Origin of the sequence: Exiguobacterium sp. s95 (genome assembly GCF_018618655.1) — a bacterium.
GTDB classification, from domain to species: domain Bacteria; phylum Bacillota; class Bacilli; order Exiguobacteriales; family Exiguobacteriaceae; genus Exiguobacterium_A; species Exiguobacterium_A oxidotolerans.
Map to the genome: position 1 here is coordinate 227,408 of NZ_JACSMM010000001.1, position 53,378 is coordinate 280,785.

70 protein-coding genes and 1 pseudogene (2 of these 71 running past the window's edge) are annotated in these 53,378 nt (G+C 46.8%); 41 read left to right on the forward strand and 30 right to left on the reverse strand.

Translation table 11 applies throughout. From position 1 onward, the window contains the following. The 11 genes from KNP99_RS01230 to KNP99_RS01280 all read left to right on the forward strand — a co-directional run. Positions 1-251 carry the 3' portion of a hypothetical protein gene (locus KNP99_RS01230; RefSeq protein ID WP_214845536.1) on the forward strand. It extends 229 nt beyond the left edge of the window, so only the last 251 of its 480 coding nucleotides appear in the window; its start codon lies beyond the left edge, outside the window; its stop codon occupies positions 249-251. 15 nt (positions 252-266) lie between these two features. Beyond that, entirely contained in the window at positions 267-899 is a 633-nt protein-coding gene (locus KNP99_RS01235) for a hypothetical protein (RefSeq protein WP_214845538.1), read from the forward strand. A gap of 22 nt (positions 900-921) precedes the next feature. Then, positions 922-1,353 (forward strand): DUF2691 family protein, encoded by a 432-nt coding sequence (locus KNP99_RS01240; RefSeq protein WP_214845540.1) that lies wholly within the window; start codon positions 922-924, stop codon positions 1,351-1,353. 138 nt (positions 1,354-1,491) lie between these two features. Beyond that, positions 1,492-1,770: a hypothetical protein gene (locus KNP99_RS01245; RefSeq protein ID WP_214811211.1), complete on the forward strand. Its 279-nt coding sequence runs from the start codon at positions 1,492-1,494 to the stop codon at positions 1,768-1,770. A 55-nt stretch (positions 1,771-1,825) separates the two neighbouring features. Continuing rightward, the gene (locus KNP99_RS01250) at positions 1,826-2,260 is read left to right on the forward strand and encodes a hypothetical protein (RefSeq protein ID WP_214845542.1); all 435 of its coding nucleotides are present in this window, start codon (positions 1,826-1,828) and stop codon (positions 2,258-2,260) included. Between the two features lie 50 nt (positions 2,261-2,310). Beyond that, positions 2,311-2,568, forward strand: a complete 258-nt coding sequence (locus KNP99_RS01255; RefSeq protein ID WP_214769483.1) for a hypothetical protein — start codon at positions 2,311-2,313, stop codon at positions 2,566-2,568. Between the two features lie 66 nt (positions 2,569-2,634). Continuing rightward, complete coding sequence (locus KNP99_RS01260; protein WP_214845544.1) at positions 2,635-3,249, forward strand: hypothetical protein; 615 nt, start codon at positions 2,635-2,637, stop codon at positions 3,247-3,249. Positions 3,250-3,266: 17 nt separating this feature from the next. Then, positions 3,267-3,923 carry a UbiA prenyltransferase family protein gene (locus KNP99_RS01265; RefSeq protein ID WP_214804801.1) on the forward strand — a complete coding sequence of 219 codons (657 nt, stop codon included), beginning with the start codon at positions 3,267-3,269 and terminating at the stop codon, positions 3,921-3,923. A 41-nt stretch (positions 3,924-3,964) separates the two neighbouring features. Next, positions 3,965-4,729 (forward strand): ankyrin repeat domain-containing protein, encoded by a 765-nt coding sequence (locus KNP99_RS01270; RefSeq protein WP_214804799.1) that lies wholly within the window; start codon positions 3,965-3,967, stop codon positions 4,727-4,729. A 32-nt stretch (positions 4,730-4,761) separates the two neighbouring features. After that, positions 4,762-4,992: a hypothetical protein gene (locus KNP99_RS01275; RefSeq protein WP_251133026.1), complete on the forward strand. Its 231-nt coding sequence runs from the start codon at positions 4,762-4,764 to the stop codon at positions 4,990-4,992. Positions 4,993-5,097: 105 nt separating this feature from the next. After that, a complete protein-coding gene (locus tag KNP99_RS01280) occupies positions 5,098-5,952 on the forward strand; it encodes a hypothetical protein (RefSeq protein WP_214801373.1) in 855 nt (284 codons plus the stop codon). 83 nt (positions 5,953-6,035) lie between these two features. Here the strand turns inward: KNP99_RS01280 and KNP99_RS01285 are convergent, their stop codons facing one another. After that, entirely contained in the window at positions 6,036-6,941 is a 906-nt protein-coding gene (locus KNP99_RS01285) for a TerC family protein (RefSeq protein ID WP_214765738.1), read from the reverse strand. Between the two features lie 157 nt (positions 6,942-7,098). On the opposite strand from KNP99_RS01285, the gene KNP99_RS01290 reads away from it, so the two are divergent. Beyond that, positions 7,099-7,842 (forward strand): class I SAM-dependent methyltransferase, encoded by a 744-nt coding sequence (locus tag KNP99_RS01290; RefSeq protein ID WP_214845545.1) that lies wholly within the window; start codon positions 7,099-7,101, stop codon positions 7,840-7,842. Positions 7,843-7,856: 14 nt separating this feature from the next. On the opposite strand, the gene KNP99_RS01295 is transcribed toward KNP99_RS01290, so the two are convergent. Genes KNP99_RS01295 through KNP99_RS01305 form a run of 3 tightly spaced genes read right to left on the reverse strand, consistent with a single transcriptional unit; the run spans position 7,857 to position 10,303 of the window. Next, positions 7,857-8,135 carry a winged helix-turn-helix transcriptional regulator gene (locus KNP99_RS01295; protein ID WP_214765743.1) on the reverse strand — a complete coding sequence of 93 codons (279 nt, stop codon included), beginning with the start codon at positions 8,133-8,135 and terminating at the stop codon, positions 7,857-7,859. A gap of 13 nt (positions 8,136-8,148) precedes the next feature. Next, positions 8,149-9,075, reverse strand: a complete 927-nt coding sequence (locus tag KNP99_RS01300) for a TIGR03571 family LLM class oxidoreductase (protein ID WP_214845775.1) — start codon at positions 9,073-9,075, stop codon at positions 8,149-8,151. A 25-nt stretch (positions 9,076-9,100) separates the two neighbouring features. Next, complete coding sequence (locus KNP99_RS01305; protein WP_214804791.1) at positions 9,101-10,303, reverse strand: MFS transporter; 1,203 nt, start codon at positions 10,301-10,303, stop codon at positions 9,101-9,103. Positions 10,304-10,632: 329 nt separating this feature from the next. Between KNP99_RS01305 and KNP99_RS01310 the strand changes: the two genes are divergently transcribed. Continuing rightward, on the forward strand, positions 10,633-10,962 hold the full coding sequence (locus tag KNP99_RS01310) for a winged helix-turn-helix transcriptional regulator (protein WP_012370213.1): 330 nt from the start codon (positions 10,633-10,635) through the stop codon (positions 10,960-10,962). Positions 10,963-11,120: 158 nt separating this feature from the next. After that, on the forward strand, positions 11,121-11,405 hold the full coding sequence (locus tag KNP99_RS01315) for a hypothetical protein (protein ID WP_214845546.1): 285 nt from the start codon (positions 11,121-11,123) through the stop codon (positions 11,403-11,405). Between the two features lie 56 nt (positions 11,406-11,461). Here the strand turns inward: KNP99_RS01315 and KNP99_RS01320 are convergent, their stop codons facing one another. Beyond that, positions 11,462-11,971, reverse strand: coding sequence for a hypothetical protein (locus tag KNP99_RS01320; RefSeq protein WP_214845547.1), 510 nt, complete (start codon positions 11,969-11,971; stop codon positions 11,462-11,464). A gap of 213 nt (positions 11,972-12,184) precedes the next feature. Here KNP99_RS01320 and KNP99_RS15260 point away from each other — a divergent pair, with 213 nt between their 5' ends. From KNP99_RS15260 to KNP99_RS01340, 5 genes are all read left to right on the forward strand, one after another. Further along, positions 12,185-12,694, forward strand: coding sequence for a type I restriction endonuclease (locus KNP99_RS15260; RefSeq protein ID WP_251133027.1), 510 nt, complete (start codon positions 12,185-12,187; stop codon positions 12,692-12,694). Positions 12,695-12,864: 170 nt separating this feature from the next. Continuing rightward, entirely contained in the window at positions 12,865-13,290 is a 426-nt protein-coding gene (locus KNP99_RS15265) for a hypothetical protein (protein ID WP_251133028.1), read from the forward strand. Between the two features lie 505 nt (positions 13,291-13,795). After that, positions 13,796-15,736: a glycoside hydrolase family 3 protein gene (locus KNP99_RS01330; protein WP_214845549.1), complete on the forward strand. Its 1,941-nt coding sequence runs from the start codon at positions 13,796-13,798 to the stop codon at positions 15,734-15,736. 142 nt (positions 15,737-15,878) lie between these two features. After that, positions 15,879-16,763: an N-acetylmuramic acid 6-phosphate etherase gene (gene murQ / locus KNP99_RS01335; protein WP_214804783.1), complete on the forward strand. Its 885-nt coding sequence runs from the start codon at positions 15,879-15,881 to the stop codon at positions 16,761-16,763. A gap of 13 nt (positions 16,764-16,776) precedes the next feature. Then, a complete protein-coding gene (locus KNP99_RS01340) occupies positions 16,777-18,150 on the forward strand; it encodes a PTS transporter subunit EIIC (protein ID WP_214807988.1) in 1,374 nt (457 codons plus the stop codon). Between the two features lie 91 nt (positions 18,151-18,241). On the opposite strand, the gene KNP99_RS01345 is transcribed toward KNP99_RS01340, so the two are convergent. After that, complete coding sequence (locus KNP99_RS01345) at positions 18,242-18,730, reverse strand: DUF4825 domain-containing protein (RefSeq protein WP_214845551.1); 489 nt, start codon at positions 18,728-18,730, stop codon at positions 18,242-18,244. Positions 18,731-18,866: 136 nt separating this feature from the next. On the opposite strand from KNP99_RS01345, the gene KNP99_RS01350 reads away from it, so the two are divergent. The 3 genes and pseudogenes from KNP99_RS01350 (at position 18,867) to KNP99_RS15270 (ending at position 20,549) form a co-directional block, all read left to right on the forward strand. Further along, a complete protein-coding gene (locus KNP99_RS01350; protein WP_214845553.1) occupies positions 18,867-19,922 on the forward strand; it encodes a DUF871 domain-containing protein in 1,056 nt (351 codons plus the stop codon). Between the two features lie 67 nt (positions 19,923-19,989). After that, positions 19,990-20,283, forward strand: coding sequence for a hypothetical protein (locus tag KNP99_RS01355; protein ID WP_088836950.1), 294 nt, complete (start codon positions 19,990-19,992; stop codon positions 20,281-20,283). Continuing rightward, positions 20,265-20,549: pseudogene (locus KNP99_RS15270) on the forward strand (P-loop NTPase family protein). The gene KNP99_RS01355 and the pseudogene KNP99_RS15270 overlap by 19 nt, the downstream one beginning before the upstream one ends. A 170-nt stretch (positions 20,550-20,719) precedes the next feature. Here KNP99_RS15270 and KNP99_RS01360 read toward each other — a convergent pair. Then, on the reverse strand, positions 20,720-21,502 hold the full coding sequence (locus KNP99_RS01360; protein WP_088836951.1) for an HAD-IIB family hydrolase: 783 nt from the start codon (positions 21,500-21,502) through the stop codon (positions 20,720-20,722). A 19-nt stretch (positions 21,503-21,521) separates the two neighbouring features. Further along, positions 21,522-22,379 carry an alpha/beta fold hydrolase gene (locus KNP99_RS01365; RefSeq protein ID WP_214845555.1) on the reverse strand — a complete coding sequence of 286 codons (858 nt, stop codon included), beginning with the start codon at positions 22,377-22,379 and terminating at the stop codon, positions 21,522-21,524. A gap of 113 nt (positions 22,380-22,492) precedes the next feature. Here KNP99_RS01365 and KNP99_RS01370 point away from each other — a divergent pair, with 113 nt between their 5' ends. The 3 genes from KNP99_RS01370 (at position 22,493) to KNP99_RS01380 (ending at position 23,904) form a co-directional block, all read left to right on the forward strand. Beyond that, on the forward strand, positions 22,493-23,170 hold the full coding sequence (locus KNP99_RS01370) for a glyoxalase (RefSeq protein WP_214845558.1): 678 nt from the start codon (positions 22,493-22,495) through the stop codon (positions 23,168-23,170). Positions 23,171-23,234: 64 nt separating this feature from the next. Next, on the forward strand, positions 23,235-23,594 hold the full coding sequence (locus KNP99_RS01375) for a DUF2178 domain-containing protein (protein ID WP_214845560.1): 360 nt from the start codon (positions 23,235-23,237) through the stop codon (positions 23,592-23,594). A 145-nt stretch (positions 23,595-23,739) separates the two neighbouring features. Beyond that, positions 23,740-23,904: a hypothetical protein gene (locus KNP99_RS01380; RefSeq protein WP_214769437.1), complete on the forward strand. Its 165-nt coding sequence runs from the start codon at positions 23,740-23,742 to the stop codon at positions 23,902-23,904. 246 nt (positions 23,905-24,150) lie between these two features. On the opposite strand, the gene KNP99_RS01385 is transcribed toward KNP99_RS01380, so the two are convergent. From KNP99_RS01385 to KNP99_RS01405, 5 genes are all read right to left on the reverse strand, one after another. Then, positions 24,151-24,534 carry a hypothetical protein gene (locus tag KNP99_RS01385; RefSeq protein WP_214845562.1) on the reverse strand — a complete coding sequence of 128 codons (384 nt, stop codon included), beginning with the start codon at positions 24,532-24,534 and terminating at the stop codon, positions 24,151-24,153. Positions 24,535-24,556: 22 nt separating this feature from the next. Beyond that, positions 24,557-24,982: a MarR family winged helix-turn-helix transcriptional regulator gene (locus KNP99_RS01390; RefSeq protein WP_088836956.1), complete on the reverse strand. Its 426-nt coding sequence runs from the start codon at positions 24,980-24,982 to the stop codon at positions 24,557-24,559. Then, complete coding sequence (locus KNP99_RS01395; protein WP_088836957.1) at positions 24,979-25,422, reverse strand: MarR family winged helix-turn-helix transcriptional regulator; 444 nt, start codon at positions 25,420-25,422, stop codon at positions 24,979-24,981. The genes KNP99_RS01390 and KNP99_RS01395 overlap by 4 nt, the downstream gene beginning before the upstream one ends. A 153-nt stretch (positions 25,423-25,575) precedes the next feature. Then, positions 25,576-25,794, reverse strand: coding sequence for a PLD nuclease N-terminal domain-containing protein (locus tag KNP99_RS01400; RefSeq protein ID WP_088836958.1), 219 nt, complete (start codon positions 25,792-25,794; stop codon positions 25,576-25,578). 49 nt (positions 25,795-25,843) lie between these two features. Further along, positions 25,844-26,386, reverse strand: coding sequence for a hypothetical protein (locus KNP99_RS01405; RefSeq protein ID WP_088836959.1), 543 nt, complete (start codon positions 26,384-26,386; stop codon positions 25,844-25,846). Between the two features lie 227 nt (positions 26,387-26,613). Between KNP99_RS01405 and KNP99_RS01410 the strand changes: the two genes are divergently transcribed. Beyond that, on the forward strand, positions 26,614-27,084 hold the full coding sequence (locus tag KNP99_RS01410) for a DUF2243 domain-containing protein (protein ID WP_088836960.1): 471 nt from the start codon (positions 26,614-26,616) through the stop codon (positions 27,082-27,084). 3 nt (positions 27,085-27,087) lie between these two features. Next, entirely contained in the window at positions 27,088-27,882 is a 795-nt protein-coding gene (locus KNP99_RS01415; protein WP_214845777.1) for a cytochrome c oxidase assembly protein, read from the forward strand. A gap of 20 nt (positions 27,883-27,902) precedes the next feature. Here the strand turns inward: KNP99_RS01415 and KNP99_RS01420 are convergent, their stop codons facing one another. The 3 genes from KNP99_RS01420 to KNP99_RS01430 all read right to left on the reverse strand — a co-directional run bounded on the left by KNP99_RS01420 (position 27,903) and on the right by KNP99_RS01430 (position 30,005). Continuing rightward, positions 27,903-29,141: an MFS transporter gene (locus KNP99_RS01420; RefSeq protein WP_215193006.1), complete on the reverse strand. Its 1,239-nt coding sequence runs from the start codon at positions 29,139-29,141 to the stop codon at positions 27,903-27,905. A gap of 166 nt (positions 29,142-29,307) precedes the next feature. Next, positions 29,308-29,769 carry a GNAT family N-acetyltransferase gene (locus KNP99_RS01425; RefSeq protein ID WP_214765802.1) on the reverse strand — a complete coding sequence of 154 codons (462 nt, stop codon included), beginning with the start codon at positions 29,767-29,769 and terminating at the stop codon, positions 29,308-29,310. A gap of 14 nt (positions 29,770-29,783) precedes the next feature. Beyond that, complete coding sequence (locus KNP99_RS01430; RefSeq protein ID WP_214765805.1) at positions 29,784-30,005, reverse strand: DUF4177 domain-containing protein; 222 nt, start codon at positions 30,003-30,005, stop codon at positions 29,784-29,786. Between the two features lie 134 nt (positions 30,006-30,139). On the opposite strand from KNP99_RS01430, the gene KNP99_RS01435 reads away from it, so the two are divergent. After that, entirely contained in the window at positions 30,140-30,331 is a 192-nt protein-coding gene (locus KNP99_RS01435) for a hypothetical protein (RefSeq protein ID WP_214845566.1), read from the forward strand. A gap of 77 nt (positions 30,332-30,408) precedes the next feature. Here the strand turns inward: KNP99_RS01435 and KNP99_RS01440 are convergent, their stop codons facing one another. The 3 genes from KNP99_RS01440 to KNP99_RS01450 form a co-directional block, all read right to left on the reverse strand. Beyond that, on the reverse strand, positions 30,409-30,666 hold the full coding sequence (locus tag KNP99_RS01440) for a hypothetical protein (RefSeq protein ID WP_088836962.1): 258 nt from the start codon (positions 30,664-30,666) through the stop codon (positions 30,409-30,411). A gap of 13 nt (positions 30,667-30,679) precedes the next feature. After that, entirely contained in the window at positions 30,680-31,792 is a 1,113-nt protein-coding gene (locus tag KNP99_RS01445; protein WP_214845569.1) for a GGDEF domain-containing protein, read from the reverse strand. A gap of 267 nt (positions 31,793-32,059) precedes the next feature. After that, a complete protein-coding gene (locus tag KNP99_RS01450; protein WP_214845571.1) occupies positions 32,060-33,520 on the reverse strand; it encodes a GIY-YIG nuclease family protein in 1,461 nt (486 codons plus the stop codon). 259 nt (positions 33,521-33,779) lie between these two features. Between KNP99_RS01450 and KNP99_RS01455 the strand changes: the two genes are divergently transcribed. From KNP99_RS01455 to KNP99_RS01480, 6 genes are all read left to right on the forward strand, one after another. Then, on the forward strand, positions 33,780-33,959 hold the full coding sequence (locus KNP99_RS01455) for a hypothetical protein (RefSeq protein WP_214801429.1): 180 nt from the start codon (positions 33,780-33,782) through the stop codon (positions 33,957-33,959). A 15-nt stretch (positions 33,960-33,974) separates the two neighbouring features. Next, positions 33,975-34,175 carry a hypothetical protein gene (locus KNP99_RS01460; RefSeq protein ID WP_088836965.1) on the forward strand — a complete coding sequence of 67 codons (201 nt, stop codon included), beginning with the start codon at positions 33,975-33,977 and terminating at the stop codon, positions 34,173-34,175. Between the two features lie 145 nt (positions 34,176-34,320). Next, the gene (locus KNP99_RS01465) at positions 34,321-35,124 is read left to right on the forward strand and encodes a helix-turn-helix domain-containing protein (RefSeq protein ID WP_214845573.1); all 804 of its coding nucleotides are present in this window, start codon (positions 34,321-34,323) and stop codon (positions 35,122-35,124) included. 21 nt (positions 35,125-35,145) lie between these two features. Next, positions 35,146-35,808 carry a M15 family metallopeptidase gene (locus KNP99_RS01470; RefSeq protein ID WP_214801432.1) on the forward strand — a complete coding sequence of 221 codons (663 nt, stop codon included), beginning with the start codon at positions 35,146-35,148 and terminating at the stop codon, positions 35,806-35,808. Continuing rightward, entirely contained in the window at positions 35,805-36,053 is a 249-nt protein-coding gene (locus KNP99_RS01475; RefSeq protein WP_214769812.1) for an SPP1 phage holin family protein, read from the forward strand. Before KNP99_RS01470 ends, KNP99_RS01475 begins: the two co-directional genes overlap by 4 nt. A gap of 109 nt (positions 36,054-36,162) precedes the next feature. Further along, positions 36,163-37,305, forward strand: a complete 1,143-nt coding sequence (locus KNP99_RS01480) for a GGDEF domain-containing protein (protein ID WP_214845575.1) — start codon at positions 36,163-36,165, stop codon at positions 37,303-37,305. 63 nt (positions 37,306-37,368) lie between these two features. Here KNP99_RS01480 and KNP99_RS01485 read toward each other — a convergent pair whose 3' ends face one another. Beyond that, the gene (locus KNP99_RS01485) at positions 37,369-37,665 is read right to left on the reverse strand and encodes a hypothetical protein (protein WP_088836969.1); all 297 of its coding nucleotides are present in this window, start codon (positions 37,663-37,665) and stop codon (positions 37,369-37,371) included. A 200-nt stretch (positions 37,666-37,865) separates the two neighbouring features. Beyond that, on the reverse strand, positions 37,866-38,537 hold the full coding sequence (locus KNP99_RS01490) for a hypothetical protein (protein WP_214845577.1): 672 nt from the start codon (positions 38,535-38,537) through the stop codon (positions 37,866-37,868). Between the two features lie 127 nt (positions 38,538-38,664). On the opposite strand from KNP99_RS01490, the gene KNP99_RS01495 reads away from it, so the two are divergent. Then, positions 38,665-39,741, forward strand: coding sequence for a threonine aldolase family protein (locus KNP99_RS01495; protein ID WP_353049621.1), 1,077 nt, complete (start codon positions 38,665-38,667; stop codon positions 39,739-39,741). Here the strand turns inward: KNP99_RS01495 and KNP99_RS01500 are convergent. Then, the gene (locus tag KNP99_RS01500; RefSeq protein WP_214801576.1) at positions 39,738-40,133 is read right to left on the reverse strand and encodes a MerR family transcriptional regulator; all 396 of its coding nucleotides are present in this window, start codon (positions 40,131-40,133) and stop codon (positions 39,738-39,740) included. The genes KNP99_RS01495 and KNP99_RS01500 overlap by 4 nt on opposite strands. Positions 40,134-40,215: 82 nt before the next feature. Between KNP99_RS01500 and KNP99_RS01505 the strand changes: the two genes are divergently transcribed. Further along, positions 40,216-40,980, forward strand: a complete 765-nt coding sequence (locus KNP99_RS01505; RefSeq protein ID WP_214845581.1) for an SDR family NAD(P)-dependent oxidoreductase — start codon at positions 40,216-40,218, stop codon at positions 40,978-40,980. Between the two features lie 104 nt (positions 40,981-41,084). Here KNP99_RS01505 and KNP99_RS01510 read toward each other — a convergent pair whose 3' ends face one another. The 4 genes from KNP99_RS01510 to KNP99_RS01525 all read right to left on the reverse strand — a co-directional run bounded on the left by KNP99_RS01510 (position 41,085) and on the right by KNP99_RS01525 (position 44,183). Next, positions 41,085-41,606: a hypothetical protein gene (locus tag KNP99_RS01510; RefSeq protein ID WP_214845582.1), complete on the reverse strand. Its 522-nt coding sequence runs from the start codon at positions 41,604-41,606 to the stop codon at positions 41,085-41,087. 351 nt (positions 41,607-41,957) lie between these two features. Next, positions 41,958-42,260 carry a hypothetical protein gene (locus tag KNP99_RS01515; RefSeq protein ID WP_088836975.1) on the reverse strand — a complete coding sequence of 101 codons (303 nt, stop codon included), beginning with the start codon at positions 42,258-42,260 and terminating at the stop codon, positions 41,958-41,960. A gap of 283 nt (positions 42,261-42,543) precedes the next feature. Continuing rightward, positions 42,544-43,641 (reverse strand): copper resistance D family protein, encoded by a 1,098-nt coding sequence (locus tag KNP99_RS01520; RefSeq protein ID WP_214845583.1) that lies wholly within the window; start codon positions 43,639-43,641, stop codon positions 42,544-42,546. Beyond that, a complete protein-coding gene (locus tag KNP99_RS01525; RefSeq protein ID WP_214845584.1) occupies positions 43,638-44,183 on the reverse strand; it encodes a copper resistance CopC family protein in 546 nt (181 codons plus the stop codon). The genes KNP99_RS01520 and KNP99_RS01525 overlap by 4 nt, the downstream gene beginning before the upstream one ends. A 147-nt stretch (positions 44,184-44,330) precedes the next feature. On the opposite strand from KNP99_RS01525, the gene KNP99_RS01530 reads away from it, so the two are divergent. From KNP99_RS01530 to KNP99_RS01545, 4 genes are all read left to right on the forward strand, one after another. After that, on the forward strand, positions 44,331-44,663 hold the full coding sequence (locus KNP99_RS01530; protein WP_215193007.1) for an ArsR/SmtB family transcription factor: 333 nt from the start codon (positions 44,331-44,333) through the stop codon (positions 44,661-44,663). Between the two features lie 2 nt (positions 44,664-44,665). Next, complete coding sequence (locus tag KNP99_RS01535; protein WP_251133029.1) at positions 44,666-47,284, forward strand: heavy metal translocating P-type ATPase; 2,619 nt, start codon at positions 44,666-44,668, stop codon at positions 47,282-47,284. A gap of 84 nt (positions 47,285-47,368) precedes the next feature. Next, entirely contained in the window at positions 47,369-48,571 is a 1,203-nt protein-coding gene (locus KNP99_RS01540; RefSeq protein WP_214845587.1) for an MFS transporter, read from the forward strand. A gap of 248 nt (positions 48,572-48,819) precedes the next feature. Beyond that, positions 48,820-49,323, forward strand: a complete 504-nt coding sequence (locus tag KNP99_RS01545; RefSeq protein WP_214845589.1) for a DNA topology modulation protein — start codon at positions 48,820-48,822, stop codon at positions 49,321-49,323. Here KNP99_RS01545 and KNP99_RS01550 read toward each other — a convergent pair. From KNP99_RS01550 to KNP99_RS01565, 4 genes are all read right to left on the reverse strand, one after another. Then, complete coding sequence (locus KNP99_RS01550; RefSeq protein ID WP_214845591.1) at positions 49,309-49,872, reverse strand: GNAT family N-acetyltransferase; 564 nt, start codon at positions 49,870-49,872, stop codon at positions 49,309-49,311. The two genes, KNP99_RS01545 and KNP99_RS01550, sit on opposite strands and share 15 nt — an antisense overlap. 59 nt (positions 49,873-49,931) lie before the next feature. Continuing rightward, on the reverse strand, positions 49,932-50,105 hold the full coding sequence (locus KNP99_RS01555; RefSeq protein ID WP_214769410.1) for a DUF6440 family protein: 174 nt from the start codon (positions 50,103-50,105) through the stop codon (positions 49,932-49,934). Positions 50,106-50,276: 171 nt separating this feature from the next. Then, positions 50,277-51,437, reverse strand: a complete 1,161-nt coding sequence (locus tag KNP99_RS01560; protein ID WP_214845593.1) for a globin domain-containing protein — start codon at positions 51,435-51,437, stop codon at positions 50,277-50,279. 159 nt (positions 51,438-51,596) lie between these two features. Next, the gene (locus KNP99_RS01565) at positions 51,597-53,222 is read right to left on the reverse strand and encodes an ABC transporter substrate-binding protein (protein ID WP_214845595.1); all 1,626 of its coding nucleotides are present in this window, start codon (positions 53,220-53,222) and stop codon (positions 51,597-51,599) included. A gap of 101 nt (positions 53,223-53,323) precedes the next feature. On the opposite strand from KNP99_RS01565, the gene KNP99_RS01570 reads away from it, so the two are divergent. Beyond that, positions 53,324-53,378, forward strand: partial view of an MDR family MFS transporter gene (locus KNP99_RS01570; protein ID WP_214845597.1) — the 5' portion only. It continues 1,181 nt past the right edge of the window; only the first 55 of its 1,236 coding nucleotides appear in the window; its start codon is at positions 53,324-53,326; its stop codon lies beyond the right edge, outside the window.

Below are 53,378 nucleotides of genomic sequence, written 5' to 3' on the forward strand. Positions count from 1 at the left end.
AGAATACGGTCATGAAATTGTATATCTGCGAGGCAAATCATTGTGAGGATGCGTTATGGGAAGTTCTGTCTGAGAATGAATACGATCAGCACTGGGCATACTTTTTACTGAAAAAAATCGAAAGTGTCAAATTCGAATTGCCTTATTCGCAAGCATCACAACAATCATTCAAAATCTCTCATCTTGGTACGAATCAACTCGTATATCTACAGTTTGAAACGAATCAAAGCGTGACGTGTCAGTGGGATTAAAAAAGGAGATTCTTCATGAAAACGTATGTCGAAGAGCATAGCGATGCGACACGCATCTTCCCATGGCTTGCGGATGCGAGTTCATCGATTCGCTGTCTATGTGTAGTCGGTGAGATGCTTTTGTTTCCAGAAGACATCGTCCAATTCAAACAAATCAGTAGTGAGATGTTCCGTGACGAGCTAGCGAAAAAGCATGCGCTGGGCACGTATCGCTTTTATGTAGTAGTGCGTGTCGGAAATGAGTTCCAGTCTAAAAGAATCTTTGATTACTACAAGCTGTGGCGTTTGCTCGAACGAGAAGAGATGCTCGAGGGCTTCACCTCTCGAATAGAAGTACCGGTCCAAGTGGGAGAAGAACCGTATTACGTCGGGATCGCTGAATTTGGTCTCGAACAGCTCACGATAGCCATTGAGATGATTAGTGCTTCTCCATCTATGTATACCATTATTTGTACGAATCATGATCGACCATCATATTGTCAGGAGCTACTTGCGCAGGTACATGACATCGGCTTAACAGAAAGCGGAAGTTTACCAGTCACCGAGATAGTTAGGACATTCACCGCACGAGGTTACGCTGTTTGTACGTGGGGGAGTTCGAGTGAAGAACAGGAACTTCAGTGTTTTCTTACTGCAGCCTTCTTATGACAAGGTAGAAAGAGGGGATTCAATGAGTCTGCGTGGTGTATCGTTTGAAATCCCGAATGAACCGGGGCGTGTCTTGATCGACATATTAAGTGCGATCGAGATGAAAGCGTATGATTGGTTTCTTCGCAATTTTGATTTTCCGATTCAAACCATGGACGGGGAATGGTATGACAGTTTAGAAGAGTTTTCAACCAATCAGAAAGCGACAGGACATGAATTAGCGAAATGGCTAAGGGGACCTAGTAATTACCTGATTTTTGCTGAATTGTTTGCATTTCAAAGTGGTCAGACTGAAGAAGTGGGAATGACTTATGAATGGTTTCAAGAAAGCACTTGCCAAATCGCGATTTTGATTTATGATTGCACGTACGTCGAGATCTATTGTAAGGAGCAGCGCGTATCCGAAGCGTTTTATGAGAACGCTGTGAGACGTGGATATACCGGAATCGAGTAGGTGACCGATGACAATGATCCTCGCACCCGTTTGTCGGTCTGGTCAGAATAAGAAGTAGTCCTGACTAACAGATGTAAACGCTAAGCGTTCAAGATGAGAGATATGAACTACTGAGTGTTAATGGAGTAGAGAAAATTCATGAATCAAGAGGTGGAAGAATTCGTTCAAGCGGTTTATCGAACGGTTGTTAAAGAGGGGATGGCGGATTATAAGGACATCTACGAAGAAGAAGTCAATCCAAACGTCAATGACTATACGGCCTGCATCGCGTTTTACCAGCAGTCGAGCGAAGCGGATCAAAAACGGATGAGACAGATGATTGAACAGACGATCATCGATACCGTTTCCCATGTATTTGGCATGCTCGATCACTTTTTGTATGAATGGAAAAATTGCGCATTTTGGAAAAATAGATGAGGTAGAGACGTCTTTCAAGTAACGATGGCAACATCAAACATAAGGAGGAAGCACAATGAGCTTAGCATCATATATCTGTATGGAGAGACAAATTCCTGATCAGTATCTCAATTTGGATGAAGAAGATGAAACACTTCCCTTATATATAGGACCCAGTTTTGCGGATAAAGACTGTCTGTATGAAGTAAAAACGAGACATTTTCATAAATGGTATGTATATGAGATTTCAAGTGATTGGGGAATCGAGATCGTCGAACCTTTTGATTCCAGGGTTTCAAAGGAGTCAAAGGAAAAGCTGCGCTATCTGTTTACGCTCATGAACGACTTCTTAGACGAGGGTGAATCGTTTGAACTGTATACATGTTGGATTGGGGAAGAGTCATATCCAAAAGAGAAAAGCATGACACTGTCTTTAGAACTTAATCAGTTGGAAGACATTGAGATTCCTGAAAGAACCTATATTTTGATCACGAAACAGAGTAAAAGCTAAAAAGCCGCTGATCCACAGCGGCTTCGTTACATATCTTGGAGGGAGCGCTTGTGATTTTACCATTCATCGGTCTTGTTGTCGGTCTCTTCTTATTGATAGTAGGAACGTACTTCATCCGGTCGAAGCATGCGAAGCAGACGCCGTTAGAGGGACATGGGAGTTACGTCGACAACATCGATTCATTCGTTCTTGGCATCCTACTCTCAATCGGAACGATCATTTTTTGTTCGTTGACCGTCAGACAGTATGGTTATATATGTATCGCAGGAGGACTGTTCGTACTGTACTATGTCAATTCTGTCTGGTAAACGATCGAGATGAGGAATTGACTCATCTTGGAAGTAGTACATAAAGCGGAGTAAAGGGAGAGCACGATGATTCAATTATTAAAACAAATCGACGATCAAGTGCACCACATCGTCTATCACCAGGAAGGACGAACGTTGTTTTACCGGGAAGGGATTGCCAGTAAGGAGAAGCAAGAGGGAAGTGACGAACTAGTCCAGGTCAATGTTGAAGCAGCGACCGTGGTAGTCAAATGTCGGCACGTAATAGCAGCATATCGGCAAAAGAAAGAATGGATTCGCCTAAAGAAAGCGGATGGCTACTTCAAGTCAGATTTCCCTTCGTCAAAAACGATGGACAAATGGATTGAACGTCGCAGTAAAAAACGGAAAGTATTTGTCGCACTGTTCACGATGCTTTGTGGACTGTCATCACTGACGGGAGTGTTGCCCGTCCCAGGTTATATTCCGTTATTTTATCTCCCGTGGGTTTGGCCGATGGATGAAGGGAAATCGAGCCGTGCCCGTTTCTATCGCTGGTACGGAGCCATCATGCTGATTCCCTTGGGCGGCACGTCAAAAGACTACTTAAACCCGATTAATCTTTCGATCAGCGGTACGGTGTGCCTCGTCTCCGGTTTTCTCTTACTGTTGCATGTGATTCAAACGCTAAAAGAAGAAGAGACGAAGAAAGTTACTCTATGAAGGACGAGGCGAAACAAATGATTTATTTGAAACGGGAAAACGGTCGGCAGGTTGACCACTGGGTCTGTTACCGAATTGGTCGGACGCTGCATCAGGGTTTTATCCAGGAGAACGAAAGCGGTCAATCGAATGACGGCGAAATGACGAAAGAACGGTATCCGCTGTACATCGGCATGCAAAAAAGAATGCGGCACTTGGCGGAAGAAAAGAAAGCACTTGGCTTTCGGTCGTTGACAGCGGAAGAGGAAGCAGCAATCGTCAACGGTGACGAAGGAATCGATTCAACCTTTCTTAAGCAGGCGATTCGTTATGCCTGGTTGATGCTTTTAATGGGTATTTTACTGTTCGTCAGTCCCTATACGATTCCGAACGTCGTGGCATTCAGCTTAAGTTTATATGTCTGGTGGGGGATTTATGGGAAAACCGGTATTCCGAAAATTGTGCGCAAGTATTTCCACCTGACGCTTTTTATCCTGACACTGTTACAAGTTCTGTCAGTCTTCGGACTGGAAAATGTCCTGCAACCGGTTTATGCGACTAGCTGCATTCTGTCGTCAATTGTTCTTCTTTTACTAGTTGTAAAGCATTACTTGTACCCTTCAAAGAAAGCAAATGAAGGTGCACCGACGATTGAAACCAGTCCGTTGCAAGAGTATTCAGAAGAAGATTGGTGATTGCATTCAATTTTTACAATATCTAAAAAGGGGAAATCAGCTTGCCTAAAAAATCACTGCAGGACCATGCTTTTTACGGAAACATCAAAAAGGTAAAAAAGTGCATCGATCGCGGGGACGATCTGGATGCACTGGATGAAGAAGGAAATTCGGCATTGCACTGGGCAATCGAGGAAGGGAATGACGACATCGTCACGCTGTTACTTGACCACCGGGCAGACATCAACCGACGGAGCCGGCACGGGTTAATGCCGTTGCACCTTGCGTTGTATGAAAACCGGTCCGCTATCGCGATGCAACTGATTGACCGTGGTGCCGCTCTTGATTTTGACGGACACGGATTCACGGCGGTGCACTTCATCGCCGCGCGCTCTGGCAACAAACGAGTCTTGCGTCGTTTACTTGAAGATCAGGCACGTGTTGACTGGCAGACGGACGACGGAGCAGGATATACACCTCTGCATTATGCGGCGCAGGAAGGAAAAACAAAGAAGATTGTCATGTTGGCAGCGGCGGGAGCTGATGTCAATCGCATCGAAATGAACGGATTCACACCATTGCACCTCGCAGCGGGAGAAGGGCATGTCAAAGCGGTGGAAGCGTTACTGGCGGCAGGAGCAGACATCGAAATCGAAAATACGTTAGACGCTAACAATACAGCCCTGATGCTTGCCAGTCAGTATGGTCTGACGGACATCACGAAAGTGTTGCTGGCACACGGTGCAGAGTGGGATCATCAGTCAGGATGCAAAAGGGCGAACAGCGCTCGGCTTTGCATTGAAACACCGGTATCCGGAAATCATTAAGCTGTTACAAACCATACATAGGAGGAAATAAGATGAAAAAATGGATTGGTCTCATCATTCTTGTACAAACGATCTTGTTTGGCATGCTGATTATTCAACTCGACAAGATGACAGATACGATTGCGGAAGCAGGAGCATATATCGCTACGAATGACGGTAGTCTTGCTTGGGGAGGCGGCCTTCCGGTAATGGATTATGTCTTATTTGGCATCTTGATCATTGTCGGGATTTTTCTCCTCATCCCGGAAGAAAAATTAAAGTGAGAACGGTTAAAAAGTTGTAGGTCGATTCAAATGTCAAGTGATAAAATAAAAGATGGGAGATTTTTCCTTATATTGACTTAATTTTATTTAAAAGGATGGGTTCGTATGAAAAAAATAACATTTCGGAATGTGTTAGCAAGCGGTGTCGTGACAGCGCTTGTATTGACAGGGGCTTCCTTTCAGGGGGGAGTCGCGGATGCAGCGACAAAAACAAAGACGACCCAAGTCGTGAAAAAAAAGACGGATTATAAAAAATATCGTGCGAAACAACTGAAAGCTGTTGCTTCATACGATAGCACCCTCTTTCACATGGATCGATTTGGTGGCATCAAGGTGCCGGACTATGTGACTGATCCTGTCTACCGTGCACAAGTTGAACGTTATAATAAAAAAGTCGAGTCGTATAAAAAAGACCATGCAGCTGCGGTCAAAGAAGTCAAAGCACTAAAAAAATTCATTCCTGAAGTGAACACGGCGAAGGAGAAAAAGATAACGGATCGACGTGTCGCGGCCTTGAAGAAAGAAACGGCGCGCTTGAAGGCGAAATCAAAAGCGTTGTTAAAACAGGGCCAGGCCCTGTACAAAGTCATCACAAACTATGAGCAACAACAAATCCTCTCGTTTGAAAGCCGGTACGGTTCAATCAGCGAAGCGTTGACGCTGATCAGCTACCGTGACTATCTCACGCGCTTGGACAACTATTTAACGGAAAACCATTACAGCAAGGATGCAAAAGCGGATATTATCGACCTTAACAGTGAACGGATGTTAAACGCGCGGGAAGAATCGTCAGAACGGTTAGGGGACACGCGTGGCAAGATGTTCCTGTTGATTTACGCCGGTAAATTCGAAGAAGCGAACGAACTCTTTACGTATGCGAAAGACACGATCGTCGTCGAGGAAAACGCCCGATTAGACGCATTGTACACGAAAATCATTGAACGGTATATGAAGAAGTAAATATAAAACAGCATCCTGCCGGGATGCTGTTTTTACGTAAACAAACAGGAAAGGAAGAATCATTCTCCCTTTCCTGTCATCAATTATTTTCCTGGCTTTGTTTTATAGAAGCTGTAGAAGACGCTGATCAGGATGACGAGGACGATCGTACCAAGCGACATCCAGAGTGGCATTTTGTAGACATCACCGAGAATCATCTTCGCTCCGATGAAGACGAGCATGAAGCTGAGACCGTGCTTCAGGTAATAGAAGCGGTCGATCAGGTTCGCGAGGACGAAGTAGAGACTGCGAAGTCCGAGGATTGCCATGATGTTCGCATAGAAGATAATGAACGGGTCACGCGAATAGGCAAAGCTTGCTGCGACCGAGTCGACGGCGAAGACGATATCCGAGATTTCGATGAAGATCAACGCGATCAACAGCGGTGTGAAGAACAATTTGCCGTTGATTCGCTGCGTAAACTTACCGGACGAGATGTCTTGTGTGATCGGCAAACGTTTTTCAAGCCAACGGACCGTCTTGTTCTCTTCAAGCGACGTTTCCTGCCCGATGTTCTTAAACATCATGTAACCGGTGTAGACGAGGAACGCACCGAAGATGTAGTAGACCCAGGCGAAGTTATCAAGGAGCGACACCCCGGCGACGATGAAGATGACGCGGAAGAGAATGGCACCGAGAATGCCCCAGAACAGGACTTTGTGCTGATACTTCAACGGAATCGCAAAGTACGCAAAGACGAGTGAGAAGACGAAGACGTTATCAATCGCAAGTGCCTTTTCGATGAAATAGACGCTCGTGTACTCAATGGCAGCGTCGCTGCCTTGCGCATAAAATAACCAACCGCCAAAGGCAACGGCGAGTCCGATCCAGACGAACGTCCACGTCCAGGCTTCGCGGAGCGAAACCTCATGGGCTTTCCTGTGAAATACGCCAAGGTCCAATGCGAGCATGATGAAGACGATCGCTAAAAATACAATCAATAGTGTCAACAGCGCTTCCTCCTTTTAAGTGGTGTTCTGTTCATATTTCAATTATAGGTTCAAATGAACTTAAAGTAAAGAAGGGAGTGTGCTGCTTTTGTTTAAAAAATCAATCAGACACTTTTTCGCATTAAAATCAAAAGGGACGTCAAAAGGGGAGACTGGTATGGAAAAAACAAGTGCCATCAACAAAACCGCCTGGGAATACCGGGCTTATGAATTTTGGAATCAACGCGACGGATCGCCGGCGGACAAGGCGAAAGCAATCCTGGCCGATCCAAAAGCGAGTCTTAAGAAACATCAGCATTATTTTGGGGAAGTGACCGGCAAAAAGATTGCTAATCTTTGCGGCTCGAACGGACGCAAAGCGGTTCCGCTGGCGTTACTCGGTGCTGACATCACGGTCTTCGACATCTCGGAAGAAAACCGCCGTTATGCGCTGGAGCTTGCCGCCTGTGCCGGGACAGAAATTGAATACATCGTCGGTGATATTTACGAAATGGATTTGAACCGGTATCGCAACCAGTTTGATGTTTTGTATCTTGAAGGCGGGATATTGCATTATTTTCATGATCTGGAGGCGTTCGCGGCGATTTTGTTTGCCTTGCTCAAGCCGGGCGGGAAGCTGATTTTAAGCGACTATCACCCGATCAAACATTGTATTGATGAAGACACGTACATCCCGCGTTATTTCGATCAGGATGTGTACGAAGACAAAATCGCCTATCAATCACATTTTGATCCCGCTGAGCAAACGGAGTTTCCGAAAGTAATGCTGCGGCACTATACGATGAGTGAGATCGTAAACACGGTCATCCGGAACGGCTTCACCCTCGCACAATTGGACGAGCACCGGGGCTGGAACGGCGAAAACATCCCGTGGGAATTCACGCTCGTCGCGACGACATAAAACCCGGCATCCATTTACGGATGCCGGGTTTGTTTTTCGATGGCGTGAAAGATGGGCTGCAAACTCTCGCCGATTGGTGTCAGGCGATAGATGGATGCCGGTCGTTCGATGACTCCGCGTTGTTCGAGTTGCGCGAGACAAACGGTCAACTCAGGTGTGGAATGTGCTGATCCGACTGCTGTCAGTTTTTCGAAGGAACAGGGAGCTTGCAACAGCACCCGAATAATCTGCATCTCGAACTTGGTCCCGAGGATCCGGACCGTATGGTCAAGTGCGCGTATATCAGATGTCATGTGATGCACCTCCTCAACGTAACGGCGGGAAGTGCGGCAAAACATAGGTTCCGAGTTCATCAATGACCTCTTCCGCCGGTCGTTCACTGTCGAACAGGGCGAAGAAAAGGTGGTTGACACCTAGGTCACGGTAGAGATGGAGCAGTTCAATCAAACGATTGCGTCCGATTCGGAATCCAAGTCGGATCGGTGTCGGTTCTTCATCCGGATCAGCAGATAGATCGAGATGCATTGGCATCGAAAACGGGCGGAACCGGGTTATTCCGGCGTCTTGACTCGTCTGGCGCCAATCCTCAATCGCTTTTGCCTGTTCCAAAGGTCCTTGCGGATAATACATCCAGCCGTCCCCGTTGGTTGCAAGCCAGTCCATGTTTTGTTGGGCAAACCCGGTAATCATCGTCGGAATCCGCTTCTGTGGTCGCGGCACGAGTGTCGCACCGGTGACATCGCCGTACTCAGACTGAATCGTCGGGTAGTCCGTATACAATGCTTGCTCCATCACGCGTAACGCTTCTTTAAACTGGACACCCCGACTCGGATGATCAATCCCGAGACCATGAAAATCCGCTTGCCGGTCGCCGGACGAAACACCGAGTATCAGCCGTTCCGGGAACAGTGCGTCAATCGTCGCGAGTTCTTTGGCAGCCCGTAACGGGTGACGGAGCGGCAGGACCAAAGCAGATGTTCCGAGGGCAATCTGTTTCGTCTGACAGAGTAGGTGAGTACCATAAATCAACATGTCATAAATTTGACCGACGGCAGGATCAAGAAAATAAGGATCTTTCAACAGCACGTCGCGTAACCAAAGGGTTGTAAAACCAAACTGATCGGCTTTTTGTGCCAGCTCGATTTGTTTCGCGAGGGTCGGTGTCTGCATCTTAAAATTCTCCAGCGGAATGTGGAGACCGAGCGTCACGGTACATCCGCCGGTAACTGGCATGATTGTCAAGCATGAAATTTCCTCCTTACTGGTGTTCGAGACGACGGGAGACGGCAGTCAAAATGACGGCGAGAATGACCATGATGCCACCGACCCACGGTGTGTGAACGAGTCCAATCGTGTCGGCGACAAGTCCGCCGATCGTTGCACCGAGGGCGATCCCGATGTTAAAGGCGGAGATGTTTAACGCAGACGCGACATCGACGGCAGCCGGGACATATTTTTCAGCGAGCTGAACGATATAGAGTTGCAGTCCCGGGACATTCATGAAGGCGAGCAATCCCATTAGAATAATGCCGATGATACCGGCGACTTTAAACGGAATCATGAATGACAAGGCGATCATGACGATGGCGTGCAAAATGAACATATAGAACAATGCTTTAATCGGATTGCCGTTGGCGAGTTTTCCACCTGCTGCGTTGCCGATCGCGACGGCAATGCCGTAGACGAGCAGGATGATGCTGATCAGGCTCGGACTGATTTTCGTGACGTCCTGCATGATCGGCGTCAAGTAGGTGAAGGCGACAAACGTTCCACCGTAACCAAGCGCAGTGATTAAGAAACCGAGCATCAAGCGCCCGTTCGTCAACAATTTAAACATGTCGGAAAACTTCGCTGGTGGGGATTGTTTCAAGTCTTTTGGAATTAAGAAGAAACTGGCGATGATTGAGACAAGACCTAATGCGGCTACTGCGAAGAACGTCGCGCGCCAACCGAACGCTTGACCGATGAACGTACCAAGCGGGACGCCGGTAACCGTTGCGACCGTCAGTCCGGTGAACATCAAGGCGATGGCACTGGCTTTTTTATCTGCCGGTACGAGCTGAACGGCAATCGTCGCACCGATCGAGAAGAAGACACCGTGCGAGAATGCGGTGATAAAACGGGCGACGATCAACAGTTCAAAACTGGGAGCGACGGCAGAGACGAGATTACCGGCTATAAAGATGACCATCAATGCCATCAGTAACGTTTTCCGGTTCATCCGGTTCGTTAAAGCAGTCAGAATCGGGGCACCGACGGCGACGCCAATCGCGTAACCGGAAATGATCAACCCGGCAAGAGTGATGCCGATATTTAAGTCACCGGCGATGGCAGCAAGCAATCCGACCGGGACGAATTCTGTTGTTCCGATGCCGAAAGCGCTGATTGCGAGGGCAAGCAGGGCGAGGCGACCGTTTTTAGGAACCTGTTCCTGTTCGGAACGGGGGTTTAATTGATTCATGATAATTCCTCCTAAGGTTGAAATGAATAAAAAACAGTTTGTTGCCGGCAGACCGGGCCCAGTCTGCTTGATGAAAAGGAGAAGCTTCTGCATCCCATCATAGAATGGCAAGTTGAATTAAGGAAGTACGCACTTTCAAGTACCATAGGCACTAAAAAGTACCTTACCTACTTTCATCAAATCAATGGACGAAAGCAACTTGTACTTTCTGTTGACAGTTGTTATCATAAACCCATCAAATGCACTTGAGAAGTACACACTTTTAAGTACGATAGTCACTAAAAAGTACCTGTCCCGCTGTACTCCAAGAATCGAAAGGAAGAATCAGCATGGCCTATAACATTCCGGTCGAAGCGACGCTGCAAGTCATCGGAGGCAAATGGAAAGTCGTCATCATGTGTCATCTCATCAAAGGGGAACGACGGACGAGTGAGTTGAAGAAGCTGATGCCGAACATCACGCAAAAAATGTTGACGCAACAATTGCGCGAGCTTGAACAGGACGGTGTCATCATCCGGACCGTCTACGAACAAGTCCCACCGAAAGTCATCTATTCCTTGTCCGACTACGGTTGGTCATTGCGTCCGATTCTCGACGCCATGTGTGCGTGGGGCGAAGGACATATCGATTTGACGGGTGAGGAAGTCGTTTCTTCTTAAAGCGGACCATCATACTGCACAGCAAAACGACCGTCCTGATTTCAGGCGGTCGTTTTTGTTAGTACGATTGAAGTGTTTGACCGTGCGAAAGGATTAGAGATTAAAACGGCAAATTCCTTATTAAGGAAATTCATTTCTTAATAGGAGGTGGTCCGTTTATGCTGTCTGTCGATGCATGGTTTTACATTTATTTTGCAACTGGAGCAGTGGTTGTTTTTCTCATCGGTTGCGGGATTGCCAAGAAAACACAAAAGCAGGACAGCGGCTTTTCGTTTATCCTGCTGATGAGCGTGGTGTTGTTTGCGGCTCTAGCTTACTGGTTCAACGGTGCGGCTAAAGAAGTGTTCATGGGAACATTACCTTGGCTGATCAATCTCATATTCGGCGGCGTACTTCTGATCATGTTCCTTGCCGGTTCGAAAATGATGTTCAAAAGAATATAAAGGTCAGTTGCAATCGACGGACGGTTTCTTTCATAGGACCATCCGTATGTACGTGGTTAAAGAGGGTGACGACTCCCTCGTCGTTCGATGACGAGAATGTGATCCGTGATTTCTTCCGGTTCGTCGTCGAACGGATCATACGTGATTCGTTCGGACAACCGGATTTGGTATTGCTCCAAACCCTCGATGGTTTGCAAATAGTCCGGCAATCTTTCGGTCGAATCCGTTAACGTTGGATCGGTAAACGGAAAATTATCGTCGTTCGAATTATTTGTATGGATAAAAACGGCGTCCAATCCTGCATCCAACTGGGACAGTTCGATCCAGAGCTGGTACGGTTGTCCCCACGTTTGAAGAGCGGTGTTTAACTCATCCATCAGATGAAACAAGGCCTGGACATGTGCTGTTCGCATCTTAAGGTGACCGTTTCCGTGTCCGTCGAAATCGAGGTGGACGTGCCAAAAATCGAACCAGCTGTCAGGACTGAAATCGAGCGGATGGGCGCTGAGTTGTTGTTCTTTTTGAAGATTTCGGAAGTAGCGCCGTTTGCCTCTGAATTTTTTCATGTCTTTAGTACTCCTTTACGTGAATCGAGTTATGTAATTATCTTTTTTAAACGTCAAACTAAGTTGAATAAAGCGAATCGGATAATTTTTGATTAAATATCGTTAATTTCTGTTTTTACTTGGTGGTAAATGGAAATTCCTATATAATGTGAATTAACATTAGTTCGCTTTAAATACATCTTTACTGAACTATGAAATGAGGAGGTTTTTACATTGGAAAAATTTTCTTCAGATATTCGTTTGGTCTCTCAAAGGATTCAACAAATTCAACATTCGATTTCTACCGAAGAAGCTACTAAAACCGCTTTAATTATGCCGTTTTTTCAAACGTTGGGTTATGACGTATTTAATCCGGCAGAGTTCACTCCGGAGTATATTGCTGACGTCGGAATAAAAAAGGGTGAAAAGGTTGATTATGCAATCATGGATCAGGGACAGCCGACTATTTTTATTGAAGCTAAATCAATTCGAGAACCTCTCACGAAACATGATTCGCAACTGTTTAGGTACTATGGAACGACACAAGCTAAGTTTGCTATTTTAACGAATGGCGACACTTATCGATTCTACACGGATTTAGAAACACCCAACGTAATGGATACTGTTCCATTCTTTGAAATTACACTGTCTACCATTAAGGATAATGAAATCAAAGAGCTGTACAAATTTAAAAAACAAGAATTTAACGTCAACACGATTCTCTCTACAGCAGAGGAACTATAAAATATTTAAGTGCGATTAAAGAACAGTTAAAAACACAATCACAGTTACCGAGCGACGAGTTTATTAGATTACTGATTCAAGACTGCTATCAAGGGATTAAAACGCAAACTGTGGTTGATAAGTTTAGACCTATCGTTTCGAAAGCGTTTACGCAGTTCATGAATGAGAATATGAATGAACGAATCAAACATGTAATTTCAGGAGACTCGGAATCATCGACGGTCTCTGTTCCTTCCTCATCAGAGTTAGAAGCAGAAAATACCATCGATGAACCGGCTATAGATATTCCATCACAGCCTTCGATTGAAACCACACAAGAAGAAATTGAGGGGTATGCGACCGTAAAGGTGTTACTTGGATCGACAGTCGATAAAAATCGAATTTTTTATCGGGATAACGCGAGCTACTTTAACATTCTGATTGATGATAGTAATCGGAAATGGGTCTGTCGTTTGCACCTTAATTCATTAACAAATAAATATATAACTTTCCGTGATGAACCGAATGTGCGACATAAAATTAATGAAGTATATGAAATCGAACAATATAAAGAGCGCTTATCAGATATCGTCAACAAAATCATTGCTTCAACTTAATTTCCTTATTTAGATGTCTGTCTTCACAGAATTTATGGCTAGGAAGCCCGCTGCTTCAGTGGTTGGAATGTCAGTTACAATTCTTACTTTTGATAGCGAGGGCATTGACGTGATTTCCGACATGAATCGCTTTTAAGGGAAAGGGTAACCAAAACCAGCCCTGCATCGTAGCGTAGCGGCGTACAAGATTGGCGCTAAGAGGCGATTTGAGAAAAGAATGAAATGAGCGGCTAAACATTCATGAACACCAGATTTTTAATTGTTTTACAACATGCCTACCTTTAGCGAGGTAGGTTTTTTTATTTCATTTCAGTAATTTTATTTTAATTTGTTTACGCTTTCAATTAAAACATTGTTTCTTAAATGAGGACTTGCTATACTGTTGGTGAACACGGGGAACTTGCGCACGAATTACGGATCAACGAGCGATGTACAGTCAAAACGATGTTTTTATATTACATTGTCTTATAACGGTCAATGATTTCATTAAAGGGGAGCTGAGCACATGGGACAGAAACTCAACTGGACGGCAACACTCGGATTGACAACGGCGCTACTCGCTGCGTCGCTACCGATGCAACCGGTCGCGGCGGAAACGACACCATCCGTCACGGAGCGGGTCGACGCACAACTGGATCAGATGACGCTCGAACAGAAAATCGGACAAATGATCATGCCGGATTTCCGGCTATGGGACGGGGTCAACCATACGCAGTTGGCACCGGAAGTCGGACGGGTCATCGACCGGTTTGACTTAGGCGGCGTCATCTTGTTTGCGGAAAATGTCAGTGCAACGGAGCAGACGACGAAACTGGTCCATGACTTGCAGGAAGTCATCAAAAGTGACGCGAGTAACGACATTCCTCTGTTCGTGACGATTGATCAGGAAGGCGGCATCGTGACACGCCTCGGGACGGGGACGAATTTACCGGGCAACATGGCAATCGGGGCGACCCGCAGTCCGGCTTATGCGGAAGCGGCAGGCGGTATCATCGGGTCCGAGTTGAAGGCCCTCGGCATCAACGTCAACTTTGGTCCGGTCCTAGACGTCAACAACAACCCGAGCAATCCGGTCATCGGCGTCCGCTCGTTTTCGAGTGATCCGAACCTGGTTGGGGAACTCGGTTCGGCAATGACACGCGGCATCCAGGAGCAAGGTGTCGTTGCGACGGCGAAACACTTCCCGGGACACGGCGATACGGCGGTCGATTCGCATTACGGTCTGCCGGTCGTCGATAAATCACTTGAAGCATTACAACAGCTTGAACTGATTCCGTTTAAACGGGCGATTGCGGAAGGCATCGACATGATCATGACGGCACATATCGGCATGCCGCAAATTGAAGATGAAGTCGTCGAGTCCAAACAAGGGACGTTCCCGTTACCGGCGACGTTGTCGGATGACGTCATCACCGGTGTCCTGCGCGAAGAACTCGGCTATGACGGACTTGTCGTCACCGATGCCTTGAACATGCAGGCGATTGCCGACAACTTCACGGAGTCGGAAGCCGTCATCAAGACGTTTAAAGCAGGCGTCGATATCGCCTTGATGCCGACGATTTTAAGATCCGCGAGCGACGTGACGAAACTGGAGTCGATTTTTGACGACGTGATTGAAGCCGTCGAAAGTGGTGACTTAAAAGAAGCGGACATCAATCGTTCCGTCGAGCGGATTCTGACGCTCAAAGCGACACGCGGCATTTGGAAGGAAACGGACAAACCAGTCACGCTCGATGAAAAACTGGCCCAAGCGAATACAATCGTCGGTAGTCCGGAACATAAAGCGCTTGAGCGGCAGATGACGGAAGCGGCGGTCACGCTCGTCAAAAATGATCGGAAGACATTGCCGTTCAAACCGAAAAAAGGCGAGACGATCCTTGTCCTGTCACCGGCAAAAGATCAGACGGACAGTATGGTCAAGACGATCCGGTCGCTTGAAAAAAACGCCGGTAACCTGAAACGCGTCAACATCTTGACGGAAAATTATACAGCGTCGACACCGCACCTGGATCAAAACCAGGTCTTGCAAGAAAAGCTGGATGCGGCGGACTACATCATCATCGGCTCAAACGTCAACAACAGTGACAAGCTGAAAGCAACGTCGGCGGATCATTATGTACCGGCGGAAGTCTTCCGTCAGGCGAAACGCACAAAAACACCGTCTGTCATGCTCAGTCTCCGGAATCCGTATGATGTCGCCGTGCAACCGGACGCGAAAGCGCAACTGCTTGTGTACGGTTTTAAGGGCGATCCGAATGGTCCCGATTCGGAAGCCGGGAACACGAAATCGGCCGGACCGAATTTACCGGCAGGAATCCGTGCCATCTTTGGTGAAGTGAAACCACAGGGGAAACTGCCGGTCGATGTCCCGAAATTTGAGGATGGTCTCTTTAAAGAGGCGCTTCATCTCGAGTTTGGAGACGGGTTCCGGAATTGGAACCGGTAAGTGTGAAGGGAATAGATGAGCTCAATCAATCGGATTGGGCTTTCCCTATTGACTCTTTTGCAATAAAATTTTAATGGTTTGTTAAGAAGAGTAAACTAAAGTTTTTTAAAAGGTTACATAGTGAGTAGAGAGGGTGTTGACGATGTTAGATAAATTAGCAACAGAACGACGAAACGAACGAACGATGCACCTGGACGACATGGCGGTCGAAGACATGTTGACCGTCATGAACGCGGAAGATCAAACGGTCGCCACTGTCATTCGACAGGAAATCCCGGTCATCAAACAAGTCGTCGAGCGCGTCATTCAGTCGTTTCAAGTAGGTGGGCGCTTGATTTACATCGGAGCCGGCACGAGCGGGCGCCTCGGTGTCCTCGACGCGGCGGAATGTGTGCCGACGTTCGGTGTCTCGCCGGACATGGTCGTCGGACTGATTGCGGGTGGGGAACGGGCACTGATTCAAGCCGTCGAAGGGGCGGAAGACAGTCAGACGCTTGCTGTTGAAGATTTACAGGCACTTAAAGTAAACGTAAACGACACCGTCATCGGCATCGCGGCGAGCGGACGGACACCGTATGTCATCGGCGGACTTGATTATGCACACGAAGTCGGTGCGACGACGGCTGCCCTGTCCTGTAACAAACAAGCGGTCATCAGTAAGCACGCGCAGTACAAGATTGAAGTCGAAACCGGACCGGAAGTCTTGACCGGTTCGACTCGACTCAAGGCGGGCACGGCACAAAAACTTGTCCTGAACATGATTTCGACGGCGGCGATGATCGGCGTCGGAAAGGTTTATCAAAACTTGATGGTCGACGTCCAGTCGACGAACGAAAAGTTAGAAGTCCGTGCGAAACGGATGATTGTCGAAGCGACCGGGGTTGACGGAGAGACGGCAGCGCGTACTTTCACTTCGGCGAACGGTCACGTCAAGACGGCGATCGTGATGATTTTAGCCGACATATCGTATGATGAAGCAGTCGAACGCTTGCACCGCGCAAACGGATTCGTCCGTGATGCACTTTAAGGGGGGATAAAAGATGAAAAAAGAAGAAATCTTGGCGGAAGCCATCCTCGCACAGGTCGGGGGAACGGATAACATTCGGCAACTCGCCCACTGCATGACACGGGTCCGGTTGTCGCTGAAAGACCCGACGAAAGCAGACATCGAGGCACTTAAACAAATCGACGGTGTCATGGGTGTCATCGATGACGAGACGTTACAACTCGTCGTCGGACCGGGGACCGTCAACCGGGTCGCGGATCATCTCAGCCGCACGACAGGACTTGCAATCGGTGAGGAATCGGTCGATGAAAACTTGACGTTCGAGGAACGGGCCGCGATCGAACGGCAAAAAGTTAAAGAGAAACAAAAGTCCCCGTTCAAGCGCTTCTTACGCCGGATCGGGAACATCTTCATCCCGCTCATCCCGGGACTGGTCGCATCCGGAATCATCAACGGCGGAGCGAACTTCGCGAAGAATGCCGGAGTCGATGCAACAGTGACCTGGATGCAGATTCTATTGTTACTCGGAAGTACCGTCTTTGCCTACTTAGCGATCCTCGTCGGCTGGAATACGGCGAAGGAGTTTGGCGGCACACCTGTCCTCGGAGCGATTGCCGGCGGGATTTTATTTAATCCGTTACTCGTCGACATCGTTATATACGGGGAACCGCTCGTCGTCGGTCGGGGCGGACTGTTTGGTGTCATCTTTGCCGCCTGGCTAATGACCTATCTTGAAAAACACATCCGCCGCTTCATGCCGGTCTCGATCGATATCATCTTTACACCGCTGTTTACGGTCTTGATTGTCGGCTTTACGGCACTTTATGCAATCATGCCGGTCGCCGGCATCTTGTCCGACGGCATCATGTTAGGCATCAATGCAACGCTTGAAGTCGGTGGACCACTCGCCGGTGCCGTGCTCGCCGGATTCTTCCTGCCGCTCGTCATGGTCGGTCTCCATCATGGCTTGACACCGATTCATTTGGAGCTCCTGAACACGATTGGCGATACGCCACTCTTACCGATTCTCGCGATGGCAGGTGCCGGACAAGTCGGGGCGGCACTGGCGATTTTCGTCAAGACGCGGAATCAGCGTTTACGTAACATCATCAAGGGGGCGATTCCGGTCGGTTTCCTCGGGATCGGTGAACCGCTATTGTACGGGGTCACGTTGCCGCTCGGTCGTCCATTCTTGACGGCTTGTATGGGAGCGGCCGTCGGTGGTGCGTTCCAGGCGACGATGAAGACGACGGCGCTTGGAATCGGTGTATCCGGTCTATCATTGACACCGTTGATTGATAACGGGATGTACTTGACGTATATCGCTGGTCTCGTCATCTCATACGCGGCAGGATTCCTGTTTACGTATTGGTTTGGCTTTAAGGAGGAAATGGCAGACGGGATTTAACGGGGATAGAGGATTTCAGAAGAAATAAAAAGATGGAAGATCACGTTTGAGGTGATGTTCCATCTTTTTTTGACTCCCGGCCCATTCAAAATCAATGAACAAAAAACTGATTCACTGATTTATCGGACTTCAGCTGATTCCGGATCAGCTTTTTCAAGTCCTGTTCCTGTTCGATTGTGCTGAGTTGCGTGTTGTACCACCCGTCAAGCTGTTCCCGCGTCACCTTGAAGGTATAGTCCGGGAACGAAAAGGTGATGTGGTCGACATTGTCGACAAGTGCAAAGAGATAGGTTGCATTATACAAGACCGTTTCTTTGATTTCTTGTTCGACTTCTTCTGTCTCAATTTCTTTATAGTCTAAAGTGATTCCGTACGGTGTTTGTTTGGTTTCAAGAGCGATCTGTCGCAACTCTTGATGGTGTGCCAATTGCTTGACGATCGTTCCGACAGCACTGTTATCGCCGACATAAGTATGTTTGTAGTGGAACAGGTCCACCTTTGAATCAGCACGTTGGCTGTAGCCGTTCCAAATCAGTACGAGGCAGACAATCGACAGCAATGGGATTAAAATTCGTTTCATTGATAATCGCTCCTTTAAGTATCTCCTCCTCATGGTATCATAATTTGTAGAATACCTCCTAAAAAATTCTTATATTGGTACTTTAGTAACAATTCGTTAAGAGCAAATATCCAGTCAATCAAGAGGAGTGAAGCAGATGAAAGGACTCGCCGTTTATTTAAGTGAACCATTGACTGATGAGGCGAAAGGCAACATCCGGCAGATGCGGACAATTGGTTTTACCTCAATCTTTACCTCATTACATATTCCGGAAGACGACCCGACGCTGTATACGGAGCGCTTGCGGGACCTCGGGGCGCTCGCTCGGGAGCTCGAGATGGAACTCGTCGCGGATATCGCACCGAGTTCGCTTGCCGCACTCGGCAAGACGTGGGACGATGCTGCTACCTTAATCGAATGGGGCGTGACCGGTCTGCGGGTCGATTATGGCATCACGCCGAAGCAGGTCGCGGACTTGTCAAAACAGATGATGGTCGCCTTAAACGCTAGTACATTGACGGCAGAGGAGCTCGCTGCGATGAAAGCGGAGGGGCTTGTCCTTGAGCAGGTCGAGGCGTGGCACAACTATTATCCGCGACCGGAAACAGGACTCGATCTGGGCTGGTTCAATGATAAAAATGAATGGCTCCGTGGGCAGGGAATCCGTGTCCAAGCGTTCATTCCGGGAGACGGACAACGGCGTGGTCCGCTTCATGCCACGTTACCGACGCTCGAAGACCACCGCAGGAGAGCACCGTTTGCCTGTTACCTCGAGCTTCAAGCATCCGTCGACCGGATTCTGATCGGAGACCCCGGTTTGTCGGCGAGCACGATGAACCAGTTTGCTGCCTATCAGGAGGGAATCATTGTCCTCCGGGCGACGGGTCCAAGCGGTGATCCGTTGTTGACGCGCGTACAGACGAACCGGTTGGATCCGGCACGCGACGTCATCCGGTCCGTCGAGTCGCGTAGCTCCGGTCGGCCGGGCAATGGATGGCTTGAACCCGCGACCGTATCAGACCGGCCTGTCGGCTCGATCACGATCGACAATCTTAAGTACGGACGGTACGCCGGCGAATTGCAAGTCACGAAACGGAATCTTGCGGGCGACGAACGGGTCAATGTCATCGGTCGCGTGATCGAGGCGGATCGGCCGTTGCTGCAACAGATTGGACCCGGGGGACTTTTTCGGCTTGAGTGGGTAGAGTTGTAAGTAAGCAACTCACTCACCGAAAGGATGAAGCAGCAATACTGAATATAAATGATAGAGGGGGAGGACGATGGAGGACAAACTTTTTTTGAAATTAAAAAACGGGGATGTACATTTTATTGATGATTTTGTTGATTTTAATATGTTCATGGAATCGATTGATGGTTTTTTGGAACACCACGAGACAGCTGCACATTATACGACCCAGTTTTTTAGACTGTCAGTTGATCGGGGAAACGCCTTGGCGTTTCATGTCAACGAGTTGGTATGTGTCTATCTTGAACGAAATACAAAAGTCGATGAATCGTCAAGTGAGCGAACACAGGAAACGAGGAAGGAAACGGAATTAAAAGAATCGTCCTGATTGGCTCCAGGGGCTCCGGCAAGTCGACGTTAGCTAAACAACGCAGCCGTGTCTTGAAACGGAAAATACGCCATGAACCAAGAACAGATATGACAGCAGGGTGTCCAGAAAAAATCGATTTTGCTTTTTTTAAATAGATTTGGAATAATCCAAACGTATAACGACCGGATATCCAATCGAAACTCAATCAAGTGACATCGACGAAAACCAACATCGTATTGAAATCCCGGAACGACGTTTGTCAATTATTGGAGACAGCTACTTAATCGAAATCCAGACAAAATGGACGTCAATCCTCTGAGAATTGCTCAGAGAGGGGACGTCCACTTTGTCTGGCTGAAATCTTTTCTACATTGAACCTGAGACTCGGGTGAAAAGTAATCAATCATTGTCAGGATGAAGTGAAACGCAACAGCATCAAATCAATTACTTACAATTAAGTTGGCAAACAATTTTCGGTACTGAAACGGAGACTCAATTCTCGTAGTTTAGCAACAAGTTGTTCTTCGAGCAAACCGTTTAACGGAATCTGTTCATCTGCATAGGTAGCTAGATCGACATGACTACCGATCATGACCGAATGAACGGCACCTTTAAACATCTCGATGTCGTTTGCATCGTTCCCGAACGCGACATATCCTTCTGTTGTAATGCCCATGATGTGAAGAGCATTTCGTTTATGAATGCCTTTTGGACTGATGTCGAGCACCTGCTCTTCACCATGCGAATGTGAAACGACATCAATCTCGCGTAATGCTTCCGAAAAGTCCGGCATACTCGTTGCACTTAAAATCAGGACTTTTATAATGGTGTCATGTTCTGTCAGACTTACATTTTTTGCAGAGTGTAATGGATCCAAATTCTTGCGAATCGGGTGAGATATAGTCCCTGTGTAGCTGTAGTTCCACAAACCGTCAACTAAGTAGGTGGCATCCATCTGTTGAATCAGTTTTTGGATGTAGATGACGTCAGATTGAGAAAAGTGCTTCGAATAGACGATTTCTCCACGATGAGAAACTAACGATCCGTTTCCACCAATCAGCAGGTGATGATGAAATGTTTCCGGAAGGACCGGTAACAAATCGCGAATCGGTCGGGCTGAAGCGAAGATGACGCGGTGCCCCACTTTTTCAAGCGAATGAAGCGCCTTTGTAATGGGTTGAGACAACGGCAACCCTTGAAAACAGAGAGTTCCGTCCAAATCAAAAACAAAATTCATGATGATTCTCCTTATTTTTTTATGAATGAAGCGATTTTGAAATCGTCCAGTTTTTCCGAATCGCTTCAAGGACAACCTCCGGATCATCCCAGTGCAAGATGTGGGAAGTCGACGGAGCAGATATTACCGTCCCACCGGTTTTCTCCTGCCAGATGGCAATCGCTTCTTGGCGGAACGGTTCATCCGATACGGGTAACGTCGCCCGCAGCAACAGTACGTTGTCTCCCGGGACGTCGTCAAGGAAGTCGAGAATTTCGTCCTGATACATTGCCGCCAGGATCGCACGCGCCGTTTTCGCACGGGCATGCCAGTAATACCGTCCGTCCTGCATCCGGACGAAATCTTGTCCGGCCAAGTCAAGTAACGGCGACCGGCGCATCTTCGGTCCATAGACAGCGACGTCTAAAAACTCTTCGAGTGTCGCAACCGATTCTTCGAAGTCGGTCTCGTAAAAGGCCGCTTCCTGTTCGAGCGGTGTGGCCCGCAACCGTTTACTCTGATACCCGCCGTCAATCAAAATCGAGCCGCGGACCCGCTCCGGCTGTTCCTTCTGATAAAAGAGCGCGATGAAACTACCCCAGGAGTGCGAGAGAAAATAGAAGTCTTGGATATGTAGAAGTTCAAACAGTTGGTTCAGCCAATCGGAAAAGCGGGCAAACTGATAATCACGTTCGTCCGTGAACGGTGCCGTTTTTCCGTGACCCGGGGCGTCAATCGAAACAATCCGGTAGTCATGTTTCAAGGCATCAGCCAGTTCAATAAAGCTGAGGCTTGTTCCGCCGAGGCCGTGCAGGCAAAAAATCACCGGACGGTCCGGTTCGCCCCATTCGGTGACCTGTGTAGAGGTACCTGCGCATTCAATGTTATACCGTTTCATTTGACTTCCTCCGTTTCGATAGGTGAGTTCTTACTTTTTAACCAGTATTATACATCAAATGCTGTATACTGAAGCTATTAAATGTAACGGAATCAAAATGGAGGGAACGTGGAATGAAAATTACAGTGGCGACACTTTGGACGAATCAATTAAAACCGATGCAGGACTTTTACACTGGGACACTCAGTTTTCCGCTCGTCGAGGAAACGGAAACATCCTTTGCGGTCCAAATCGGAACGAGTCAGCTTCGGTTTGAACAGGACACGATGCAGGAAGAGAAACAATATCACTTTGCGTTCAATATTCCGGGAGATGCGTTTCAGCTGGCGAAGAATTGGTTGCGGCAACGTGTCCCATTATTGATCGAGGACGGTGCGGACGAAATCTATTTCGAAAACATCGATGCCCATTCCGTCTACTTTTACGATCCGGACGAGAACGTCGTTGAGTTGATTGCCCGGCGTGATGTCAATCCGGATAAGTCGCTAAAAACGTTTACGGTGGACGATATTCTCGATATTGGTGAAATGAACGTGACGACGCAGGACGTCGCCGGTGTCGGGGCAAGATTTGCTGAACTCGGTATCGTTCGGCGGGATCGTCAGCCAATCAAACCGGATTTCCTGAACTTCCTCGGAGAACCGGAAGACGGGACCCATCTGTTGCTCGGGCGCGCCGGACGGCCGTGGTTATTTTCACCGAAAATAGCGCTGACGAGTCCGCTCGAGTTAGAGATCGATAATCAGATGCATGTCCGACTTGATCGGGAGGGTGTGCTGCATCGTAAATAAGAGGTAGAACTGTGTCTACGCGATTAAAAATATGTTAATGACGTCTAAAAGAGGAGAGTGAATCATGAAAAGAGTCAATGTGTTCAGGCGTTTTCTAGCTGCTGCTTTTCTGTTGTATGGAGGATACTTAGCTGTATTTGAAGGACCGGACACGCTCAGCATCGCTTTAATTTTAGCGGGCATTACCCAGTTAACGGTTGATTTAGTTTTTCCGAAGAACGATTTGGTTGATGAGCGGCAACGGTCCGTCCAGTCGAAAAGTGGCAGTACATCTTATGCTTTAAGTATTGTGTATGCGTTCTCTCTCTTAGCGCTCGTTCACTTTAATCTCATTCAACATGTCATGACGGCGTTATTGATCATGTTTAGCTTGCAAATGCTTACGTACACGGCAATGCTGTTCTTGTATAAACGCGTTATGTAGTAAAGATTAAAAATTGTTAAAAACGACGCTAGCAAGCTCCTAATGCCCGAACGCTTGGCGCCCGTTAGCGACGGACGGACGTTTACTGATTGACAACGTATTTGTAATGTATTTAGTGAAGGTACATTGAAAGGAGAAGATGGTTTTGAATAAATACTATATGGCTGCCATCGTAGCGATCATCATATCGGCTGTATTATTCTTTACGAGTACATATGAGACAAAAGCAGGTGCAGTAATGCTAGCCATTTGTGTAGGTGCATTTGTAAAATTTACTGCAGATGGTGTATTGTCGACTGCTAAAAAATAAGTCTTAAAATAATTTGAATTGAGGCTGGAACAGAGCACGGTTTCGAGGGTATTTTTCTATGAGGAAAACCGAAGATGAAACGTAAACTAGGCTTCACTCTTGTAGTGGCAAACCTGAGAAAGTGGCCCATTCAGACTATTGCCTGGGGGCCAATCTGATGATATAGAACGAAAAAAGAAAGAATTGCGCATCTATGACGATGGCAATTCCTTCTTTTCATTCTAAGTCAGCTAGTCATATCGCATTCTAATAGTATTCCGACAGCTGCTCTCGTGACGCTTCCGTTAAATAACCGAGCGACAAGAAGCTTTGGACGAAGCGGAAAGAATCCGCAGGTTGATTCGGCGCCAGGCCGTCAACGAAGCGATGCGGTGTCTTGTGCACCTCGATGCCGGCAGTCTGCAGTTTGACGAAGTCAAAGTCGAGCACGACCGTATCCGTCTCGTCCCAAGGGGGTTCTGAGTTCGAATAGAACTGATGGACGGTCTGTGCGAGTTGATTTGTTATAGGGTTCAGCTCAAACAGTAAATAACCGCTATGCGGACTTTCCGTGTGAAGGTTTGTAGAGATGCCGCCCCGGGCAACGATTGCCGGTAAAAACTGACGATGGGTGTAGTGTCTGAGAATCATGCCGGCCGGCCTCCTTTTGCTATCAAAATTGACTGTTTTGCATTTTGTTCAACAATTGATCAAACGTTTGATGATCGTTTTTCGTAAAGGACTGAAAGTAACGCTCGTCGATGACTTCGATGACCGGCGCGGATGCCTGGACAAGTGTTTCCCCGTCCGCCGTCAGAACGATCCGTTTTTCACGGTCAATCCGTTTACGGGTTAAGAGTCGGTTTTGCATCAGTTTTTTAAGCGTCTGTGAAATCGATCCGCTCGAGAGCTCGAGTGTCGTCTCAAGCGACTTTTGTGTCGCGCTCTCTAGTTGGTACAACGTATAGAGCATATCGAATTGAGAACGTGAGAGTTCCCATTGTTTTAACGTATCATTGACTTCTTTGACGTAACGATTGTGGATGCGTTGGATCGATTGCCAGTGTCCAATCGATGAAAAGGCAGCATGTGGATTCATCGAACTTCCCCTTCCTGTTGTTGTGTACTATGGAGCTGCATTACAAGTTGATGTAACGCGTGTTGTTGCGATGTGGTCAAGGCATGAAATTGATTCGCTTGAAAACGTTCGTACTTCGGTAAGACTTCGTTTAAAAACCGTTCTCCAGCCGGTGTCAGATGGAAATAGTTGACCTTGCGGTGACGTTGTTTTTCGATCAGTCGCTTGGCGAACAGCTTTTTAATCCCTTGAGAGATCGTCCCGTCCGTGACATGAATCAGGCGGGCGATTTCTTTTTGACTTGTACACGTCGTCGACTTTAAGCAGCGCAAGACCTCGAACATCGTGTGCGAGAGGTCCCACGTCTTTAAGAAGGCATTGACTTGTTTCGTTTGATGGTTGTGGTACGTCGTAATCGTGTTCCAGCATGCGATCGATAATGTCTCTGTATTGGGTTGCATATGTAACCTCTTGTTTTAAAGTGATAGTACGATTTGATTAGATACAAAATAACACAAAAAAGGGGGCGGGACTAGCTCTTATTTTTGGAAAAAACACATCGCTGTACAATACTTGTTCCAGTAGCAGGACAGGCGTTGTATAGCGATGTGTTTTTAATCGGCGCTTTGCTTGTTTACATTGTCTGCCGGGTGACGGCCCCACGCTAAATAAAGGAGAGGGCCGATGTAATTGACACTGAAAATGGTGAGACCCCAAACCCACTTCGGTCCACGTGTCTGCTGACGCTTAAACAAATCGATACAAGCGACGGCGAGTAAACAAAACCCCGTCAAATAAATCGTTTTTTGTAAAAATGATTGAATATGATTCATAGTGTGTCACCGCACTCTCCAAAAATAATTGACGTTGATCATCAGATCGTTACGTCACAAAAAGTTCGGCATTGAAATTTTGAAGGATCAATGCATTTTGATGTAATTGAAAACCGTACCGGGTAAAACAATCTGTCGATACTTGGCCATGATGCGTGACGATTTCAAAGTCACCGCTGATTCGATAATAAAGATGACGTTTTTGTACATCATTAATCAAAGCTTCTAACAGAAGGTTACGTTCGCCGAGTCCTTCTTTGCGGACGTGGACGTCAAGTAACGTAAAGGTTGCAACCTCTTTATGATTACAATGATACGTTTTAGTATATTCAATCGTCATGTGTGACCGGGATGAGATTAGCGACTTGGTCGTTTGCGGATTCTCTAATAGCGTGACGTAATAGATAAAATCTAACTTGTGTACATTGCGCGTAACTTGGACGACTTGATTTTCGTTGTTGTAAGCCAGTCCTATTAAAGATTCCTGTGGATGATCCTGAATCGTAAGGGAGCGGCTCCTGCATACATCCGGCCATTCATTTTCGGGAATCCATTTTAGTGCAGGCCTCCGGGGTGTCCTGATGAATTTCATAATATGCGTGGAACCTCCTTTTTGACTAGTACTTTGAATATACACTTTTTGGAAAAATTATAAAAGGAACGGTATTAATATTATTTAACCAAAATCAAAAAAATGGACAGGGGGAAAGCATCTTTTCATTCCAGGCGGTCATTTTCCTGGAAGATATACGTTTATCACACCTGTAAGAGGGAAAATTCGTGTTGAAGTGTATATCTAAAAAAAGGAAGTGTCCGTTCATGCAGAAAAATCAACAGCGTTATGCGTTGCGCAACCTCGGGTCCGGTTTTTTATTCGGTCTGGGTCTCGTCGCATTTTTAGACGAAGTCATTTTTCACCAATTGTTAGGCTGGCATCATTTTTATGACAAATCAACGACCGCGGTCGGACTGTTTTCCGATGGTCTGTTTCACGCATTCAGTTGGTTCGCGACAGTGGCAGCCCTGTTTTTAGTTGCGGACTTACGGAGACGATCCGCCTTTTGGATGAAGCGGTGGATCAGTGGTGTGATGATCGGCGGAGGTTTTTTCCAATTGTACGATGGTCTGATCAATCATAAAGTCTTCGCAATTCATCAAATTCGTTACGGTGTGGAACTTCTTCCGTATGATATCGCTTGGAATGCAATCGCTGCGCTTATTTTAGCGGGAGGGATTGTGTTATTCCTGCAGACCGGGAAACAACTGCGGACGACAGAGGAGGTGAAATAAGTGATGCATACGCATGAAGGCATGGGAAACGGTTTTGAAACGAGTGTGACGCTCCTCGTGCTCGTCTTACTTCTCGTTTATCCGGTTTCCGCCTGGAAAACGAACAATCACTACCGGCGCTGGCCAATCCATCGGTACGTGTTTTGGGGAAGCGGGATACTGAGTGCCGGTGCTGCGCTCGTCGGTCCGGTTGCAGACTGGGCACACATGAACTTCGCGGGACATATGACGGGGCATCTCTTACTCGGGATGCTCGCACCACTCCTGCTCGTGTTTGCGAAGCCGGTGACGTTATTGTTACGGACGCTACCCGTGCAGGCGGCAAGACGCGTGACGGGCGTCTTGAACAGTCAGCCGCTTCGTCTCTTGACGCACCCGATGACGGCAACGGTTTTAAACATCGGCGGCTTGTACCTGCTTTATACGACAGGACTCTATCCGATGATGCATCAGTCGACTGCACTCTATGCCCTGATCCATCTCCACGTCTTCCTGGCCGGTTACTTGTTTACAAGTGCCCTGATTTATATCGATTTGACGCCGCACCGTTACAGTCACGTCTACCGGGCGGGTATTTTAATACTGGCGTTGGCGGGGCATAAGATTCTTTCGAAATATCTCTACGCTCATCCACCCGGTGGAGTGGGGAAGGCGGAAGCGGAACAAGGGGCCATGCTGATGTATTACGGGGGAGATGTCGTTGATCTCGCGCTCATCATCATTCTCTGTTATCACTGGTACGAGGCGACGGCGCCGCGTTTACAAGCGTCAGAAACATTGGAAATGAGGAAGGACTGAAGGAAACGGTTTGTTGTTTCTTACGAGACTTTTATCTCCTCTTCGATTGGCTGCTCATAAAGATTTTGCTTCGAACGGTTAAAGACGAGCGGTATAGTGAGTAAACCGATGAGTAAAAAACCAATTGAAAAGATGATGTATGTCGCGCGGATGGAAAAGGCTTCGGCGAGTAAACCGATTGTCGCCGTCAAGAGAATGATGAGGAGTGATTCGGCGACATGGATGACTCCTGAAAAGCGGCCCATGAGATTGACCGGGACGTTGTTTTGGTAAAACGATAAAAAGCCCGTATTCGCAAACGATAGAGCGAATGTCAGTAAGAAAAAGCCGGCGGAAGCTACCATGAAGTTATCGGAAATAGCGAATAGAAGGTAGCCGATGGGCGTAGTGACTGCACCGAAGCCAATCAAAAAGCGAAGACGCAGCCATTTCGTGCAGGTCGCATTAATGATGGAACCGAAGATGATCCCGATCCCGGCGATACTGACAAGAAATCCATAGGTACTTTCCGAGAAACCAAGCACACGTGTCGCAAACGAAGCCTCGAGTGAATCAAGACCCGACATGAAAACCATCATGACGCAAAAGAGACTGTAGACGAGCGTGATGTAACGGTGCTGGCTCGTAAAGCGCAACGTTTCTTTCCAGTCGCTGATAATCATTTGAAGACTCAATCGTTCTGCCTGCGCAAAGGTCAATTCTTTTTCTAAAGCGGGCAGGAAAAATAAGATAAGGGCAGAAATGGCGAGCGCGACAGCATTGATATGAATCGCAAGGGACGGTGAGCCTATGATGAACAGGAGACCGGCAATCGTCGGACCGACAATGAAACCGCACGATTGAATGAAATTTTTCAACGCATTAAAACGTTGACGATTACCTTTTGAGACGAGCTTCGTCATATAAATCATCGATGTGGATTCAAACAAGGAGCTGCCAACGTTGATCAAAAAGACAAATATATAGAGGAAGAACAACGAGTCGATAAAGGGGAGAAGGGCGATGAAGAGTGCTCGTGATAAATCGAGTAGCATCATCAATTTACGTTTGTCGACCCGGTCAATCAAAGAACCTGACCATAAACTTGTTATTAAAGAAGCGACAGGAACTAACATGTATAAAAGTGACACCGCGAACGCAGAACTTGTTCGATCAAGAATAATCAAATTGAGGGCAATGAAGTACACCCAGGCGCCTAAGTTCGAGATTCCGACACCAATCAGGAGTAAAGCAGGGTATTTCCAAGCTGTACGATTCATAGTCGGGCGCTCCCTTCTGGTTGTAAATAACCAATTTTTTATTTAGAAATAGAAATTTATTACATTTGATGTTACGCGATTGTTTGTTTGAAGGCAATCAAATGTTTGAAGCGACACGAAAAAAGAAGTAGCGACAATAATATCGCTACCACATGGTGTTGTGGAACTAGTTAATCGGATTTGTTTGTATTTCCCAATAAATCGTTGAATCCGTTTCTTGTAGTCGTTCCATGTTCACTTTTTCTAATACGCGGATCGATCCTCGATTGGTTGCATCCGTTTTGGCAGCGATGTTTGAGACAGCTGTTGTCTGTCGCGCCCATTGAATCAACCCTGCGACAGCTTCTGTTGCGTATCCATTCTGCCAGTAGTGCTCGAGCAAACCGTAACCGATTTCCACCTCTCCGTCTCGATCCGGTTTCCCTTTAAAGCCGGCATCACCGATAATGACATCATCTGCCTGCCGGATGATTAACCAACTCCCCCAGAATAATAAAGACGGATCCTGTTCCAATGCCTTTAAATGATTCGTAATTTCGGGACCGTTCTGATAGTTTTGACGGGTAATAACCGGAAGCTGTTCCTGTGTACATGGAATAAGTCGTAATCGAGCTGTCTCGATGTGCATGCGTTTGAGTCTCCTTAAGATGTTTTCGTGTCCGTAATTTCGAACCGTTTTGTTCGTTCAAAAATCAATTCATAGTAAGAACCGACGGCAACACCGGACGTGACGAAATCTGGAGCGAAAATTTGTACGAAGCGCCAGCCGTCTGCGGCATGTGTCGTGATTACTTCCCGGTAATCTTCCTTCGGATTACCAGATAATCGCTTAAAATCAATCCGCACGAACTTGTATTCGAACATGAAGCTACCTCCTTTGACAATCGACTAATCATACCTACGTTTCAAAATGGGAGAAGTTTCCTAATATACAATGAATGATTCACACTTATCGAGTAAAATGAAGAAATCAGTTAGTAAGAGAGTGAGGAACCATCATGAAATACATACGTTACCTGATTTACTTCGGATTGATCGTCACGATCAATTATTATTTGTCAATGTACGTTACTGTCGATAAAAAGCTACTCCATTCTTTACTTGCGTTCATCATTTTGATCAGTGTTGCGTTCCTCTTGATTACGATTGAATATTTCTTTAATCGAAAAGTACATAAATCCCGCGACTAGTCCGTCGGGGCATGCGAAAAGGAGCACAAGCGTCGTCCAAAGTAATCGGACATGCTCGTGCTCCTGTTCTGTCTCAGTCAGGCTTTTCTTTTTTCGTTCAACTCTTCCGTTTCCGGATTACTCCAGCGCCACGCTGTCCGACGACTGATGAACGATGTCAAAAACATCAGGAATGTCATGACTGGTAACAGAAGCCACCACGATTGCATGAAAAACAACGAGGCAAAGGAATCGATGAAAACAAACGTATGGGCGACGTAAATCCACATGAACAGTGAACTGACGAATAGAATCGCTTCTGCCGTCGTAATGAAATCAAGTTTCTTCTCTTGCATACTTTACCTCCGATCAAGAGCGAACCGTCTCCCGGCTCGCAGTTGCTGCGACATGTTGTTCACTTTCGCTATCCAACAAAATCGTCCGGTTACGCCCTTGCTGCTTAGCGGTATACAACGCTTCGTCGGCGATGACACTCATCCGCTGAATATGAATGTTCTTCCCGTGGGCGACACCGATCGATGTCGTCACATCGATTGCCGGGAATCCATCGATTTGGAAGTGCTCAGCAGCAATTCGTTGACGAATCCGGTTTGCGACTTTGGTCGCTTTTTCCGGTGCTAAATCATAGATTAAGACCATGAACTCCTCGCCGCCAATCCGCGCCGTAAAATCATGCGGACGCGTTTCTTCTTTCAGAATGTTCGCGAACTGTTGTAGGACGAGGTCACCATTGCCATGCCCGTATGTATCATTGACGTGCTTAAAGTGGTCGATATCGAGCGCGAGAATATTGTAAATCCGACCTTCCTGTTCAAGTCCTGCCGTCCGAGTATCCCAAACTCGGCGATTGTAGAGACCGGTCAAATGATCGACTTCGGCTGACTTTTTATAGATATCGACTTGCCGGTTCAACAGTTGGAAATCGAGCGTCAGTAGACTGGACAGAATACCGACTACCAAACCGATTGTCCATGTCGATAACAGGAGGGTGAGGGCAGGTTGACCCCAACCTAAATTAATCAAGACGGCGATGGTGATCATTGATAATGCCCAGACGTTCATCGAGACATTTTGAAAAAACGGCCGATTGAGCAGTTTCCGGTGAAGCGCAAGCATCCCGAAACTGATGCAGAGGACGGCGGTGAAGCCGACGATAGCTTGTTCCGTCACCCCGAACAAGAAGCGGGAACAGGCAATGATCAGTGTTGCGATAACGAGCGGGAAGCGCCCCCCGTAAAACGCGAGCAAGACGAGTGGGAGGTGACGCAAATCCATCCGAAGCGTCTCATTGACGGCGATTCCCTTGAACATCAATAAAACACCCAGTGCCCCAGTCAAAAGGCCGACGATAATCGATTTCACGACATAAGATGGAAAATGGGTGGAATGGATAATTTTCGAGATGATATAAAACCCTGTGAAGGCAATGCAGGCATTCACGAGCAGTTCGACGATGAACATGGTTTTCACATCCTTGCACATGATACTTTCACATTACCACTTTGACAAAAGTTGTCAATAACAGATAGGGGTTGGATTAAAGTATTGGTGGGTAGATTATTTGACTACAAAAAAGTAGGAGTTTTATGTGAGAATGAACTTGATATAAAAAGAGCTGTTAAAAAGAAAATTTTAATCTAATAGTTCTAGATTGTATTTCTTCTAACACCTCTAGTTAAGCTATTTTATTGCTAGATTATATCAGTTAACTACCTATAAAAGAATTCTTTAAAAAATGTTTGAATCTTTTTTAAGACTTTCACTTTGTCGATATTCTAAAGCAGTTAAAGTAGTTGTAAATTCAACGGTAGAATCAATTTCTTGTACTAAGTTTTGAAGTTGAATAATGTCAGTGAAGAAAAATTCTTTTCTTAAGTTGATTTTATTAACACGATTTGATTCTAACATTTGATGTAACTTTTGTTCGAGACTAACTGCGTTATTGCTGAAAATCATAGCGTGTACGTCAAATTTAAATGGTACAGAAGCATCCCCGAGCTCATCAACACGATCTTGTGGATTAAGTCTTCTTGTCATTCCTACTTTAAACATTTTATTTCCAAAAGAACCTAGGTTAGAAATGATATACACATATCCAGCTCTACCATTCGCCCTCTTTATAATTTCTTCCTTTTCTTTCTCCAGTTGATTGAATTGATTTTCTAGTTCTAATAATCTAGCTTCTAACGCCTTGATTTTAGTTTGATCTTTTTCGTTAAGTAATAGCTCTTTATTCTTAGTCATTTCAATAGTGTATTTTTCTTCTTCTTTTTCGATTTTTTTCTTTTCGGCTTCAAGGATTCGGTGTTCTTCATTTTCTTGTCGAATCTGTTCTTTAATTTGTCTCTGTTCTTCTTTCTCTTTTTCTTTTTGAATGTAGTATTTATATTCAATTTGTACTGCATTTAAGAATAGAGGCTCGAGTTCAGTCAGAAATTTTGTAATAGTGGGAAGAATGCTAGCATTACCGTTTCCGCAAATAGTTAAATATTTATTAATTAAGGTTTTTGCATTATCTAAAGCTTTATCTAAATTAGAATACTTGAGTGTAAACAAGATGTTTTGGAGTTCCGCTTGAAGACCGATAACCATTAAGTTATAAATTGTAAGATTTGCTTTTGTTGTGTAGCGTGCTTGATAAACATTTAATAGGCTTTTTATATCTTTGTTATTCGTATTCATTTCTTTGCGAAGCAGCTTCGAATCCTGGTGATGAAGATTTAGTTGAACGATTGCTTCTAGCACACCGTGCCCCAAGGATTCTTCAATAATGATCAACTCTTTTTCAATTTGACTATGGTCAATTGTTTCAGGAAATTTTCGAACCAAATTTTGAATACCGATAATTTCTGTTTTATATCTTTTTGCGCTTTTTTCTTGCTTCGAAACTTCTTTCGTTAGTTCTTCCAATCGATTCTCATACTCTAGAATTGAGTTGGCGAGATGTACTGTTTTATCCTCTTTTTCTTTTAAAGCATGATTGGCATTTTCCAAAATGATTTTAGCTTCCAATGTAGCGGTTGCAATATATGCCTCTTTTTCTTCCTGCATCGAATCTTTTACTTCTTGGATAGTATCTTTTACAAGTTGGTCTTTGTTTTCTATTTGGGAACTTAAATTGTCCAATAATTCTTGTTTCTCTTTAAGCACTTTATTTAGGTTAAATAGGTCTTTTATCTTTTGGAACATAGAAATCGACCTCCCTTTAAGTATAATCTTGGAATAACACTTTAATAAAACAGATTAATATATATAATTATTAATTGTAAATTGTTTTCCATGTCGGGGCAATAGAAGTCTTATAAAAAGCGAGGTGTCCAGTCAAAAATTAGTTAAAATTAAAAAGCATATTTATCGTTCTTAATGATTTTATTGTTAAAAGTGATAAGTCAACCTGAAACCTTTTCTTCCTCCTTTTCGTAATACTAGTTGAAAAAGGGGGAGACAGATGAGTACGACAATCGGTTCATTACTCGCCATATTGATTATGCTCGTCACAATCATTTATGGCGTCGTCTACATACAAAAAAAGAAGCGGAATACGGATCGGGAAGCAACTTACAAAATCGTTTTCACGACAGCGATTCTGCTGCTCGCCTTACCGTTTATCCTAACGATATTTAAGTAACGTGGAGGTAGTGTCTTGGAACAACTCATCATTCTTATCGGTTCATTTTTAATTGCGGGTGGGATGCTCTTTACAATCATCCGGGCGGGATCAATCGCTTACCGCCGGCAACAAATCTCAAAAGGACTGTTCGTGTTCGCGACCGTCTCATCGTCGATCGGGGCCGTGTTACTCGCGGGACTGCTGCCCTTATTGTTTAGTCTCTGGTTCGAGTGAAGACTAACGAAACGTGTGTCACTGATTTTTTAATCAGCTGACGCACGTTTTTTTTATTTTTTTTCGAACAATTGTCGAAACGGTCCTGTTAATCCTTAAGAGAAAGGAGGCGAACCTCCTTTGCATATCAAAGGAGGAACGAGCGATGCACCCTTATGTACAAGTCGAGCACCGTGTCCTGCGCGACGGACAACAGTTTTCATCGGTTCATGAAAAAATGATTTATTTGATTTTAGCGAGTTATGCCGGAGCATCCGGGAGTGCCTTTCCGTCGCACCAGACGATTGCGAACGCCGTCCCGTGCGGCAAGACGACCGTCAAAGCGTGTCTTGCATCGTTACTTGAAAAAGGGTTGATTGAAAAGGAGGAACGCTTCAATCAACACGGTGGACAAACATCAAATGAATATCACGTCCGATCGGTTCCGGACGCGGTACGACTACCGGGGGAGCAGGAGCCGACTACCGGGACGGCGCGAGATGACGACGAAGAACCTGTCTTGAAGAAACAGTCTTTAAAAAAAGAACCATCCTCAACGGCGTCCTCCGTCTTCGCGTTGTTCGAAGCGGAAATTGGCTGCACCTCCCCTTGGATCAAACAGCAACTGGCGCAAGCCGTGACAAAGACGAGTCATGACGTCGTCGTCCATGCAATCGAACAAGCGGCAGCGGCGAATGTCCGCAAGTGGCAATACGTCAAAGCCGTCATCGATCAGTTACATGCGCGCCAAATCACGTCAGGTGAACAAATCAAGCGTCATGAATCGAGACGGGCGGAACGACCGGCACGGACGAAGCGGACGAAGCACCGTTCGTCAGCCGTGTTACCGGCCTGGGTCGAAATGGAGCGGACAGAGCAGCGGCTGTTCGAAGAAAAGCGACGAGCGGCTTGGACGGCGTCAGTCCCGGAAGAAGCCGAACTGACGGACTTGCTCGCCCAATTGATTTAAAAAATAAAGGAGGATACACAGATGACTATCAGCACAGCATGGTTACTCGAACGCGCCGATCGGAAATTATCCGTCAAGGGAATGGACGCGGATGTCGTCACGATTACGCGGAGCGTCATCAAAGAACTCGCACAACAACAGATTTACGTCGGCGTCGCGCAAAGCTACCGGACGAAACAGGAACAGGATGCCTTGTATGCTGTAGGACGGACACGCCCCGGAAAAATCGTCACCTACGCGCGCGGGGGACAGTCGAATCATAACTTCGGTGTCGCCGTCGATCTCTTTTGTTATTCATCTGACGGAACACGCGCTGAATTTTTAGCACCACCGGACAAACGGTTGTCACGGATTGTCGCGGCGATGAAGCAGCGACAGATGGAATGGGGCGGGGACTGGACACCATTTCGGGATTATCCGCACTTTCAACTGTTCGACGCCGTCAACGGGAAGAAGAAGCCGCACCTTGCCCCGCTTTATCTAGGACGTGCTCTAGCGAAAGGGAGTCAGGACAAGGAGACGATTCGCTTGATTCAAATGAAGTTACGTCTTCCGGCGAGCGGCCGGTTTGATGACGGTCTGACGCGTGCCGTCAAAGACTTTCAGCGACAGGTGAAAATCACAGTCGACGGAATCGTTGGCCCTGTAACATGGCGTCATTTGTTTCAGGAGGGACGCGGATGACGAAGCGATATGCAGCAGCCTTGCGACTGATCGTCCCCCTCTATTCGATTGTCAATTTGACGCTTCTTGCGAGCGGGTATGATCCGCTACCATTTGCAGAGACAGCCGTCGATCTTGCAGTGACGACGCTCGTCGGCATTTTGGGTACACTCGTCGCTTGGTGGAAAAACAATAACGTCACCCGGGCCGCAAAAGAGGCGCAAGCGTTGCTTGACGAACTCAAGCGCAGTGTTCCGACGGACTGAATGTGCGATGAACACTAATACTTTGAAGTCGAGATGCCGATAAAGAGGTGATGAATTGAATCGTTCTCGATTCTTGCGAGAGCGTATAAAGAGAGAGGTCTGACTGGACGTGAAATTTTCCGCATTGCAATGGTTCTTAATGACGGCTTTGTTTTCATTGATGTTTACAAGTATTTGGAGTTACACTGCATTTTCTAATATCGAGCGGGAGAACGACCGGATTCTTGCAGTAGCGATTCCGATTTCGAATACAGCATCCCAATTGTTTCCTTTACTACTCGATCAAGAATTAACGGTGCGGAGCTTTTACCTGGAACGACGTCAGCAAGACTTCGAACAATTCCAGACGACGCGCGCGAACCTGCAGGCGTCGCTTGAAGCGTTAGAGCAGCTCGACGATCTTGACCTGACGATGCGCCGGATTTTACAAGAGGAGGCGGTGCCGCTCCTGCAACAGACCGATGCCTTTTATCAACAGCAGCTTACGTATATTCAACAAGACAATCTGATCGAAGCCGAGCGGAATCGTTATGACGGCATGGCGTACATCAATCAATTTCGCCAGATCGACATTAAAATCCGGGCTGAAATCGAACAGATTGTCATGGCAGCGACGAACCGGTCAAAAGCGGCCTCATCCTCTGCAAAATGGGTCATCGTCATCGTGTTAAGTGTCGCCGTCTTGATTTTGTTCGCCTTTTTGCAGACGTTTCGGCTCGAACGCAGTAAACGTGCGTTGATTCGCCGGTCGCTGCACGATAGTTTGACGGGGATCCCGAACCGGCGGGCGTTCGACGAACACCTTGAGCGTGTCTTTGAAGAGGCGCGGCTTTCCGCTTCAGAAGTGACGCTCATCCTGCTCGACGTCGATGCCTTTAAACTCTATAACGATACGTATGGGCACTTACAAGGAGATGCTTGTCTGAAACAGGTCGCGAGTGTCCTGAAGAAACAGGCTGGACTATTCGGACACGTCGCCCGGTACGGCGGTGAGGAATTTGCAGTCGTTCTCTCGGATCAATCGGCACAAGGAGAGCTTGTCGCCGAGCGGATTCGGACAGGGATTCTCGACTTGAAGTTACCCCATGAACGGTATGCGCCCCTGTACCAAGTCAGTGTCAGTTTAGGGATGGCAACCGTTCAGCCGGATGATGCGCTAACGGAGATTCATTTAATTGATCGCGCCGACATGGCACTGTATGCGGCAAAAGCAGCGGGGAAAAATCAGCTCGTCCGTCACGATGCGAGTTGAATATGGATCGTAATCGTAAAAGGCAACAGCTTCCGCAGAAGCTGTTGCCTTTTTTGAATGAATTCAATGTAAAATCACACAGTACGAATTGTCAGAGATTAACGGTGCAGAAACCACAAACACGACGTTGATCGGTGTTCCACCCAGTTTAGCATCGAGTTGATGGAGCTGTGAACGGATTTTACGACTTAGCCCATAACGGATCTCGGTACTCAGTTCATCCATGTCTGCATCATGTACGTGTAACAGGAGTTGAAATGGTTCGAGCGAGAAAATAGAAAAATCGCAGTCGATTCGGGGGTCCTCAAATTGCTCATTCAACCCATTTTTAATAAAGTATGCTTCCTGTGCTGAAATCATCCCGTTTCACCTCGCTCTCTTGCGAAAAAACCTGTCCAAACCTGGATAAAAAAATCGGCTTGCCTTATATAGTAGTTATTACCCAGTTTTATCGGAAAATATCAGAAAAGCGACAGAAAATGAAATTTGATGATCAGTCGAAAAATAAAAAACGAAGCGGCGGAAGTCGTGCTCACGCCCTGCTTCGTTAATGTTAATGTTTAGAGGTGTTGTTTACGTAAAAAATCATCGGTCGCTTGCTTGAAAAACGTAAATTGATGAACTTTGAGTTGGCATTTGTTGCCGTAACGGACCTCGAAATAACCTGGATCGACGGGGGAAGGGAAACCGATTCGTTTGAACCATTCCGTGATTGTTTCATGACCATAACGTTGTAAATGTTTCGGTAGCCGAAAATTAAAAAATTGAATATGTTCGCGAATCAGCTCGGAAGATACATCATGATCCGGCTGGATGATGACGGTGACGTGATGATCATAATCGAACCCCGCGAGTTGGAACCGGTTTGGTCGGTAAATCTTGATATAATAATAAAAAAAGGCGAGCGTCGCGAAGCTTAGAACGATTAAGATGAGAATATAAGGTGGAGCCGAAATGGAAGAGTCGAAACTCGTCCGAAAGAGCGGTTTTTCCGGCGTGATCGATTCGATGTCGACGACGGCACCACGGTCGACGTTGAACGATTCGATACTGGAAATGATGGACGAATCGCCTTGATTGCCGCAACGCGCTACGCACGAAGAATCAGCTGTTTTATGTAAAAGTGATAAGGCCGAAAAATATACGGACGGGAGGACGGATTGGGCAAATAAAACAAGGAAACACGTCAGACTGATGTACAAAAAAACTTTTAAACGAAATGACTGTGGCACCGGTTTACTCCTTTCTCTCAACCTGAATGGGATGAATCTTTAGGAAGAGTATAGCAAAAGAAGTACAGTCTGTTATTTGTTTTTTCAAAATATAGTCATTATTTACAAAAATAATAGGGGGCTTTTTGTGATGGAAGAATTACGAAGAAGTTTTCAAGCAGCGCGGCAGCAGGTCAGTGGACACGGCAAGCGGAACGTCGGTGTCCTAAAAGAAGCCTTGCTGAACGTCGCCGACGATACGGGAAGTGACATTTACGGGAACGGGGCGGTCATCAACGACTTCGAACAAAAAATCGCGGCGTTGCTCGGGCATGAATCGGCCGTCTTTTTCCCGAGCGGGACGATGGCGCAGCAAATCGCGTTACGGATTTGGTCCGATGACCGAAACAACCGGCACGTCGCCTACCATCCGCTCTGTCACTTAGAGCTGCATGAACAGGATGGCTTGCGGCAGCTTCATCCGATCGAGCCGATCCTCGTCAGTGAACGGGACATGATGATGACGCTAGACGACATCAAAGCCTTACCGGAGATTGCCTGCCTGCTACTCGAACTGCCGAACCGCGAACTCGGTGGTGTCGCGCCATCATTCAGCGCGTTAGAAGCGATTGTCGCCTACTGCCGGGAGCAGGGAATCCGTCTTCATCTTGACGGTGCCCGTTTGCTGGAACTGTTGCCGTATTATGACAAACCGGCAAGCGACGTCGCGAGCTTGTTCGACAGCGTCTACTTATCATTTTATAAAGGGCTCGGCGGGATTGCTGGTGCGATCCTTGCCGGCCCGAAGGCGTTTACGACAGAAGCACGGATTTGGAAACGACGTTATGGCGGCGACTTGATCAGTCTCTATCCCTATGTCATTTCGTCCGACTATTATTATGAGCAACGCAAGGACCGGATGGGGCACTATTATGAGCAGGCAAAGTACGCCGCCGAGCGGTTGAACACGATCGACAACATTTTCACGACACCGCGCGTTCCGGTCTTAAACATGTTCCACCTCCACTTTAATGGTGAAGTGGCAGACGTCGCTGCACGATTGACGCGAATCCAGGATGAACTTGGACTTGGCCTCGTCGGATACCTCGTCGAACACGACGGATACTGTTCGACGGAAATCAGTTTCGGTGACGCCTTCGACGCCGTCTCAAACGAGGCGTTCGAACAGTTGATCACCCGCTTGACGGCAGAATTTTCAGCTTAACGGGATTGAGTAGGCTGTTTCCCGGGAATGGACGGATGTAGGCGATGGTAGCTGCTGATTTTTTCAGTGATCATTTGTTCCGTCAGTTGTAATTCGGCAAGCTGCGCCCGGACAAGGGCTTGGTGCTGTTCGAGCAGGGCGAGTCGATCAAGCGTCGTATCGTGATCGTCTGAAGAAGCGCGGAACAACACGACATACTGCCGAATTTGGTCAATCGGCATGTGTGTCGCCCGCAGGCGGAGGACGAACCGGAGCCAGTCGATGTGCTTGTCATCGTACTGCCGGACGCCGCTTGCCGTCCGGTCCGGAAACAGCAGTCCTTCCTTTTCGTAATAACGAATCGTGTGGGCACTCGTATCAGTCAATCGACTGACTTCTGAGATGGAATACATCAACATCACCTTTTCTGCTTGACTTAGAGTTCACTCGAAGGAGTAGACTCTCACTATACCAAAACGAAATGGGGAAAAACAGATGAAGTATACGGTCATTACAGGAGCAAGTTCAGGGATTGGGTTTGAAACGGCGAAAGTTCTCGCTGCAAAAGGAAAATCGCTTGTCCTCGTCGCCCGGCGGAACGATCAGCTCGAAGCGTTACGGGACGATTTACTGAAGACCTATCCGGAACTTGATATCATCCTTCATTCAGTCGACTTGACGGAGATGGCGAACGTGCATCAGTTGTATGACGACGTCAAGCACCTTGAAATCGAGACGTGGATCAACAACGCCGGATTCGGAGACTTCGACAACGTCAAAGACATCGAAATCGGAAAAATCGAGAAGATGCTTCGTTTGAACATCGAAGCGTTGACGGTCCTGACGAGTCTGTACGTCCGTGACCACCATGACGTCGAAGGGACAACCGTCCTCAACGTCTCGTCAGGCGGCGGCTACCGGATTGTTCCGAATGCCGTCACGTATTGTGCGACGAAGTTCTACGTCAGTGCCTACACGGAAGGCCTCGCGCAAGAATTGCAACAATCCGGTGCGAAGTTGCGGGCAAAAGTCCTTGCACCGGCAGCGACGGAAACCGAATTCGCCGATCGCTCACGCGGGGAGGGTGGATTCGACTACAGCAAAAACGTCCCGCAGTATCATACAGCGGCAGAAATGGCGACGTTCCTCGATCAATTGCTCGAAAGTGACGCAATCGTCGGGATCGTCAATGCGGAAGATTATTCCTTCCAGCTACGCGGACCACTCTTTACGTACGTCGGTGGCGCGAACTCGAACTAAACGCGTAAAAACTAAGCCTTCGCTTTTAATGCGGAGGCTTGGTTTTGCGTTTGGTTGTTGAAGCGGGTTCGTTTTATACTCGCTTTTGACAGTCAGTCAAATGCCTATGCCTTTTCGTGCACTATATTTTCCAGATACCCCATGTTTTCGACTATCGTAATATCCTTCTTGAAGCGTTGAATCGCATGAGAGAAGGTTTTTTTATTCGTTCCTTTAGGATAACCAGAGCACACGTTTAAGATGCTGTTGAGTTTTTCGCAGTCGCCGCCGATAAAGTAATGTGACATCACATCCTTATCCGCGGAAGCGATCACGACAAATGTTGCAAAATCGAGAACATCTTCCACATGCTGTTCTTCAATTAATTTATCGGCAGTAAATGCCGTTTTAAATTCGTAGCTCTCAAACGACATAATATGACCACGCAATACATCCAGGATGGATCGCCGATAGATGCAGTAAACACCACAAATCGTCTCATAAGGCGGTATAAAAGGGTCGTCCATTACATTGACAATTTTTTCGTCGTCTTTATCGATGGGAATGGCCTGAAACCGGTTGACCATCATCTTGTCGATATAATCGATTTTTTTTGGCCTAAGTTCTTTTAGAGTACTTTCATGCAACGGGATGCGCATCCTTTCTTATGAATGTATCAATATCCCACTAATTGTAATATCTCAATTTGAACAAAATCAAAGTGTATTTTCGTCGCTGTAGCGAATTTTTTTAGATAGAGCTACGCTGCTTTCAAAGCGATGAACGGTTGCAACCATGATGTCTTAATGAACAGATTAAACGCCATCCCCAAAACGAGGAGCAGTGTTTGACTATGAAGACAAAATGATATTAGACAATACCTCCTAAAAAGCGTCTTTTTTTCGTTGGTTTCCCCGTATAAATTCCTCGTTTTCCACAGAGATTGTCTACAGTCTGAAAACGCCATTCCTAAAACTAGGAATGGCGTTTTTTTAAAGTTAAATGATTGGAATCGCAAGCGTCGAAAGTAAGCTGACACCTAAGAATAAGGCATAGCTGAAAAACGTCGCTTTTGCGTTTCGATCATGTTTATGTCCGAGAATCGCAAACAACAGAACTGCTAAAAACGTAAGTAGTGATAACGACAACAAGTGGTGTTGATCCGTTGAAGGAACGAGCGATTGAACCAAGTGGGCTAAACCAAGCGGTAAAACAATCAGTAAAAAATAGAAACCAAGCCGTGTTTCTGATGGAACTTCAGTTGCTTCGTCGTTCGGATCGATACGTGTGTACATTTTCATGGATCGTCACCTCCTTCTATTTCAGTATAAAGGAAGGGATGGTGAAACCTCGTTACAGTCCCGTAAGAACTAGATAACAATTTGACTTCTAGATGACATCCAGATGTCGCGCCGTTTTGATTTTGTAAAATCCCGACAATATTTTTTTCAACATGATTCATTATTAACTATAATATCAAATGCAATAGTTCAAGTGGAAACCATCACAAACAGACTAGGTTAAACGTGGGGGAATCAAGAGTTTCACACAATAAAAGATTGTTTAAGGCATATTCCAGATTAATCATAGAAAAATTGAGATGCTGTATAAAAAAGCAAAAAATAAAGAGAGCGATGCTCCTAGTCCTAAAAAGAGTATCTTGACGGAATCGCTCGTTGTTCGTATAACAAAGATCAGTAACCCGCTGAAGAGCAAACTGATTGTCATTAATGAGATGGTTGTCACGGTAGGTTCGAACCGGATACTAGAATAAGTAAAACGCAAGCTGGGAAAAAGAAATTCTGACAGTGTACCAGCGCCGCTTGATTTTAATGTGTCCTTGATCGAATGCGGTGGTTCCTGTTGACCGAGCCATGCAGTCGCTGTAAAGAGAAGAAACATCAAGAGTCCTTCCACCCGCATGCGCATCCGCTGGACTTCGAATGATTGTTTGGAATGCGCATAACTCCACTTTCCGTTCAGGAAACCGATGACCAGCACAGGGAGAATCAAGACATGTTTCCAAAGTAAGGCTTGACCATACGGCAAAATCCAAGAATCGAGATAGTTCCCTACCGATACCACGACAGACATCAGATAGATTCCGGAACCGACGATTATTAAAAAACATAACGTCACGAGTGGTCTAAACCATTCGAGGATAATGGCCAAATTACGGTCTGATTTACTTGAAAAGCCGAGTACGAGCAATCCGCCGGTCCAAATGAAGACGGCCAGGGCATGCGCTGTATGTATAATCATGCCTTCTGCCCCTTTGATGCTGGAAGCGTGTCCGGACCATGCAAAAGTTCCGACCATCAACAATAGAAAGAACATCGATAACTTTACACGCCCCGGGCTGAGTGATGGACGATTGGTGAAGATGAGAAGAAGTACACTCCAAAGAGTCATCAAGATCCAGGCATTTCCAGCCTCGAATGTAAATAATACGGATTGGAGCGTCATCCATAAACCGATATCTTCATATAAATATAGTACGATTCGTATGACCGAAAAGGAAAAGAACAGTGGAGTCAGCAAGATAAGGGCACGTATCCGCCGTACTGAAAACGAAATGTCAGGTCGGTAGGACAAGGGAATGAGCTGGATGGAAAAATATCCGATTAATAGCGTAAGAGAACCGTAGAGGAGTGTATCACCGATCAGGTAAAGAAAAATCATCGCTTACGCCCTTGTAGGACAGTCCGGTAGAAAAAGTACAGTGCCAATAATATAAGAATTCCCCCGGCAATCCAAAAGGCAAACCGGCTATCAACCGTAGCGCGTGTGGTTGTCGCAGAAGGTTCCTCTTTTTTCGGTTCTGTTCGAACAGACGTTTGGTCCTCCTGGGGTTCGGCCTCGACTTTGTTTGCTGCGACGGTGAACACATAAGTACCTTCAATTGGATGTCCGTCTGTCCCGACGATTTTCCAATCGACTTGATATTGCCCCGGTGACAAAGTTTGATCGAACTTCAGGGTCATCCGTTCATTTTTTTGACTAAGTGTCCCGTCGAGGACATCCGAAGAACCGATAGCGGACACCTGAACCCTACCGCCAGCTTCAATCTTGGATTCAAAACGCAGGATCATCGTGTCAGTCGGTTGAACAGTCTGATTTGCTTCTGGATTGGAAGAATCCAGTCCGGTATGCGCAGACACATACAGAGGGAAACACAAAATACTCATTACCAGTAGTAACAGCAAATAGTTTTTTCGATACATCTCTTCAACTCCTTTATGTTTGTTATGTACGGTCAAAACCATAAAAGATATAATCAAAAACCTTTATTTTTTTGACGCTTACATTAGTAAATGCTAATATGATTATATCATATTAGTGAATCCGAATATGAAAAAGGAGTGAACATTATGGAACAATTACTGGAACCGTTGGAATTGAAAGTAAGGGTCGTTCATGGTTTTTCAAATAAAACACGACTACAAATCTTAGAATGTATTCGTGACGGTGAAAAGACAGTGACAGAAATCGTCGAAGCAATTCATGGAAATCAGTCCAACGTCTCGCAACATTTGGCTTGTTTAAAAGGGTGTGGACTGATTCAAAAACGGACGCAAGGGAAATACGGCTATTACTCTTTGCGAAACGATACAGTACGAGAATTATTGCAATTGTTTGGAGAACTGACGCTGGAAATCGGGCAGGAATCCGCTTGTTGTGAACATCACATCGAGGAGGCATAAAAATGACAAGTTCCTGCTGTAACAACGGCTCTCTGAATGAGAACGATTCAAAAGAAGCGAAAGATGCCGCTTCATCTACAACGACATGTAGTACGTCGAACGAGGTCGAGCGACGTGCGATGAAACATGTCGAGACGAGTTGCTGTTCGAATTCGACATCCGAGATAGCTGGTACAACCATTGAAACCGCGTCCCCGCAGAAAGAAGCGGAATCGTGCTGTAGTAAAGGTTTACAGAAAACGGTAGACAGCCTGAATGCTGATACGTGTTGTTCTTCAAGCAGTGCTGTTTCGACGCCAGTTCATCCTGATCGTGCAACATATACTTATCGTATAGCAGGAATGGATTGTCCTTCTTGTGCGGCGACTTTAGAAAAAGGATTATCTACAATTCCGGAGTATCGGAATGTGTCTGTCCATTATGGTGCGGCTCGTTTAAAAATCGAGAGTGAGACAACACCGAGTGATCGCCGGCTTCGACATGAGGTGAAGAAGTTAGGGTTTCAACTCGTCGCTCCTGACAAATCAGATCAATGTGTCCAGACATATGCAGTTTCGGGGATGGATTGTAGCAGTTGTGCTAAAACGATTGAACAACATTTTGGGAAAATGGCAGATGTACAGACTGTCATGGTCTCGTTTGCACGCGGAGAAATGGAAATCGCACATCATTTGGATGTTCGACAAGTAAAAAGTGAGCTGAACAAAATCGGTTTTGATGGACAGGTTAAAGGAGAAGAGTCTTCTACATCTTCGTCACGTTCATACGATGGAATATCACTGGTCTTATCCGGGATCCTGATTGGGTTAGGGTTACTCTTTCAAACAATAGGAATCCTCTATCTTCCGGACGCTCTGTACGGAATCGCTTTGATGTTGAGCGGGTGGAAAGCTTTTCGAAGCGCGTTTTATGCCATGCGTGCTCGGTCACTCGACATGAATGTGTTGATGAGCGTAGCAGCCATTGGTGCCACGTTCATTGGTGAATGGCTTGAAGGCGCGACCGTCGTCTTCCTCTTTGCCATCGGGAATCTGCTTCAAAATCATTCGCTAGCCCGGACGCGGAATTCGATTCAAAAACTCATCGAACTTTCCCCGAAGGAGGCCTTCGTGCTGACGGAAGAAGGGCTTATACGGAAATCAGTAGAAGCGGTGCAAATCGGAGAAAAAATTCGGATTCGGCCAGGGGATCAGGTTGCACTAGACGGAATGGTTTTGAAAGGGACGACGACCATCAATCAAGCATCGATTACAGGAGAATCGATTCCGGTCGACAAAAGTGAAGGAGATCACGTCTTTGCCGGGACGTTAAATATGGATCGTTCGTTCGACATGATCGTCGAAAAAACATATCAGGAAACAACGCTTGCGCATATCATCGAATTGGTCGAGGAAGCACAGGATAATAAAGCGCCAAGCGAAGCATTCATCGACCGTTTCGCCAAAATCTATACTCCATTCGTCTTTTTAGGCGCGCTGTTGATCATGATTGTCCCGCCACTCCTTCAACTCGGTAGTTGGGGGGAGTGGTTCTACAAGGGGTTAGAATTGATTGTCATCGCTTGTCCATGTGCGCTTGTCATATCGACACCGGTCGCGATTGTGACCGCAATCGGGAATGCTGCACGAAATGGTGTATTGATCAAAGGTGGCGTCTTCTTAGAAAAGGCAGGAAAGATCGACGCGGTCGCTTTCGACAAGACAGGAACGCTGACGAAGGGGACGCCGGCAGTTCAACAGTTCATGTTACTCTCGGATGATCGCGAGCATGTGTTGCGCATCGCACACTCACTCGAACGGCATTCAAGTCACCCATTAGCAAAAGCCATCACAGAATACGCGATTCAAGAAGAAATACATCCGCTTGAATCGGACGCGATTACAAATCGCGTAGGGAATGGTATGTCGGGTGAATTCGAACAAATTCTGTATCATATCGGAGGCGTAAAGTGGTTTCGTGAAATGGGTTATGAGTTGGGAATGCTTGATTCGACTATTGCAAATGCTGAAAAGCAAGGTCAGACCGTCGTACTTCTCGGAAGTGACGCTGATGTCCACGGACTCTTTGTACTTTCAGACGAAGTACGAGATGAGAGCGCCGATGCTGTACGTAAGTTAAAGGGGAAAATAAAAATAAAAAAATTAGTCATGTTGACTGGTGATAATGCAGGTGCAGCAGCTCGTATTGGGGAAAAACTAAATCTGGATGAAGTGCATGCCAATCTCCTGCCTCATGAAAAGGTTCATATTGTTGAAAACATGAAGAAACAATCGTTTCAAACCGCAATGGTCGGTGACGGTATCAATGATGCACCTGCTTTCGTTACAGCGGACGTCAGCATTGCGATGGGTGGAGCAGGGACGGATACCGCACTTGAAACGGCGGATATCGTATTGATGGCAGACAATTTAAACAAGTTACCTTATACATTTGACTTAAGCAAAGCAACGCTGACTATCATTAAACAGAATGTCATTTTTTCGATTCTCATTAAATTGATTGCATTGATGCTCGTCTTTCCTGGATGGTTGACATTGTGGATGGCTGTCCTCAGCGATACAGGCGCAGCGGTACTCGTGACATTGAATGCCCTTCGATTATTGAAAAAGCGGACGCTTTAAATCATGAGGGTGTCAAGATGATGACTTGGATGTGAGTATAATAAGTAAAAGGATTATGGTATATCAAATCAAGGAGGAAACGACGTGCCTAAAGTGTTTCGTTATTTTTACCTGTCTGATTTATTTGCCGTCGTCGGTGCGAGCATCTCCTATATCGCCATCTACTGGACGAGTGCAGAACGGTTGACGGCGTTACAGCTTGCCCTGTTGATTGGCGCCGTCTTTTTGACGCGGTTCGTCGTCGCGACCTTTAGTGGTCCGTGGATTGATCGTGTCGACCCGGTCCGCTTACTCAAGGGGACGGTTGCTGTCCGGACGGGACTATTAGTTTTGACGGCAATCGGCTTGCAACTGTTTTCCGGCTCGACCGGACTGTTGATTGCATTATTGATTGCTCAGACGGTTTTACAGACGATTGGCGGAAATACGGCATTCAAAGTCGTGGTCCGACTTGTTGAAGCAGACCGTCTACCGGTCGCGAATGCCTACTTGAGTACACTCGACCGAATCGGGACGTTAAGCGGACTCTTGATTGGCGGCGTGCTAATTGCGAGCTTTTCCATCGAGACGATTTTACTGATGGAAGCCGTCCTGCATGGCGTAGCGTGGCTGTTGCTCCTGTCGATCAAGCCTGCTGCACCCGGGGGAGAAGGGAAACAGAACCGGTACATCGACGCGTTGACGGAAGGACTGACGTACTTAAAACAAGACCGGCAACTGATGCAAATCTTAGGATTCGCCGTCATCGCCAACTGGATGATTACACCCGCGAATACGTTACTCGCGCCGTTCGCGAAAGACGTCGTCGCTGGCGGAGCAAAAACCTTTTCGGTACTGGAGCTCGCCCTCGTCATCGGTGGCATTCTCATGTCGCTGCTCTATGCCCGGTTCGCGAAACAAGTCGTCCTCGGTCGACTGTTCCGGCTGTCCGTGTTGTTACAAGGCCTCTTTATCATCACCCTCAGCTGGACGGATACCGTGTCGCTCGCTTTCATCGCGCTCTTTTTACTGGGTGCTGCCCTCAGTTTATTCGGAATTCCGTTTTCGACGCTGCTCCAGCAAACGACGCCGGATTTACTGCTCGGACGGGTCCGCTCGGCGATGGTCGCCATCTCGACACTTTGTTCTGCGGTCTGTTACGTCTTATCCGGTTATATGACGACCTTCCTGTCAATCGAACACGTTTTTCTGTTCTTCGGCGGTTCAGGACTGGTCGGTGCCGTATTCTTGATGCTGCTTACGTCACGTCACGCAGCTAGTAATATCAGTCAGGACAAGGCAGGATAAGGAAATCGGTCTTAAGGTGGAGGGCAAGCGCTTTCTTTCGCAGTACACTTAATAAAAGAAGAACAAAAGGGGATAGCGACGATGGATGGTCTGATGATGATAGCATTGTTATTTTTAATTCCGATTAGTGGGATGACGGTGTTGTTGAATCTGTTATGGCGACGAATTGAAGTAGAATAATATGAAGAAATGAACGGACTGCCGTAAGCCGGCAGTCTGTTTTTATGCGAAATTTTAGGGGGAGAATCATGAAGAAAATCATCATCATCGGTTCCGGCGGTTCGGGGAAATCGACGTTCGGACGTCAATTGCATGAACAAACCGGGATTAAGGTGTCACATCTCGATGCGTTGTTCTGGAAACCGAATTGGGTTGCCGTCCCGCGGGACGAGCAAATAGAGGTGCAACGGCAGTTGATGGAACAACCGGAATGGATCCTTGACGGAAACTACGGCGGAACACTCGGGATGCGGCTTGACGCCGCCGATACGGTCATCTTTCTCGACATGCCGCGGACCGTTTGTGCGTACCGGGTCATCAAACGTAATCTGAAGTACCGCAACCGGACACGGCCGGACATGGGGGAAGGCTGCATCGAACAATTCAGCTGGCAGTTCCTGAAGTGGGTCTGGCAGTACCCGAAAGCGCGGCGACCGGGTGTCTTACGCCAGCTTGACGAAGTGCGACATGAGAAAAACGTCGTCATTTTGTCGTCGAAGCGTGACGTACAGGCGTTTTTAGATCAGCTTTGATGCAATTTGGTTTGCGTTAGTCAGTTTTTCATAATCACTTTTGAGCATGGACATAATCAGTTCGTCAAAATAAACCCCATTATAATTTATCGATTCACGGAGTATACCTTCCGTTACAAACCCTGCTTTTTTATAAGCTGCTATCCCATTTACATTATGACTATATACTTCAAGTTGAAGTCGATTCAATCGTAGTTTGTTAAATACGAAGTGCAACGTTAATTGTAAAGCTTCCGAACCATAACCTTTTCCTGTTAATTTCAATGAGCTCATGGAAATTCGAAATCCTGCTCGCTTATTTTCTTGATCTATCTCAAAAACAGACAATTCTCCTATCATTTTATTGTTACTGTTGAGACAGATTGCAAAATCATATCGTGTTGAATCGCTGTTTATAATTTTTATGTGCTGTTGAATTTGCTTTAATGTAAAGGTTGCTTTAGTTGCCGTCACATATCGGATTTCGTCGTCTTGAGATGCTGCTAGCAGTAGAGGTGCGTCTTTTATTGTTAACGGACGTAAGTGAATGCGTTCATGCTGTAATTGCATGTTAAATCCTCCTATGGTCGGTTTTTAATATCTCGCATGCGAAATAAAAATAGAGAAGGTTAACGTTTATCGACGACTACCTTACCATCCTGATCTAGCAAGGGGGTCATTCCGCTCACCCCGAGACCGCTTGTCATCAAATAATTTACGCCGGTCTGCGTATCGACGACGATTTTGATAATCCCTCCACTGAGGTGTTGTTTTGATTTCAATACAAACCGTTTATCACGCATACTGTAATCGTCTCCTTTTATTTAAGCGCTGTAGCCAGGAACAAACATAAACATTCATGTCTTCTGCGGACATAGCGCTCTTTTATAAAGATAACTGAATTTGAAAGAGAAAATACCGTTTTGACTGCGAAAATTACAGTCGAAACGGTATTTTTTCAGTCGATTCCTCGATTAGTTTACTCCAACCGCTTCCGCCTCAAACGCAAGCACTGGTCCGAATACTTCGTAATGCAGTTGCTCCGTCGCTCCTTGCCAGTTCGACGCGACAAACCGAATCATCGCTTCCGGTCCACAGACGAAGGCAATCGCGGATTTGTCGACGTTGTGAATGACTTCTTCCGTCAAACGACCGGAAGTTGTCCCTGTTTGTGCATGTCGTTCCGCATAACGGATGACCGTTGCACCGGCTGTTTCCAGGCTTGCGAGACGCGTCGTAAAGGCACGGTCGCGGTCATCTTGAATCGCGACGTGAAGCGTGACGGACCGACTTGTCGCAAGTGCTGCGCAGGCAATCGCGAGCAAGGGTGTCAGACCAATCCCGCCAGCGAACAGGACGACGGGTGCTTGACCAGCCGGTAACGCAAAATTGCCAGCCGGTGCACTGAGCAGGACCGTATCGCCGATGTTTGTTGCGTCATGCAATTGCTTCGACACGCTTCCGTCGCGTTTGACGGCAATCGTGTAAAACGCATCACCAGGGCGATTGATTAAGCTGTACTGCCGGTTTTGCCACAGTCCTGCCGGCGTTTTGATTCGGAGCGTCACGTATTGTCCCGGTGTAAAGGCCGGTAACGTCAAGGCATGTGTTGGCTGCAAGGTAAACGATTTGATGTCCGACGCTTCCTGCGTGATTGCCGTCACCGTGAAGGTCTGATATCCAGTGAAGCCTTTTGCCTGTTCGTCTTGTGCATAAAGTTCGGCTTCAAGCGTCATGAACAAATCAGCGATTTCCTGATAGGCGAGTCCCCACGCGTCGATGATTGCCGGAGTTGCGGCGTCACCTAGGACTTCTTCAATCGCGCGCAACAGTTCTGTCCCGACGATCGGGTACATCTCCGGTTTGATTTGCAGGCTCCGGTGTTTATGTAGGACGGGCAGGAGCGTTGGTTTTAAGACGTCGAGTTGATCGATGTTCGCAGCTGCCGCATAGACGGCGTGAGCGAGGGCTTGCGACTGACGGTTTGTTTTTTGGTTCGTCTGATTAAAGATGTGCGTCATCTCCGGGTGCCGTTCAAACAGGCGTTGATAAAAGACACGGGTGATCGCTGGTCCGTGTTCTGCAAGAACAGGGACAGTTGACTTGATGAGTTGAATCGTTGTTGCGTTTAACATAAGACCACTTCCTTTTCAGTTCATTCTCCCACAGTATTAGAGCTTTCGCCCGTAAATACAACATATTAAATACTAGATTAAAAAAGAAAGTGAATCTTGTCACAAACGTGCCATCGATTCGTCAAGAAACGGACAAAAACCACTGACTAGTGTCAGCGGTCAAGTCGGAATCCAAAGTTTTGAGAAATCAAGGTAACCGAACGAATCGATGACGAGGTTCTGCAGCTCGATCGGATAAGGAATCAGCCGCGTATCATCAAAAAGCGGGATGAAATAGGAGGCGTCGATGACGTAGCGCTCGAACGACTGGTGGAGCGGCATCCAGTCTTCGAACGGCGTGTCGTCGTACTGTTGGATACGCCGTTCCATCTCCGGCATCTGGCGGTACAGCTTGGCCGGCGGAGAATATTCATTTGTTAAGAACTGATGGAACGCGACCGTCAAGTTGCGCTCGAACACTTCCGCGTGGATCGCGAGATCGATGTCGGCGAAAGCGTGCAGGTCGGTGATACTTTCTTTGAATCCGACCGGAACGAATTCATAAGGAATGCGTTGGCGGTCGAACATTTCACATAACCAGTACGTCACGTTTTCCGTAAAGTCCGTCAGTTTAATCCGGATCGGCCGGTCGAACGTGACGGGTGGTCCATCGGGAACAACATATTCTTGACTAAACTCACCGAGAAAGCCGCGGACGTTCGGTGTACCGCGCTCGTTGAACTCGGTGATAAAGGGGCGGACGGAAGCAATCAGACGGTGGATGTAGTGCCGCGCCTCCTCACTTTCGAAGGCGCCGCCCGGACGGGGATTCAAGAAAATCAGTCCGAATCCGGACTGGGTGGCAATCGTCCCGGTTGCGCTCGATTCCGATAACGACGTCCGGTAAACCGGATCGTAGGCGTCCGGCATCTGGATGAACTCGATCCGGTCGAGTAACGCCCGGACGCCGTAAAAATTCGCGAACGCCTGTAAGACGGTTTTTTTATCATCCTGTTGCGTCAGTTGAAACGGACCGGTCCCGACACCTTCTTTATGAATGCTCGTGTGAAGTGTCGCAAGCTTCGGTAAAATCGAGTTCCGTTGCTGGTCAAGGATCAGGTCGACCCGGTACGGTCCGTTCGATTTAATCTGTTCAATGTGGCGATACGACCAGGCATAGGCAGGAAAGGCGATCAGTTCCCGTAAACTTTTTGTGACATCTTTACTCGTCATCAGTGAACCGTCGTGGAAGCGGACGTCTTTTCGTAAATAAAGCGACAAGGTGTTGCCTTGCCAGGCATAGTGATGGGCAAGTTCCCCTTTAAGCAGACCGTCTTCATCAATCCAAAACAAGCGGTTAAAGACATTTTGGACCAGGTGGGCACTATGGATATCGGCTGCTTCGAGCGGGTGTGCCGTCAAGAAGGGCCGTTTCCGCGGAATGAGTAAAGCGTCGGATGCCGTTTGGACATAACCGAATTTTTGTTCGAGCCGCCGCATGAACCGCCCGGTCTGAGCAGGGGACCAGTCCCAACTGAGCTGTTCCGTCACGGCGTCAATCGATTCCCGGTCGATCCGCTCGAGCAGCTGACGGGCCAGTTCGCGCTCGACGTGCCGCAACCAGACGAGCTCCGACAAATGTCCCCGCCCTTGACCACTCGTATAATCAAGCCAACCGTCGTCTTGCCAGCGCTTCAAATAACGTTTGAATTGTTTCGGACTCAAATGAACCGTATCGGCGAGGTGCTGAATCGTATAATGTCCGTCACGGCATGTTTTCCATAACGTAAAGAGATACGTTTCCATCAGTTGCTCCTTCCTAAAAGGGGACATTAATTCACGACGATGTCCATTTTTTAATTAATCTGTCTTGTTTATCATACAGGTAGAGAATGGAAGGTGACAATATGAAATGGAAAGATATACCTAAACCAATTAAAGTCAGACTCGTAACATCCTTTT

What these genes read in the sequence shown, in the direction of transcription:
- KNP99_RS01235 (WP_214845538.1), top strand. Translation starts at nt 267, where the DNA reads ATGAAAACGTATGTCGAAGAGCATAGCGATGCGACACGCATCTTCCCA.
- KNP99_RS01240 (WP_214845540.1), top strand. Translation starts at nt 922, where the DNA reads ATGAGTCTGCGTGGTGTATCGTTTGAAATCCCGAATGAACCGGGGCGT.
- KNP99_RS01245 (WP_214811211.1), top strand. Translation starts at nt 1,492, where the DNA reads ATGAATCAAGAGGTGGAAGAATTCGTTCAAGCGGTTTATCGAACGGTT.
- KNP99_RS01250 (WP_214845542.1), top strand. Translation starts at nt 1,826, where the DNA reads ATGAGCTTAGCATCATATATCTGTATGGAGAGACAAATTCCTGATCAG.
- KNP99_RS01260 (WP_214845544.1), top strand. Translation starts at nt 2,635, where the DNA reads ATGATTCAATTATTAAAACAAATCGACGATCAAGTGCACCACATCGTC.
- KNP99_RS01265 (WP_214804801.1), top strand. Translation starts at nt 3,267, where the DNA reads ATGATTTATTTGAAACGGGAAAACGGTCGGCAGGTTGACCACTGGGTC.
- KNP99_RS01275 (WP_251133026.1), top strand. Translation starts at nt 4,762, where the DNA reads ATGAAAAAATGGATTGGTCTCATCATTCTTGTACAAACGATCTTGTTT.
- KNP99_RS01280 (WP_214801373.1), top strand. Translation starts at nt 5,098, where the DNA reads ATGAAAAAAATAACATTTCGGAATGTGTTAGCAAGCGGTGTCGTGACA.
- KNP99_RS01290 (WP_214845545.1), top strand. Translation starts at nt 7,099, where the DNA reads ATGGAAAAAACAAGTGCCATCAACAAAACCGCCTGGGAATACCGGGCT.
- KNP99_RS01295 (WP_214765743.1), bottom strand. Translation starts at nt 8,135, where the DNA reads ATGACATCTGATATACGCGCACTTGACCATACGGTCCGGATCCTCGGG.
- KNP99_RS01300 (WP_214845775.1), bottom strand. Translation starts at nt 9,075, where the DNA reads ATGCCAGTTACCGGCGGATGTACCGTGACGCTCGGTCTCCACATTCCG.
- KNP99_RS01305 (WP_214804791.1), bottom strand. Translation starts at nt 10,303, where the DNA reads ATGAATCAATTAAACCCCCGTTCCGAACAGGAACAGGTTCCTAAAAAC.
- KNP99_RS01310 (WP_012370213.1), top strand. Translation starts at nt 10,633, where the DNA reads ATGGCCTATAACATTCCGGTCGAAGCGACGCTGCAAGTCATCGGAGGC.
- KNP99_RS01315 (WP_214845546.1), top strand. Translation starts at nt 11,121, where the DNA reads ATGCTGTCTGTCGATGCATGGTTTTACATTTATTTTGCAACTGGAGCA.
- KNP99_RS01320 (WP_214845547.1), bottom strand. Translation starts at nt 11,971, where the DNA reads ATGAAAAAATTCAGAGGCAAACGGCGCTACTTCCGAAATCTTCAAAAA.
- KNP99_RS15265 (WP_251133028.1), top strand. Translation starts at nt 12,865, where the DNA reads ATGAATGAACGAATCAAACATGTAATTTCAGGAGACTCGGAATCATCG.
- KNP99_RS01330 (WP_214845549.1), top strand. Translation starts at nt 13,796, where the DNA reads ATGGGACAGAAACTCAACTGGACGGCAACACTCGGATTGACAACGGCG.
- murQ (WP_214804783.1), top strand. Translation starts at nt 15,879, where the DNA reads ATGTTAGATAAATTAGCAACAGAACGACGAAACGAACGAACGATGCAC.
- KNP99_RS01340 (WP_214807988.1), top strand. Translation starts at nt 16,777, where the DNA reads ATGAAAAAAGAAGAAATCTTGGCGGAAGCCATCCTCGCACAGGTCGGG.
- KNP99_RS01345 (WP_214845551.1), bottom strand. Translation starts at nt 18,730, where the DNA reads ATGAAACGAATTTTAATCCCATTGCTGTCGATTGTCTGCCTCGTACTG.
- KNP99_RS01350 (WP_214845553.1), top strand. Translation starts at nt 18,867, where the DNA reads ATGAAAGGACTCGCCGTTTATTTAAGTGAACCATTGACTGATGAGGCG.
- KNP99_RS01355 (WP_088836950.1), top strand. Translation starts at nt 19,990, where the DNA reads ATGGAGGACAAACTTTTTTTGAAATTAAAAAACGGGGATGTACATTTT.
- KNP99_RS01360 (WP_088836951.1), bottom strand. Translation starts at nt 21,502, where the DNA reads ATGAATTTTGTTTTTGATTTGGACGGAACTCTCTGTTTTCAAGGGTTG.
- KNP99_RS01365 (WP_214845555.1), bottom strand. Translation starts at nt 22,379, where the DNA reads ATGAAACGGTATAACATTGAATGCGCAGGTACCTCTACACAGGTCACC.
- KNP99_RS01370 (WP_214845558.1), top strand. Translation starts at nt 22,493, where the DNA reads ATGAAAATTACAGTGGCGACACTTTGGACGAATCAATTAAAACCGATG.
- KNP99_RS01375 (WP_214845560.1), top strand. Translation starts at nt 23,235, where the DNA reads ATGAAAAGAGTCAATGTGTTCAGGCGTTTTCTAGCTGCTGCTTTTCTG.
- KNP99_RS01385 (WP_214845562.1), bottom strand. Translation starts at nt 24,534, where the DNA reads ATGATTCTCAGACACTACACCCATCGTCAGTTTTTACCGGCAATCGTT.
- KNP99_RS01390 (WP_088836956.1), bottom strand. Translation starts at nt 24,982, where the DNA reads ATGAATCCACATGCTGCCTTTTCATCGATTGGACACTGGCAATCGATC.
- KNP99_RS01395 (WP_088836957.1), bottom strand. Translation starts at nt 25,422, where the DNA reads ATGCAACCCAATACAGAGACATTATCGATCGCATGCTGGAACACGATT.
- KNP99_RS01400 (WP_088836958.1), bottom strand. Translation starts at nt 25,794, where the DNA reads ATGAATCATATTCAATCATTTTTACAAAAAACGATTTATTTGACGGGG.
- KNP99_RS01405 (WP_088836959.1), bottom strand. Translation starts at nt 26,386, where the DNA reads ATGAAATTCATCAGGACACCCCGGAGGCCTGCACTAAAATGGATTCCC.
- KNP99_RS01410 (WP_088836960.1), top strand. Translation starts at nt 26,614, where the DNA reads ATGCAGAAAAATCAACAGCGTTATGCGTTGCGCAACCTCGGGTCCGGT.
- KNP99_RS01415 (WP_214845777.1), top strand. Translation starts at nt 27,088, where the DNA reads ATGCATACGCATGAAGGCATGGGAAACGGTTTTGAAACGAGTGTGACG.
- KNP99_RS01420 (WP_215193006.1), bottom strand. Translation starts at nt 29,141, where the DNA reads ATGAATCGTACAGCTTGGAAATACCCTGCTTTACTCCTGATTGGTGTC.
- KNP99_RS01425 (WP_214765802.1), bottom strand. Translation starts at nt 29,769, where the DNA reads ATGCACATCGAGACAGCTCGATTACGACTTATTCCATGTACACAGGAA.
- KNP99_RS01430 (WP_214765805.1), bottom strand. Translation starts at nt 30,005, where the DNA reads ATGTTCGAATACAAGTTCGTGCGGATTGATTTTAAGCGATTATCTGGT.
- KNP99_RS01435 (WP_214845566.1), top strand. Translation starts at nt 30,140, where the DNA reads ATGAAATACATACGTTACCTGATTTACTTCGGATTGATCGTCACGATC.
- KNP99_RS01440 (WP_088836962.1), bottom strand. Translation starts at nt 30,666, where the DNA reads ATGCAAGAGAAGAAACTTGATTTCATTACGACGGCAGAAGCGATTCTA.
- KNP99_RS01445 (WP_214845569.1), bottom strand. Translation starts at nt 31,792, where the DNA reads ATGTTCATCGTCGAACTGCTCGTGAATGCCTGCATTGCCTTCACAGGG.
- KNP99_RS01450 (WP_214845571.1), bottom strand. Translation starts at nt 33,520, where the DNA reads ATGTTCCAAAAGATAAAAGACCTATTTAACCTAAATAAAGTGCTTAAA.
- KNP99_RS01455 (WP_214801429.1), top strand. Translation starts at nt 33,780, where the DNA reads ATGAGTACGACAATCGGTTCATTACTCGCCATATTGATTATGCTCGTC.
- KNP99_RS01465 (WP_214845573.1), top strand. Translation starts at nt 34,321, where the DNA reads ATGCACCCTTATGTACAAGTCGAGCACCGTGTCCTGCGCGACGGACAA.
- KNP99_RS01470 (WP_214801432.1), top strand. Translation starts at nt 35,146, where the DNA reads ATGACTATCAGCACAGCATGGTTACTCGAACGCGCCGATCGGAAATTA.
- KNP99_RS01475 (WP_214769812.1), top strand. Translation starts at nt 35,805, where the DNA reads ATGACGAAGCGATATGCAGCAGCCTTGCGACTGATCGTCCCCCTCTAT.
- KNP99_RS01485 (WP_088836969.1), bottom strand. Translation starts at nt 37,665, where the DNA reads ATGATTTCAGCACAGGAAGCATACTTTATTAAAAATGGGTTGAATGAG.
- KNP99_RS01500 (WP_214801576.1), bottom strand. Translation starts at nt 40,133, where the DNA reads ATGTATTCCATCTCAGAAGTCAGTCGATTGACTGATACGAGTGCCCAC.
- KNP99_RS01505 (WP_214845581.1), top strand. Translation starts at nt 40,216, where the DNA reads ATGAAGTATACGGTCATTACAGGAGCAAGTTCAGGGATTGGGTTTGAA.
- KNP99_RS01515 (WP_088836975.1), bottom strand. Translation starts at nt 42,260, where the DNA reads ATGAAAATGTACACACGTATCGATCCGAACGACGAAGCAACTGAAGTT.
- KNP99_RS01520 (WP_214845583.1), bottom strand. Translation starts at nt 43,641, where the DNA reads ATGATTTTTCTTTACCTGATCGGTGATACACTCCTCTACGGTTCTCTT.
- KNP99_RS01525 (WP_214845584.1), bottom strand. Translation starts at nt 44,183, where the DNA reads ATGTATCGAAAAAACTATTTGCTGTTACTACTGGTAATGAGTATTTTG.
- KNP99_RS01530 (WP_215193007.1), top strand. Translation starts at nt 44,331, where the DNA reads ATGGAACAATTACTGGAACCGTTGGAATTGAAAGTAAGGGTCGTTCAT.
- KNP99_RS01535 (WP_251133029.1), top strand. Translation starts at nt 44,666, where the DNA reads ATGACAAGTTCCTGCTGTAACAACGGCTCTCTGAATGAGAACGATTCA.
- KNP99_RS01545 (WP_214845589.1), top strand. Translation starts at nt 48,820, where the DNA reads ATGAAGAAAATCATCATCATCGGTTCCGGCGGTTCGGGGAAATCGACG.
- KNP99_RS01550 (WP_214845591.1), bottom strand. Translation starts at nt 49,872, where the DNA reads ATGCAATTACAGCATGAACGCATTCACTTACGTCCGTTAACAATAAAA.
- KNP99_RS01555 (WP_214769410.1), bottom strand. Translation starts at nt 50,105, where the DNA reads ATGCGTGATAAACGGTTTGTATTGAAATCAAAACAACACCTCAGTGGA.
- KNP99_RS01560 (WP_214845593.1), bottom strand. Translation starts at nt 51,437, where the DNA reads ATGTTAAACGCAACAACGATTCAACTCATCAAGTCAACTGTCCCTGTT.
- KNP99_RS01565 (WP_214845595.1), bottom strand. Translation starts at nt 53,222, where the DNA reads ATGGAAACGTATCTCTTTACGTTATGGAAAACATGCCGTGACGGACAT.